The organism is Mycobacterium angelicum (genome assembly GCF_002086155.1).
In the GTDB taxonomy this organism is placed as follows: Bacteria; Actinomycetota; Actinomycetes; order Mycobacteriales; family Mycobacteriaceae; genus Mycobacterium; species Mycobacterium angelicum.
Genome location: NZ_MVHE01000021.1, coordinates 1 through 57,671, shown reverse-complemented (window position 1 = coordinate 57,671; position 57,671 = coordinate 1). Strand labels below are relative to the sequence as shown.

The following is a 57,671-nucleotide window of genomic DNA, read 5'->3' as shown; positions in this document are numbered from 1 at the left end:
TTGGGCTCCGGAATGGACTGCACCACAAGAGCTTTCACCTGCTGCGGCGGTTCATAGATGCCGTCGACGTAGGTGCTGCGGAACTTGATCGGCGTCGCGCCGGGCGCCGGCACCAAAAAGCCCACGCCTTTGTGTTCCTTGCCGGCCTCGATGTGGTAGGCGTCCTCCACACCGATGATCTGGCGAGAAACGCTGGCGCTGGCCACCTTCAACCCGATCCGGTAGGAGGTGTTCTTGTCGATGTCCTTGATCTTGCCGACGTCCAGCGTCTGCGACGCGAACAAGATGTGGATGCGGAACGAGCGGCCCTTGCGGGCCACGTAGTCGAACAGCTCCGCGTATTCCGGATGATCGGCCAGCATCAGGGTGAACTCGTCGGCGACCACGAAAAGCGTTGGGATCGGCGGCAACTCATGCCCGGCAGCGATGGCGTTCTCGTATTCGGTCACCGAGTTGAACGCGCTGCCCTGCACGCGGCGGCCCGCCTCGCGCAGCAGCACCTCACGCCGGGCCACCTCACCGCGCAGCGTGTCGGCGAACCGGTCGGCCAGCGACTTCTTCTCGGCCATGTTCGAGATCACCGCGACGACCTGAGGGAAATGCCGGAAGCTATCGGCCCCGGCCTCACCCTTGAAGTCGGCGTAGATGACGATCAGCCGGTCGGCGGAGTGCGTGGTCAACAGCGCCAACAGGATCGACATCAGGGTCTGCGACTTGCCCGAACCGGTCATACCGATCATCAGGCCGTGCGGGCCCATCCCGCCCTCGGCTTCGTCCTTGAGATCGAAGAACAGCGGTTCGCCGGTGGCGGTGACACCGATCGGGACACGCAACTCTTCGTCGCGACCGCGCGGTGCCCACAGCGCGGGCACATCCAATTGCGAGGCATCCGAAATGCCCAGCAGCGTCGTGAAACTCGCGCCGCGGGTGGCCGCCGAGCGCAGTCCGGCGTGGGTGGGGTTGGAGTCCCAGCGCGACAGCCGCCGGGCCAGATGGGCGGCCTCCTCGGCACCGAAGTGGTCGGCGGCCTCGATGTAGGGAGCCCAGCCGCCGGTCTGCCAGCGCTGGATGGCGCCGCCACTCACGCGCAGGATCGGCTTTTCCGGGTCCGAGTACTGCTCGCGATGCGGCTGGGCGGCGCAGATGTGTACCACCGTGACTCCCGCGCGGCCCATCGCCAGTGCCGAGGCTGCCAGGTCGTAGTCGGGATCGTCGACGACGATCAGCAAGTGCCGCAACGCATCTGCCCGGGTACCGGTGAAGGCGGGGCGGTCCACGAGTGCCGGCCCAAGCCGCACGACCAGCTCGTCGGGATCGGTGGACAGGTAGCGGGCCGGGCCGACGCCGTCGATCTGGCCGGGAATGTCCACGTGCGGCAGCCACTTCAGCCAGGACCAGTCGGACCCTTCCAGATCACGGCTGGCCAGCGCCACGCCGAGCACGGTCGGGTCGTGCCAGGTCACCGCCTGGGCGATCCACGCGCGCAACGCGCCACGCACATCGGTGCCGTCCCCGGTGACGCTGATCCGCGAAACCTTGGTCAGGTCGATACCGGTCGGCACGTCGCGCACCGTGCGCTGGGTATCGAGCAACCCGCGTAATGCGCTGTGCGACACCGGTTCCAGGTCGATCTCGTCGGCGATGTCGTTGACCCGCAACGCGATCGCCAACGGCGCGCAGTCACGGCCGGCGCGCACCACCAGAAAGTCGGGGTCGTGCGGATCGCGCTCCCACTGGCGGCGCGAGCCCGGGACCGCTGCCAGCGCGGCCGGCTCGGGATGCGACCACTGCGCGGCGGCGCGCTGCTCTGCGGCCGCGGCCCGGATGTTGTCCCGGATGACCGACAGGTAGCGCAGATAGTCGGCGCGCTCGGCGTCGACCTCCTCGGTGCGCATCTTGTTGTCGTTGCCGCGGTAAAGCGCGGTGGCCGCCAACAGCAGCACGAACGGGAAGAACAGCGTCTGCGGGGAGATCACCCGCATCCCGGTGGCGACCAGCGCGACGATCATGCCGACGATCAGGATGCCGATCATGTACGGCAGCGCCCGGCGCAGCAGCGACGGGGGGATCACCCGGGGCAGTTCGGGCGGCGCCTCGATGGCGATGGTGCCCTTGCGGGTGCTCGGCGGCGCCAGCCGTCGGCGCGCCTCGAAGATCAGTCGGCTCATCGGGGCTCCCCCTCTGCCGCCGCTGGGCGACCGGGCTTGGTGTCGGGTGGCAGGCCGTCGTGCGCGAGCAGCGCATCGGTGCGCGACAGCGTCGGCCCGGGTGCGAACAACGAAAGTACCGACCACGGTATCGAGAGTGCGGGCGCTTGCAGGCCAAGGGCCTCAACGGTTTTGCGCCCGGCCTCACCCTCGGTGTCGATGCCGAATCGCACGCCGGTGTCGGAGACCCAGAACAGTGACCCGGTGGCCGGTGCCGCCGCGCCGCCACCGACAGTCTGGGTGAAATACCCTGCGCCCGGCGGCAGCGCGACACGGGTGGCCACACCCGGAGCGACGCCGCCGACCAGCTCGACGGTGCGCACCGCCTCGGGCACCGGCAGCGCCGAGCCGGACAACAAGGTCAACGAGCTGGTGGCCGCCCCGGCCGGCTTGCTCCAGGAGGCACAGGCGACCGGGCTGCGGGCCGCGTCGACGAGGCTGACCTGCTGGGCGGGGTAGCGCGTGGTGTCCAGCAGCCGAGACACTGGCAACTTGGCCACTTCGTCGGCGCCCAGGCGCGGCGGCTGTTGCAGGCCATAGGAATTGGTGTTGCGCAGGATCGCGGCCAGCACCGGCGAGATCGGTTGCAGGCCGTCGGGTGCCACCGCGTAGTAGCTGTCGGACGGGTTCTTGTCCAGTGAGTAGGCGGTGACCACCGCCCCGATCGGCGCCGGCACGGCGAAGTTCGCCGGGGTGCCGGCGTTGGGGATCACCGGAGACGTCAAGGCCGGCGCTTCGGGTATCGCGTTGAACAGCCCGAGGGCGATGGGCCGCGGCGCCTCGGCGCCCAGCCCGAGAGCACTCGTCACCGCGTGGTCAGCCAGGTCGATGCGGCTGCGTTTGCCGTCCCACAGCAACCAGGTGCCGCCGCCGTTATCGGCCAGGATCGCTTGTCCGGCGCCGAGTGTGGCGGCCCGCGGGCCGGTGCTGTCGGGCGCGCCGGCAACCACCGTGACCCCGGTGCTCGCGGCGCGCCCACCGGCGCCGCTGACCGCATCGCACACCGTCCAGTCCGCGTCGTGCGAGGTGCTTTGCACCATGCGCTCCGGCGCGCCCGGGATACCGATCAGGTTCCCGCGCGCAAACCGGTCCAGCTCAGCGCTTTTCACCGTCGTCGGGTTGACCGGTTTGCCGGCGATGAGCCGGGCCGAGGTCAGGTTGAGCACCGGGTGCAGCTCGTCGCCGACACGCACATACAAAGCGGCGGTCGAGCGATCGGCCAGCACCGGGTTGGTACCGGCCTGCCCGTTGGGCCGGATCAGTGAAAACACAAAGCAGCCAACCAATCCGGTGGCCAGCAGCAGCGCGCCCATCAGAATCGCACGGGACTGGGTCCGCAACGGGTCGACGAGCATCCGGGTGTCGTGCAGCGCGATACCGGAAGCGATGCGGCGCATCACGAACCGCCAACCGGTCACCTGGTGGCGGGTGACGAAGCCGCGGCGGTACACCACCTTGTCGGGATTGTCGTTGGCCGGTGTCCGGGACGCGAATGAACGCCGCTCGTCGATAGGCTCATTGTTGGTCATGCCGGCACCGAGAGCCCGAGACCGCGCAGCAGCGGCTCTACCGATTTGCCCACGTCGGCGGCGGTGATCGTCATCAGTTCCTCGTCGCTGAATTCGCCGGTTCCGGCGTGTTCTGAATGGTCGAGCCGGAATTCACGTTCCTCTTCGGAGCGCTCGACGATGTTGCGCACGAACCGGCCGTTGCCGGCGATGTCCAGGCTGCGCCGCGAGATTCCGTTGGCGTCCGGTGTCGTCGCCGAGGCCAGCTTGGCGAACAACACCTCCAGATCCTGTAGCGCCGACTCTTCGAAGAGGCTGTCGCGCTGCTCGGCCATCTTGTGCGCGATCTCCACCAGCTCATGCGACATGTACGACGGGAAGTCGATGCTGCGGGTGAACCGCGACCGCAAACCCTCGTTGGTGTCCAGGAACTTGTCCAGATCGGCGCGATAGCCCGCGATGATCACCACCAGCCGGTCGCGGTCGTTTTCCATCCGCGCCAGCAGCGTGTCGATGGCCACCAAGCCGAAGTCGTTCTTGGCGCCGGTGGCCACCAGGGCGTAGGCCTCGTCGAGGAACAGCACGCCGTCCAGTGCGCTGTCGATGATGGCGTTGGTCTTGGCCTCGGTCTCGCCGATGTGCTGGCCGATCAGGTCGGCGCGGTGCACCTCGCGAATGTTCTCCCGCTTCAAAAGCCCTAGGCCACAATAGATCTTGGCGACGACGCGGGCGATCGTCGTCTTACCGGTTCCGGGCGGGCCGGCGAAGATCAGGTGGTGGGTGCGCTGGGCGACCGCCAGTCCGCGCTGCTTGCGCACCAGCTCCATGGCCACCGAGCTCTTCAGCCGCGACACCTGGTTCTTGACCTCGTCCAGACCGATGAATTCGGCGAGCTGACGCTCGGCCTCGTGCAGCAGCGCGGACTTGCGTTCGTGTGCCGCGGGGTCGATGAAGTCGTCCGCGCTGGGCTCGGTGGCGACATCCCACGGATCGGTGCGGGCCTCGATCCGCCCGGCCGTGGTGGTCACGATGCCGAAGCTGGTGTCGGAGAGGGCCTGCTCGACCTGTTCGTTCTCCGGATGGGCCGCATACAGGTCCTGCAGCACTTCGGCCGCCGACTCCTCGTCGACGTGGGCACGCAACACCAGCGCCTTGGCCAGCGCGCCGTCAACCGCCGCAACGGCGACCGGACCGTCGGGTTCCTCGAGATAGGACAGCGCCGGCGCGAACATACCCAGCCGGGCCAGCGCGGTGCCCAGGGTGATTTTGGCGGCGTGCGCAAACGCCTCGTCGAGACCGGGATCGTTGACGATCGGCGTGAGCAGCTTGACCACCGTCGACCAGCGCTCGGCCCGGTAGTTGACGACGACGGACAGCCAGCGCGCCTCCCGCCAGCTCGGCCGGCGCGCGGCGATGTCGTTGATCAGCTCGTTGGCCTTGGCATAGTTGCCGACGTCTGCTGTCGACGTCAGTGCGGCGGCGTAGGCGAGCGTGAAGTCGTCGGCGTCGGCGGCGCGGAATCGCAGGTAAAGCCCGGTGTCGTAGTGAAAGCCCAATGCGCCGGGCGCCAATTCCACCTGCCGCTGCAGCAATCCGGCAGTGGCCGAGGTGCGCGCGACGGCTTCCAGGACCGCGACGGACTGGTCGCCGGCGGCGGCCCGCCCCGTCCACGCGTCGCACTGATCGTGGGCGATGCGGGTGAGCGCGGTGAATCCGGTCCGGGCGGCAGTCAGGTCGGCTGGGCGCTGACGCTGGTAAACCGCGATCCCCAGGGCCCGGCAACAGGTGGCGAACCGGCTGACGACGTCCGAATCGACCTTTCCATTTACCGGGCCGTTGGTCCGGGATGCGAGTGGATGAGCCAGCATGCCGATATCACCGCGTTCCACGCCCTCGCTGTCTCCTGCACTCAAGTTCGTCATAGGCCGATGCCGCCCGAAGTAAGCCTCCCGAAGTTAGCATTCCCTAAGCTAACTGTCGAGGCGGCCGAGATCCTGCGATGCCCCACACCATTCCCCTTCTGGATTCCCTGCCAGCCATCTCTGACCTTGGGTGTTATCCGGATACCGAAGCTTACTGAATATGATTTTCATTATCAAAGGTTCCCGGCAGCATGGGACTAACCGGGCCGCCGCCGAACCCGTCACCGGCCACAGCGGCAAGCCCCGCTGCGTCGGCGGCAGCGCCGGACGCCGACGTGCCGGCAAAGCCTAGTACCCCCGCGCCAGGGCCGGCTGCCAGCACCACCACGGGCAGCGGCGCCGAGCCGTCGGCACCCAGAAACTCATGCCGGTACCCGCGATCCGGCATCGCCGCTCGGCGGCGCCGTCGCGCCCGGTCTTCGGCATGGGCCGACGCCGCCGCCGCTGCCGGCGTCGCCACCAGATCGGGTTCCGGCGCCTTGCGGGCGGCGCCGGCGCTCATCGCCGAGCCGCTACCGACGCCGGGCCCACCCACTAGGTAGGGAAAGGGAGCGGCCGCGACGCCCGCGGCCGGCGGTGGCGGGGCCCCGGCCGCGGGAACGGTGGCGGGCGCACCCGCCGGAGCCGGCGCTGGGGCCGGGGCCCCGGCCGGCGCGACCGTGGCACTGACGACCGGCGCATTCGCCACGGCGTGCAACGCGGGCTCGGGGACGGCGGGCGCCCCCACGGCCGCCGCGGGGAGCGCACCGGGCTGGATTCCGGCCAGTCCGCTCAGCCCCGCCGCGCCGCCGAAAAAGCCGAGGTTGGCAGCGGGCAGGGCGAGTGCCAGTGCCTGTAACTCCGGCGTGAACGTGTTGATCACCTCGCCCAGGTGCCCGACCTCGTCGGCCACCAGCAGCGGAATGTGGGCCTCGATCTGCGCGATGGAGCCGGCCGGATCCTGCGGGAAGTTCGCCAGGTCTTGGGCCAGGGTCTGGTACACCTCGGTGACCCGATTCACGTACCAACTCAGCTGGGTCGGGTCACCGCCGTCGTTGTCGACGATTCCGCCGTTGTCGCCGCCGGTGTCGGTGTGGTCGGTGCCGTCGGTCTGGTCGGCATGCGCCGTCTGGATCGGCGGCGCCGGGTCGGTCTGCGGCGCAGCGTCCACCGCGGCGGCCGAGACGGCGTGATAGGTGGTCATCGTGGTGGCCGCCTGAACCCACATGCGCACGTAGTCGGCCTCGTTCAGCGCGATCGGGATGGTGTTGACACCGAAGAAGTTGGTGGCGACCAGGACCGCATGCATCGCATGGTTGACCGCCAGTTCGGCCAGGGTCGGCATCGCGGCCAGCGCCGTCGCATAAGCCGCTGCCGCGGTGTCGTGCCGGGCGGCGGCGCCCGCGCTGTTGGCGGTGGCACGGGTCAGCCAAGCCAGGTAGGGCAGGTGGGCGGCCACATACCGCGCTGCGGTGGGCCCCTGCCAGGCCCCGGCCTGCACGGCCGCCAGGATGCCGCGCAATTCGTCGGCCACGGCCGCATACTCCGCACTCAGCAACCGCCACGCGTCGGCCGCGGCCAACATGCCAGCGGGGCCGGGCCCGCTGCTCAACTGGGCCGAATGGACCTCGGGGGGTATCGCCATCCAGATCGCCATACCCGAGGCCTCCTTGCCGGGACGTGCCGGGATGAGCTCAACAAACGACGCACCCGTTAGGAGTCGTCGGAGCTGCGTCCGGGAAAGTTCCCCGCACACGTCAAATTCATGCCGAACTCAACGCGGATTCACGGTTTTGTGGCGCTCACCAGCGTGTTGCGCGCAAACATCGACGCGGCCTCGGAGTCGGGACCGGGTACCGGCCGGTCGAGCTCGCGCAGATAATCGTTCAATGGCGTACCCAGCGCCGTCCAGCCACGCTCGGTGAACCATTCGGTGGCCGGTGCGCACTGCTCGTTGTAAACCAGCTGAAAGAACTGGCGCCCGTCCCCAGCGGCGGTCGCGGCGCGTTCTTCTTCGACCGCGGCCTGGAATTCGTGGTCGGGCAGCGGGGCGCCATCCTCTACCGCGGCGTGACTGCCGGGGCTGGCCAGTCGGTCGATGCCGACGAACAGCTGCTCCTGGGTAGCGGCCGGCAGATAGATCAGCAGTCCCTCAGCGATCCACGCCGAGGCGCTGTTGGGGTCAAAACCGCTGTCCTGCAATGCTTGTGGCCAATCTTCGCGGAGATCAACGGCGATCTCACGACGCTCGGCACGAGGTTTGACGCCGTGCTGTTCGAGTACCTGGCGTTTGAAATCGAGGACTTGCGGACGATCCAGCTCGAAAACCGTCGTCCCGTCCGGCCACGGAAGCCGGTAGGCGCGCGAGTCCAGGCCCGCGGCCAAGATGACCACCTGACGCGCGCCGGCGTCGGCGGCCCTGCGGAAGTAGGCGTCGAAGTATCTGGTGCGGGCGCCCTGGAAGGTGACGAAGAACTTGCCGAAGTCGCCGGTCTTCAGGGCGTGGTCCGGCGCTTTGCCGTCCACCACGTCGGCCCAGGATCCGCCCACTGCCCGGCAGAACACGTCCGCGTAGGGATCGACCGCTAATGGGTCGGGCTTCTGCGCCTCCAGCGCTCGCGCCGCCGCCACAAACAGGGCGGTCGATCCGACGCTCGTGGTGATGTCCCAGGTGTCCCCTTCACGACGCACCCATCAACCCTACCCAGCTAGCCGCGCGGCGGGGCCGGGTCGGGATCCCAGGTGCCCGGAACCATCGGCAACCGGGGGCCGGCACCGAATTCATCTGCCACTGCCGTCAAACCCGCCGCCGGCGCCGCCGTGGCATGGTGCACCGTCCCGGCGAATCCCACTGGGCCGGCGCCCCGATCCGAAGCCCACACGTCGTCGGGGGGCAGGCCGGAATCAACATCCATGTCGAGGTACTCGTCGGCGTAGTCGCGCCCCACGAGCCGCCGTCGCCGGCGCGCCCGGGCCTGGTCGCGCGCGGCCGCCGCGGCAGCGACAGCTGCGGAATCGGGTTCTGGCGCTTTCCTTTTCGCGCTCGCGCTGGCGGCCGCACTCATACCCGAGCCGAAACCGATACCAGGACCGCCGCCGACCAGAAAAGGGAAGCTGAAACCGGCGGGCGCCGGGGGTGCCGGCGGCGCGGGCCCCGGGGCGGCCACCGTGCTCGGCGCCGGTGCGGGCGCCGACGGCGCAGCCGGCACCGAAGTCGCGACCGACACCGTGGGAGCCATCCCGGCAACCGGAAGCATGGGCGGTGCGGGGGCAGCCGGGGGCACGGCGGCCGGGACCACGGGGTGGATGCCGGCCAGGCCGGACAGACCTGCGAAGCCGGCCACCGCACCCACGTTGGCAATGGCACCACCAAGGGCGACGGCCAGCAACTGCGGGGACTGACTCAGCCAGGTGGCGATCTCGGCGATGTGGGTCGGCCAATCGAACAGCTCGAGTTCCACCAGGAACTGAATGGCCTCAACCGGATTCGTCACCAGCAACCGGGCGAACTCCTGGAAATCCTGAGTGAGCTCCAAGGCCCGGACCACCCACCAGATCGCCTCACCCGGGTTGGTGTACGCGTCGTACGGGATGCCGTTGACGGTGCCCTCGGCGGGGTCCCAGATCACCCGACCGCCGGTGAGGACACGCAGGATATCCGCGAGCACGTCGTCCAGCGGGGTGGCGTTACCCCCGTGATCGTGGCCGTCGTGGTCGTCGGCCGGGGCGTCGGAATTCACGATCGCAGGCGCGACGGCGGTCGGCGGCGCTGAGGCCACCGCCGCCTCGGCAACCGCTTGATACGTCGACATCGTGGTAGCCGCCTGAATCCACATCCGCACGTAGTCGGCCTCGTTGAGGGCGATCGGGATGGTGTTTATCCCGAAGAAGTTCGTCGCGACCAGCGCTCCGTGGATGGTGTGATTGGCGGCCAGCTCGACCAGCGTCGGCATGGTCGCCAGCGCGGTCGTATAGGCAGCGGCGACGCTTTCCTGCCGACCGGCCATATCCGTGGCCATCCCACTCGTCTGCATCAGCCAGGCCAGGTAGGGCGCATGAGCGGCGACATACTTATCGGCCGTGGGCCCCTCCCAGGCTCCGCCCTGGACCGCCGCCAGCAGTGTCATGAGTTCGTCTGCGACAGCGGCGTATTCGCCGCTCAGCGCGGACCAGGCCGCTGCGGCGGCCAACACCGATCCGGGCCCCGGGCCGCTGCTCAACAAGGCCGAATGGACCTCAGGCGGCGACCCCATCCACACCGTGGCCATACGAAAACCCCTCCGCCGGACAGCACCGGTTTCGGAGGTTACTGAATTTGATAATCGTTTTCAATACTGGCCCGACGGCGACGTTGCTACACCAGTGGACGGCCCGTCTTGATCCGGCGATCCAGATCCCACAGCATCAGGTTGAACGGGAACTGCCGCAGCATCCGCGGCAGCTTCCGGTTCACCGCGCCGAACACGCTCATCAACCGGTCAAAGCGGCGTTGCCGGGTGGCGTCCCATGACAACCCCATCTCGTCGCGAAACCGTTGCGGCAGAAAGCCGGTGGTGATGAGCAGGTTGAAGCTCTCCATCCGCTGCTGGATGGCGCGCGGCAAGCGCACTCCCCTTATCCGGGAAACCGCGATCGGATAAAGGAATTCGCGGACGGTGTCGTCGATGTGCACCTTGTCCAGCGACTCCTGCCAGTACCGGTCGAAGGCGGCGCGGTCCGGTGGCCACAGCTCCGGCGGCACCTGCAGCGTGGTGCCGATCGACATGCCCTCGCGATAGAGGCGGTCGGCGTCCTCCTCGGGTATCTCGCCGACGAACGTTCGGTAGATGTCGACGCCACCCTTGTAGATGCAGGCCGCGACCCACAACTGCAGTTCGGGATCAAAAGCGTTGTAGGACACCGGACTATCGGGTGTGGAGTAGACCTGCGCGTGTGCGCGGTTGACGGCGCGGCGAAACGCCGCCTTCTGGGCGTCGGTGCCGGCGTTGGCCACCGCGATATAGGTGAAAGTGGTGCGCGCCCGCTTGATCGGATGACGGTCGATGCGGCCGCTTTCGACGCGGCTCTCGGTCACGCCGTGGCCCACGCCGGGCCGCGACAGCTCCATGATCACGTTGGCCGGACCGGCCAGCAGAGCCACTCCCATCAGGCCGTAGTCACTGGCGACACGGCGCCGCGACCGCTGCGGGCGTGGCGGGTCGGAGATCGGTCGCTCGACATGCGGAAGCGGCGGGCGAACCGTCTGTTGAATTGCCATCGGCTGGCCTCCCAGCACTCGCTCCAGAGGTCGAGAGCTAATTGTGAGAACGCTTGTTTCCTGATTTTGGCGGTAACCTACCCTGGTGTCAAGGTGGCGGGCGTGAGCCGCGGCATGCGGCCGTACCGCGGTGTCGAGGCCGCCGAGCGGCTGGCCGGGCGCCGCCGCCGGCTGCTGGCCGCCGGGCTGGACCTGTTGGGGTCGCAGCAACCAGACCTATCCGAACTCACCGTTCGCGGGGTGTGCCAACGGGCCGGGCTGGCGTCGCGCTACTTCTACGAAAGTTTCACCGACAAGGACGGATTCGTGGCCGGCGTGTTCGATTGGGTGGTGGCCGACCTGGCCGCCACCACCCAGGCCGCGGTGGCGGCGGTACCGCCTGACGAGCAGGCCCGCGCCGGGATGGCCAACGTGGTGCGCACCGTTGCCGGTGACGCGCGCATCGGGCGGCTGCTGTTCAGCACACAGCTGGCCAATGCGGTGGTGATGCGCAAGCGGGCCGAGTCCAGCGCCCTGTTCGCCGTGCTCTCCGGCCAGTATGCGGTCGACACGCTGCGGGCACCGGCAAACGAGCGCGTTAAAGCCGCGGCCCACTTCGCCGTCGGCGGCGTCAGCCAGACCCTGAGCGCCTGGTTGGCCGGCGATGTGCAACTAGAGCCCGTACAGCTCGCCGACCACCTGGCATCGCTGCTTGTCGAACTGACCGAACCAAGCCTGTACCGCACTGGTGACTTCACCGATTCGAAGCAACGCTAGGGCTGCCAGCCTGGAGTCATGACCAGGACTCGCGCCCTCACATTGGCCGCTTCCGCGCTAGCGCTGATCGCAACCGCCGCCACCGTCGCCGGCTGCGACCGCCATCCGGCCACGCCGACGGCCGAATACGCGGTTTACGCCGAATACGCACTGACCAACAAGCCGGTGGTGCCCGGCTGGAACACCCGCGTGTTCAACACCCGGGAAGTCCAGGAAGGCCAGAGCATCAGCCTGGACGACAAGACCGGCGTCGTGACCCTGCAGCCGGGTCGCTATCACATCACGGCCAGCTCAATCGTCAACTACTACGACTCGGCGAACCTGACCACCATCCCGATGAATCCCACCCCGGCCGCCGGCTACGCCCGGCTACGGCGTCTCGAAGACGCCACGCCGCCGAACGCCAAACCCACCCTCCACCTGATCAACTCCAGCAATTCGAAGGCACTGTCGGTCGGCACCGGCAGCAACGCCGACGTCATTCCCAGCCTGATGGAGACGTTCCTGAAGGTGGACACCGAAACCAAACTGGTCGTCGAACACCAGGTGGGCGATCAGGTGAAGGACATTTACTTGCAGGTCAACGGCAACGGGTCGATCTGGCACATCAACGCCCGCATCGCGATTCAGCGGCTGTAGTCATAGAACAGCGGGATCCGCCACAGCCGCGTGTCGGGGTCGACCAACAGCCGCGCCATGCTGAGTCGCAATAGCCGAAGAGCACCCCTGATCAGCAGCCAGGCCATGGGAATCTCGATGAGCATCGCCGTGATCACCGACAACCAGGCGTCTTCGGGTCCGGCGGTGAGCAGGTCGAACCACGCGTCGCAGACCAGCAGCACGCCGGTGGTGAACGCGCTGAGCAGCAGCAGCCGGCGTCGCCGATACCCGAAATAGGCCGTCGACGCCATGAAGAAGACAAGCAGCAGATCGAAGCCCACCCAGGTCACCGGCCAGTTGTGGGCGACATACTTCTGCGGCAGCGTCATCGCGAGGTAGCCGATCCATGGAATCAGGATGATGCAGCCGCTCACGATCAGGCCCAGCCTGATGCGCCGCTCACGGGCCAGGACCTGCGGGTCCTCCACTTCGTGCAAAGGCAGCGCAAGCCGGGCGATCAGCTCGCGGCGCTGCGCCGCGGTGAGCGTAGCGATCTGCGCGTCACTCAAAATACCTTCGGTCACTGACGTCTGGGGTGCTAGTGGCCGGCAGCCATCGCGGGCCGCCGGTCGGCCGCGGTCTTGGGCACCGCCGGCGTGTCCGCGCCGGTGAATTCCTTTACCCAGCAAGCGAATTCCAGGGTGACGCCGTCAGGATCCTGGAAGTAGAAGGAACGCACATACACGCCGGGATGCACCGTCTTCGATACCTGCATCTCGCTCTCGTCGTGGTTGAGCACCGGCCCCACCCGCACGCCCTTGTCCTTGAGCCGCTGCCGGTAAGCATCGAATTTCTCGGCCGGCACATGAAATGCCAAGTGGTTCATGGTGCTCACCGCACTGGTGATGTCCCCGATGCCGGGGATGGCGTCCGGCGACGAGACGCCCGGCACCCGATCGGGGGCGTCGGCGAACCAGAAGAAGGCGACGCAGTCGCCGTTGCCGGCATCGAAGAAGAAGTGCTGTCCCTGCCCGCCGGGCAGATCGAGCGATTTGACGAGCGGCATGCCCAGGATGTCGCGATAGAAATGCACGGTGCGCGCCATGTCCGAACACACCAGCGCGACATGGTTGATTCCGCCGAGCTCGAACTCGGTGTTGGTGTTGTGCGGCTTGATCATTTCAGTCATTTCGTGGCTCCCATCGACCCGGGCGGCACTGGCCAGAATCTAAATCTGAATCTAACATCAGATTCAGTTTTGTTCCAGGGAGGAAGTGCCAGTGTCGACCGCACCCGAGTTCCCGACGCACCGCGGTCGGCGGACCCAGGCGGCGATCGACGCGGCCGCGCGAACGGTCATCGCGCGCAAGGGAATCCTGGCCACCACCATCGCCGATATCGCCGCCGAAGCGGGCCGCTCGGCGGCGTCGTTCTACAACTACTACGACTCCAAAGAAGCGATGGTCCGGCAATGGGCGCGGCGCTTTCGCGACGAGGCCAACCAGCGGGCGCTTTCGGTCACCCACCACGGCCTGTCCAACCGCGAGCGCGCGTACCAGGCGGCGGCGGCACATTGGCACACCTACCGGCATCGCCTGGCGGAGGTGATCAGCGTGTCGCAGCTGGCTATGGTCAACGAGGACTTCGCCCAGTACTGGGCCGAGATGTGCGCCATCCCAATTACTTTCATCGCCGATACGGTTCGGCGCGCGCAGGCGCAGGGGTATTGCCCCGGTGACGATCCGCAGTTGCTCGCCGAAGCCATCGTGGCGATGTTCAACCAGTTCTGCTACGTCCAGCTCAGCGGCTCCGGCGAACCCGACGACCAGGCCTGCATCCAGACCCTGGCCAACATCTACTATCGCGCCATCTACAGCGAGGAGGATCGCTCGAATTGACTGATCTCAGCCGGGAATTCGTCGGGCTGCCGTCGCCGACGGCGCCGCGCGCGGGAGCCGGCGGGCACCCCTGCCAGGGGCTGTATCACCGCGTCTCCGGAAGTAAACCGAAGGTGGCGATGATCGCCACGCACTACCAGATCGACTTCTCCGAGCACTACCTCGCCGAGCACATGGCCGCCCGGGGCATCGGATTTCTGGGCTGGAACACCAGGTTCCGCGGTTTCGAGAGCAGCTTTGTGCTCGATCACGCATTGATTGACATCGGGGTCGGGGTGCGCTGGCTACGTGAGACGCAGGGCGTGGAAACGGTGCTGCTGCTGGGCAATTCCGGCGGTGGCTCGCTGATGGCGGCTTACCAGTCGCAGGCCGCCGACCCGCTGGCCGGCGACGGCTACGTCGCGACCGCGGCCCATCCGGGGCGCCCCGACGTGCTGACCGCCTGGATGGACGGCGCCGTCGTCGACGAAAACGATCCCGTCGCAACCGATCCCGAACTCGACCTGTTCAACGAGAAGAACGGACCGCCGTACTCGCCGGAGTTCGTCAGCCGTTACCGTGCCGCGCAGGTCGCGCGCAACCACGCCATCACCGACTGGGCCGAGCAAGAACTGAAACGCGTTCGCGCCGCCGGTTTTTCAGACCGGCCGTTCACCGTGCTGCGCACCTGGGCCGACCCACGCATGGTCGACCCCAGCATCGAGCCGACCAAGCGCGCGCCCAACCAGTGCTATGCGGGTACGCCGGTCAAGGCGAACCGTTCGGCATACGGCATCGCCGCGGCCACCACCCTGCGCAACTGGCTGGGCATGTGGAGCCTGCGGGTGGCCAAGACCCGGGCCGAGCCGCACCTGGCGCGCATCGACTGCCCCGCGCTGGTGATCAACGCAGAGGCAGACACTGGCGTCTTCCCGTCGGATGCGCAGCGCATCTACGACGCGCTGGCCGGTCCCGACAAACAGCGGGCCGCCATCGACACCGACCACTACTTCACGACCCCGGGTGCCCGTGACGAGCAGGCCGACATCATCACCGAGTGGATCACCCAGCGGTGGCCGTAACAGTTCTGGCTCACTTCGTCCCGGGCGCCAAAGTGCTCGATTTCCTTGCCGCCGAAGCGGATTGGCTTGACATACGGTGGTGCGCGGACAGTGACGACACCGCGTTCTACCGGGAGTTGCCCGACGCCGAGGTGATCTGGCATGTGCTACGGCCATTGTCGGGCGACGACCTGCGGCGCGGCCGACGGTTGCGGCTGGTGCACAAACTTGGCGCCGGGGTGAACACCATCGACGTGGATACGGCCACCGACTGCGGCATCGGCGTCGCCAACATGCCCGGTGCCAATGCGCCTTCGGTGGCCGAGGGCACGGTGCTGCTGATGCTGGCCGCGTTGCGCCGGCTGACCGCACTCGACCGCGCGGTCCGCCATGGCCGCGGCTGGCCGTCGGACCCGGAACTGGGCGAGAAGGTGCGCGATATCGGCGGCTGCACGGTCGGCCTGGTCGGCTACGGCAGCATCGCCAAACGCGTCGGCGAGATCGTCGCCGCGATGGGAGCCACCGTGCTGCACACCAGCACCGGCGACGACGGGCGGCCCGGCTGGCGTCCGTTGCCCGAATTGCTCGCCGCCTGCGACATCATTTCGCTGCACCTGCCGCTGACGCCGGATACCCACCATTTGCTGGACCGGGCGGCGGTGGCGCGGATGAAACCGGATGCGGTACTGGTCAACACCTCTCGCGGTGCGGTTGTCGACGAGCAGGCGCTCGTCGACGCGTTGAGCGGCGGGCGGCTGGCCGCCGCGGGACTCGATGTCTTCGAGATCGAGCCGATCGCGCCGGGCAACCCGCTGTTGCGCCTGGACAACGTGGTGCTGTCGCCGCATGTCACCTGGTACACCGCCGACACCATGCGGCGGTATCTCACCCAGGCCGTCGACAATTGCCGCCGGCTGCGCGACGGACAGCCGCTGGCAAACCTGGTGAACCAACCGACCGGTTGTTAGCTTGGTTACGAACCCCCAAAGAGCTAGGGAAGGCGACCAATGCCGATCGCGATAACCCCTGAACATCAAGACCTGGCCGATTCGGTGCGGTCCCTGGTGGCGCGGGTAGCGCCCTCCGAGGTGCTGCACGAGGCGATGGAAACCCCGATCGAGAACCCGCCGCCGTACTGGCAGGCCGCGGCCGAACAGGGCCTGCAGGGCGTGCATCTGGCCGAAGCCGTCGGCGGCCAGGGCTTCGGCATCCTCGAGCTGGCCATCGTGCTGGCCGAGTTCGGCTATGGGGCCGTCCCCGGGCCGTTCGTGCCGTCGGCGATCGCCAGCGCACTGATCGCGGCGCACGACGCGAAGGCCGACGTGCTCTCCGACCTGGCGAGCGGCGCGGCGATCGCGGCCTATGCGCTGGATTCCGGGCTGACCGCCACCCGGCACGGGCCGAAGGACGAGGCGCTGGTCATCCGCGGCGAGGCCCGCGCCGTTGCCGCGGCGGCCCAGGCGTCGGTGCTGGTGCTGCCGGTGGCGATCGACAGCGGCGAGGAGTGGGTGGTGCTGCGCGCCGACCAGCTCGAGATCGAGCCGGTGCAAAGCCTGGACCCGCTGCGGCCCATCGCCCACGTGCGCGCCAATGCCGTCGAGGTCGGCGACGACGCCCTGCTGACCAACCTCAGCATGGCCAACGCGCGCGCTCTGATGTTCACCCTGCTGTCCGCCGAAGCCATCGGTGTGGCGCGCTGGGCAACCGACACCGCGTCGGCCTATGCGAAGATCCGCGAGCAGTTCGGCCGGCCCATCGGTCAGTTCCAGGCGATCAAGCACAAGTGCGCGGAGATGATCGCCGACACCGAGCGGGCCACCGCCGCGGCGTGGGATGCCGCGCGCGCTTGGGACGAGGAGAGCCCGCACGTCGAGTTCGCCGCCGCGGTGGCCGCCACGCTGGCGCGCGCCGCTGCCCAGCGCTGCACGCAGGACTGCATCCAGGTGCACGGCGGCATCGGCTTCACCTGGGAGCACGACACCAATGTGTACTACCGCCGGGCGCTGATTCTCACCGCCGCCTTCGGCCGCGCCTCCGAGCACCCGCAACGTGTGGTGGACACCGCCACGACCAGCGGAATGCGCGCGGTGGATATCGACCTCGACCCCGAAACCGAGAAGCTGCGCGCTGAGATCCGCGCCGAGGTGGCCGCGCTCAAGGACATGGACCGCGAGTCGCGCAAGGTGGCGATCGCCGAAGGCGGTTGGGGGCTGCCGTATCTGCCCAAGCCGTGGGGCCGGGCCGCCGGACCCGTCGAGCAGATCATCATCGCCCAGGAATTCGCCACCGGGCGGGTCAAACGGCCCCAGGTCGGCATCGCGGCGTGGATCATTCCGTCGATCGTGGCGTTCGGTACCGAGGAACAGCAGCAGCGGTTGCTGCCGCCCACGCTGCGCGGCGAAATGATTTGGTGCCAGCTGTTTTCCGAGCCGGGCGCCGGATCGGATCTGGCCGGGCTGAGCACCAAGGCAACCAAGGTGGACGGCGGCTGGCGCATCACCGGCCAGAAGATCTGGACCACCGCCGCCCAATACGCGCAATGGGGAGCGCTTTTGGCGCGGACGGAGCCCAACGCCCCGAAACACAATGGCATCACCTATTTCCTGCTGGACATGAAAAGCCAAGGCGTGCAAGTGAAGCCGCTGCGCGAGCTCACCGGGCACACGTTGTTCAACACCGTCTACATCGACGACGTGTTCGTGCCAGATGACCAGGTGCTGGGCGAGGTGAACCGGGGCTGGGAGGTCAGCCGCAATACCCTTACCGCAGAACGGGTTTCGATCGGCAGCAGCGACGCCAACTTCCTGGCCACGCTGCCGCAGTTCGTGGAGTTCGTGCGCGACGGGCAGTTCGACCAGGTCGCTCATCACCGCGCCGGGCAACTGATCGCCGAGGGGCACGCCGCGAAGCTGCTCAACCTGCGCTCCACGCTGTTGACGCTGGCCGGTGGAGACCCGATGCCGTCGGCGGCAATCTCCAAGCTCCTGTCGATGCGCACCGGCCAGGGTTATGCCGAGTTCGCGGTGTCCTCGTTCGGCACCGACGCGGCGATCGGTGACACCGACCAGTTGCCCGGCGAGTGGGGCGAGTACCTGTTGGCCAGCCGCGCCACCACCATCTACGGCGGCACGTCAGAGGTGCAGCTGAACATCATCGCCGAGCGGCTGCTCGGCCTCCCGCGGGACCCGTAATCGGGACCCTTAGTCGTCGATGTCCATCTCGCGCAACTCGCGCTTGAGGATCTTGCCGGTGGGGTTGCGCGGCAGTTCGTCGAGGAAGACGACTTCCCGCGGCACCTTGTAACGGGCCAGGTGGTCACGCACATAGTGCTTGACGGCGTCTTCGTCGAGGTCGGCGCCTTCCTTCTTGACCACGAAGGCGCGCAGCCGGTGCCCCCACTCCTTGTCCTCGACGCCGATCGCGGTGGCCTCCACGACGGCCTCGTGTCCGCTGATCAGGTCCTCGACCTCGGCCGGGAATACGTTCTCGCCGCCGGACACGATCATCTCGTCATCGCGGCCGCTGACATACAACAGGTCGTGCTCGTCGAAGTAGCCGACGTCTCCGGAGGACATCAGGCCGTCGATGATCTGCTTGTGACCGCCGCCGGTGTAGCCCTCGAACGGGAAGGCGTTGCCGACGAAGATCCGCCCGACCTCGCCCTGCGGCAGCTCCTTGCCGTTGTCGTCGAGGATCTTGACCTTGACGCCCTTGACCACCGGCCCCACCGTCGCGGGGTTGCGCTCCAAATCCTTGGGCCCGGCGATGGTGGCGAACGCGATCTCCGTCGAGCCGTACATGTTGTAGATGACCGGGCCGAAGTCCTTCATCGCGCGGGTGGCCAGCTCGGCGCCCAACTGCGATCCGGACACGAAGATGATCTTCAGGCTGGACAGATCGGGCTTCTTGTCCATCTTCTCGATCGCGTCCAGCAGCCGCGACAGCATCACCGGCACCACGACCATGGCCGTCACCTTGTACTTCTCCAGGTCTTCGAGCACCAGCGGCGGCTTGAACTTGCGCCGCAGCACCAGCGTGGAGCCCAGGAACATCGCGATGGTGCCGTGCAGATAGCCCAGCGCGTGGAACATCGGCGCCGGCAAGGAGGTGATCTCGTTGGCCTTGAACGGCACGTGCGACAGAATGCCGCCAACCGGGGCCAGTGTGGGCGGCGTGCTGCGGTTCGCCCCCTTGGGAGTGCCGGTGGTCCCACTGGTCAGGATGATGATCGAGGCGTGCTTGCTGGCCTTGGGGGCGGGTTCTTTGCTGCTGCGCTCGATCAGCTCGGCCAGCGTCTCGTCCGTGCTGCCCGACGGCTCGTCGGCGTCCGGGTTGGTGCCCAGCGCCCGCAGCTTGCCCAGCTCAGGTTCGGCCTTGCTGACGGCCTTGGTGTACTCGTCGTCGTAGATGATCAGCTTGGCGCCTTCGCGCTCGGACACCTCTTTGATCTGCGGTCCGGAGAATTCGCTGTTGAGCAGGATGATGCGGGCGCCGGTTCGGGCGGCGCCGTAGTTGGCAATGAGGAACCAGCGTGTATTGCGGGCCAGGATGGCTACCCCGTCGCCGCCGGTGATCCCCTTCTCGATCAGGCCGTTGGCCACCGCGTGGGCGGCTTCGTCGAGTTCGGCGTAGGTGAACTCGCCGTCTTCGTCGATGCACGCCGCGCGCTCGGGGTGCCGCCGGGCATTGAGCGAGGGCAGCATGCCGAACTCGCCCCATTTCTGGATATCGGCGGCCATCGCGACGGTTTTGACCGGCGACTCCAGCCGGAACGCTCCCGCTTCGAAGATCTTGCGCACGTAGTGCAGCTCGGACGCGCCGCGTGCTACGTACTGTCCGACGGACTTCTGGATTTTTCCGACCCCGGGCAGATCACTGAGGTTAGGCATAACCTCACAATATGTGACGGCCGTCGCAATGCGGCCAGAGAGTCGGCCGGAATTAGCATGGACTTCCATGACACACCCGGTGTCACTGGAAGTGGCCGGACGCGAGATCACCATCACTCATCCGGGCAAGGTGGTCTTCCCCGGCCCAAACATCACCAAGCTCGACCTGATCCGCTACTACCTGTCGGTGGCCGACGGGGCGCTGCGCGGGGTGGCCGGGCGGCCGATGATCCTCAAGCGCTTCGTCAAGGGCATCACCGAAGAGGCGGTGTTTCAGAAGCGCGCGCCGCAGCAGCGGCCGGACTGGGTGGACGTCGCCGAATTGCGTTATGCCTCAGGCACTTCCGCCGCCGAAGCGGTCATCCACGACGCCGCCGGCCTGGCCTGGGCGATCAACCTCGGTTGCGTCGACCTGAATCCGCACGCGGTGCGGGCCGGCGATCTCGATCACCCCGACGAACTGCGGGTGGACCTCGACCCGATGCCCGGGGTGGGCTGGCAGCGCATCGTCGAGGTTGCGCTGGTGGCCCGCGAGGTGCTCGAAGACTACGGGTTGGCCGGGTGGCCGAAGACGTCCGGCTCGAAGGGCTTTCACGTGTATGCCCGCATCGCGCCGCACTGGACGTTCAAGCAGGTTCGGCTGGCCGCGCAAACCGTCGCCCGGGAAGTCGAGCGGCGTGCGCCCGACGCGGCCACCAGCCGCTGGTGGAAGGAAGAACGCGAGGGCGTGTTCGTCGACTTCAACCAGAACGCCAAGGACCGCACGGTCGCGTCGGCCTACTCGGTGCGCGCCACCCCGGATGCCCGGGTGTCCACACCGCTGCATTGGGATGAGGTGGCCGACTGCGATCCGGCTGCGTTCACCATCGCCACCGTGCCCGACCGGTTCGCCGAGCTGGGTGACCCGTGGGTGGGGATGGACGACGCCGTCGGCCAGCTGGACCGACTGCTGGTCCTCGCCGAAGAACTGGGCCCGCCGGAAAAGGCGCCCAAGGGCGCCAGGAAGAGCGCAGACGGCAGGCGGGTCTCGTCGATGCCGCTCATCGAGATCGCCCGCACCAAGACCCGGGATGAGGCGATGGCCGCGCTGGACACCTGGCGCGCCCGCTACCCCGCCGCGGCCGAGCGGCTGCAGCCGGTCGACGTCCTGGTCGACGGCATGCGCGGGCCGAGTTCCATCTGGTACCGGATCCGGATCAACCTGCAGCACGTGCCCGCCGATCAGCGTCCGCCGCAGGAGGAGCTGATCGCGGATTACTCCCCTTGGGCGGGGCACACGCCCAAGCCCCGGCCACGTAACTGACGGTCCGGTAACACACGCGATACTCTCTCGCTGTGCATCAGGGCTTGAGTCGGCGGGGATTCCTGCAGCTCGCCGGCGCCACAGGGCTGCTCACGGCGTGCTCGGGAGCCAAGCCCGCGGCGGGCAACGCCGGCGGCGGCGCGGTGACGATCACCCACCTCTTCGGACAGACCGTCGTCAAGGAACCGCCCAAACGCGTAGTCAGCGCCGGCTACACCGAACAGGACGATCTGCTCGCGCTGGGCGTGGTTCCCATCGCGATCACCAACTGGTTCGGCGACCAGCCGTTCGCGGTGTGGCCGTGGGCTCAGCCCAGACTCGGCCCCGCGCAACCCGTTGTGCTCAACCTGGACAACGGGATTCAGGTGGATCAGATCGCCGGGCTCAAACCCGACCTGATCGTGGCCGTCAACGCCGGACTGGACGCGGACACGTACAAGAAGCTGTCGGCGATCGCCCCGACGCTGGCGCAGTCCGACGGCGACGCGTTCTTCGAGCCGTGGAAGGACCAGGCCACCGCGATCGGTCAGGCCGTGTTCCAGGCCAACCAGATGAAGTCGCTGATCGACGGCGTGGACAAGCAGTTCACCGACGTCGGCCAGAAGAACGCGCAATGGAAGGGCAAGAAGGCGCTGCTGATGCAGGGCAGGCTCTGGCAGGGCACGGTGGTGGCGACGACGGCGGGCTGGCGCACCGACTTCCTGAATCAGATGGGTCTGGTCGTTTCCGACAGCATCAAGCCCTTTGCCACCGACCCCCGCGCGATCATCCCGCGCGAACACGTCAACGAGGTGCTCGATTCTGCCGATGTAATTATCTGGACCACCGAGAGCCCCGAGGACCAGCAGGCGTTGCTGGCCGACCCCGATATCGCTGCCGCGCAGGCAACCGCGCAGAACCGGCACATTTTCACCACCAAGGAGCAGGCCGGGGCCATCGCCTTCTCGTCGCCGCTGAGCTACCCGTTGATCGCCGATCAACTACCCCCGTTGATCGGCAAGATTCTGGGCTAGCTGAGCGTTTGCTAAGGCACCTCTGGCAGTGCACCAAAATCTCTGGCCGACCCTCTGATCGCGGCGCTACCGTCAAAGAATGAGCCTGCCGAACCTCTCCATGGAGTCGGTGACCGACCCACAGGTCTGCCCCGTTCTCGACTACGGCGATCAAGCGTTGCTGCTGCAATGTGACACCACCCAGAACGTATTGGCGTGGGCGGACGCACTGCGTGCCGCGGCACTGCCCGGCGTGGTCGACATCGTCCCCGCGTCCCGCACGGTGCTGGTGAAACTGGACGGACCTCAATACCAGGGCGCCACCCGGCAGCGGATACGCAAGTTGCGGGTCACCCTGGACGCGGACGCGGGTTCCGAGCACGGCGAGGAGATCCTGATCGACGTCGTCTACGACGGCCCCGATCTGGCCGAGGTCGCCGGTCACACCGGGCTGAGCACCGCCCAGGTCATCAACGCCCACACCAGCGTCCCGTGGCGGGTGGGATTCGCCGGGTTTGCCCCCGGCTTCGCCTACTTGATCGGCGGCGACGCACGGCTACGGGTACCGCGGCGGGCCGAACCACGTACGGCGGTGCCCGCCGGTTCGGTCGCTCTGGCCGGCGAATTCACGTCGATCTACCCGCGCGAGTCGCCCGGCGGGTGGCAGATCATCGGCCATACCGACGCTGTGCTGTGGGATATCCACCGGCCCGACCCGGCGCTGCTGACGCAGGGCATGTGGGTTCGGTTCCGGGCGGCGTGAGAAGGGAGTGCCCGTGACCACTTTGGAAATCCTGCGCAGCGGACCGCTGGCCGTCGTCCAGGATCTGGGCCGCGCGGGTTTGGCACACCTGGGCGTCGGCCGGTCCGGGGCCGCCGACCGCCGCGCTCACACGCTGGCCAACCGACTGGTCGCCAACCCCGATGACCGGGCCACCGTCGAAGTGACGTTCGGCGGGTTCTCGGCCCTGGTCCGCGGCGGCGACGTCGACATCGCGGTGACCGGCGCCGACGCCGACCCCACCGTCAACGGAAAACTGTTCGGCACCAACAGCATTCACCATGTCAAAGACGGCCAGGTGATCTCGCTGGGCACTCCGCGCGCAGGGCTGCGCAGCTACCTGGCGGTGCGCGGCGGCATCGGCATCGAGCCGGTGCTGGGATCGCGCAGCTACGACGTGCTGTCGGCGATAGGCCCGGCACCGTTGCGGTCCGGAGATGTATTGCCGGTGGGCGAACACACCGACGACTACCCCGAACTCGACCAGGCCCCGGTGGCCGCCATCGAGGAACATCTGGTGGAACTGCAGGTGATGCCGGGGCCGCGGGACGACTGGCTGGACGATCCGGACGCGTTGGTACACACGATCTGGATGGCTTCCAACCGCAGCGACCGGGTGGGAATGCGGCTGGAGGGACGTCCGCTGCAGCACCGCTGGCCGGATCGGCAGCTGCCCAGTGAGGGAGCCACCCGTGGCGCGATCCAGGTGCCACCCAACGGGTTACCGGTGATCCTGGGTCCCGATCACCCGATCACCGGCGGATACCCCGTCGCCGGCGTGGTGGTCGATGCGGACATCGACAAGGTCGCGCAGGTGCGGCCCGGTCAATACGTGCGGATGCACTGGGCGCGCCCGCGCGCCTAGCCCCTGGTAGACACGAAACCGTGCACACCCAGGTACACACGGCTCGCCTGGTCCACACCGCCGATCTCGACAACGAGACGCGGCAGGGGATTCATGAAATGGTGCTCGAGGCCTTCGCCGGTGACTTCACCGATGCGGACTGGGAGCACACGCTGGGCGGCATGCACGCCGTGATCTGGCACCACGGCGCGATCATCGCGCATGCCGCGGTGGTGCAACGCCGGCTGATCTATCGCGATAGCGCGCTGCGCTGCGGTTACGTGGAAGGCGTTGCGGTGCGGGAAGATTGGCGCGGCCAGGGCTTGGTGCGGGCGCTGCTCGACGGCGTCGAGCAGGTGATGCGCGGGGCCTACCAGCTGGGCGCCCTGAGTTCATCGGCCCGCGCGCGCCGGCTGTACGCCGCGCGCGGGTGGCTGCCCTGGCTCGGGCCGACCTCGGTGCTGACACCCACCGGCCCCATGCGCACGCCAGACGACGACGGCACGGTGTTCGTGCTGCCGGTCGACATCGAGCTGGATACCTCGGCTGAGCTGATGTGCGATTGGCGTGCCGGAGACGTCTGGTAGTCAGCCAGCTAACAGATAACTGGGATTCAACTTTCAGGCGATATCGGCCCGATTGAGTTGACGGCCTTCACCCGTGTTTGTGAGCATCAATCAAGCGGAGGGCAGGACTGTTCATCGTTTGGCGCCCACCCGGCCAGCAGCGTGGCCGGCATCACATCGACTCGGACACAACGAGGTCCGCCCCAGACTTCCACGAAAGGCGAACACCCGTATGGGCCGCAACCATCGCATCGCGGAGTGGAATCCCGAAGACATCGCGGCCTGGGAGGCCGGCAACGACAAGATCGCCCGGCGCAACCTGTTGTGCACGGTGGCCGGTGACCATGTGGCGTTCTCCATCTGGTCGCTGTGGTCGGTGATGACGCTGTTCATGCCGGCATCCGTGTACGGCTTCACGGCCGGCGACAAGCTGCTGCTGGGTGCGGTCGCCACGTTCGTCGGCGGCTGCGTGCGGATCCCTTACACCTTGGGTATCGCCAAGTTCGGTGGCCGTAACTGGACGGCCTTCTCCGCGTTCGTGTTGCTCATCCCCACCGTCGGAACCATCGTGCTGCTGGCCAACCCCGGCCTGCCGCTGTGGCCCTACGTGGTCTGTGCGGCACTCACCGGCCTGGGTGGCGGCAATTACGCGGCGTCGCTGGCCAACGTCAACGCGTTCTACCCGCAGCGGCTCAAGGGCTGGGCGCTGGCTCTCAACGCCGGAGGCGGCAACCTCGGGGTGGCGGTGATCCAACTGGTCGGGCTGCTGGTGCTTGCCACCGCCGGACATGAAGCGCCGTACTGGGTCTGCGCCGTCTACCTGGTAGCGCTGGCGCTGGTCGGCATCGCCGCTGCGCTGTTCATGGACAACCTGGATCACGGCATCGAAGCCAACACGATGCGTTCCATTCTGTTCGTGCGGCACACCTGGGTGATTTCGCTGCTGTACATCTGCACCTTCGGCTCCTGGATCGGGTTCGCATTCGCCTTCGGTGAGGTGTTGCAGGTCCACTTCGAGCAGGGCGGCGAGAGCATCAAGCACGCGTCCCTGCATGCCGCCCAGATCGCGTTCGTGGGGCCGCTATTGGGTTCGCTGGCCCGGATCTACGGCGGACGGCTGGCGGACCGTATCGGCGGTAGCCGCGTCACGCTATGGGTACTGGGCGGCATGACCGTGGCCGCGGGGCTGCTGGTCGCTATCAGCACCCTGGACGACAATCACGTCAGCACCAGCACCATCACGCTGGCGGGTTCCGTCGTCGGCTTCATTGCGCTCTTCATTCTGGCCGGCATGGGCAACGGGTCTGTGTTCAAACTGATTCCGTCGGTCTTCGAAGCCCGCAGCCGCGCGCTGAATCTCAGCGACGCTGAACGCCGCCACTGGTCACGCGCCATGTCGGGATCGCTGATCGGCTTCTGCGCGGCGGTCGGAGCGCTCGGCGGGGTGGGCATCAACCTGGCGCTGCGGGAGTCCTATTTGCGCAGCGGCACCGAAACGTCGGCGTATTGGATGTTCTTGGCGTCCTACGTGATTGCCGCCCTGCTCACCTGGGTCATGTACGTGCGCAGGCCGTCTTCGGCAGCCGCGGTCCCGCAAACGAAGGCTGAGTGCGCCGCAGCGGGGGTGTAATTGACACTGGCGCAGAGAGCAATGCGTCAGCAATTGCGCGGTAACGCAATGGAAATTTCTTAGGCATACAAACGTCATATGGCCCAGCCCGAATCTGCGCCACTGACCGGCTACCGGGTCGCGGTGACGTCAGCTCGCCGCGCCGAGGAGCTTTGTGCACTGCTGCGCCGTCAGGGCGCCGAGGTCTGCAGTGCGCCCGCGATCAGCATGATTGCACTTCCCGATGACGATGAGCTGCACCGCAATACCGACGCATTGATCGTTAACCCGCCTGACATATTGGTGGCGCACACCGGCATCGGCTTTCGGGGCTGGGTGGCCGCCGCCGAGGGGTGGGGGCTGGCCAACCAACTCATCAAGTCGTTGTCGGCCGGCCGGATAGTCTCACGCGGCCCCAAAGCCACCGGGGCGCTGCGTGCCGCCGGGCTGCGCGAGGAGTGGTCGCCGGAATCCGAATCCTCACAGGAGGTGCTGGAATACCTGCTCGATTCCGGGGTATCCGGCATGCACATCGCCATCCAGCTGCACGGCGCCGCCGACGCGTGGGATCCGTTCCCGGAATTCCTCACCCAATTGCGTTCGGCGGGGGCCGAAGTGATGCCCATCCGGGTGTACCGCTGGAAGCCGACACCGTTGGGGGGTGAGTTCGATCAGTTGGTCACCGGGATCGCCCGGCGGCAATTCGACGCGGTCAGTTTCACCTCGGCACCCGCGGCTGCGGCGGTACTGGAACGCGGCCGCGAATTGGACATCGAGGACCAACTGGTGGAAGCGCTGCGCACTGCGGTGCACGCGATGTGCGTCGGTCCAGTGACCTCGCGCCCACTGATCCGGCGGGGCATCCCGACGTCCTCTCCGGAACGAATGCGGTTGGGCGCCTTGGCCCGACACATCGCCGAGGAACTGCCCGTGTTGGGCTCCACCACCGTCAAGGCCGCCGGTCACGTTATCGACATTCGCGGGACCTGCGTGCTGGTAGACGGTTCGGTCAAGACGGTGTCGGGTTCGGGAATGGCGATTCTGCGTGCGCTGGCGCAGCGCCCCGGTGACGTGGTGGCGCGCAATGACCTGCTGGGCGTACTGCCCGGCAACGGCGACGACACCCACGCAGTGGACACCGCCGTGCTGCGGCTGCGAACGGCCCTGGGCGACAAGAACATTGTGGCAACGGTGGTCAAGCGTGGGTACCGGCTCGCGGTCGATTCCGGGCGTGACCTATGAGTCTGATTCTGACGGCACACGGTACCCGCAGAGCGTCCGGCATCGCGATGATCGGGGATCTCGCCGAGCAGGTGAGCCGGTTGGTGGACCAGAGCGTGCAGGTCGCTTTCGTCGACGTGCTGGGACCTACACCCGGCGAATTGCTTTCGGGTCTCAGCTCGGCGCAACCGGCAATTGTGGTGCCGGCCTTCCTGTCTCGCGGCTACCACGTCCGCGCCGACCTGCCGGGGCACGTGGCGGCCAGCGGGCATCCGAGTGTCACCGTCACTCCCGCCTTGGGGCCGGGCCCGGAAATCGCGCGGATAGTCGCTCGGCAATTGGTGAAATCTGGCTGGCGGACTGGTGATTCAGTGATTCTCGGCGCCGCAGGTACCTCGGATCGGCGGGCACAGGCCGACCTGTGCCACACCGCCACCTTGCTATCCGCGCTGATCGGGTCCCGAGTCGACCTGGGATTCGCGGCCACCGGGCAGCCGGATATCTACCAGGCGGTGGCCGCCGCCCGGCGCCGCGGCGCACATCGCGTAGTGGTCGCGTCTTATCTGCTTGCCGACGGGTTGTTTCAAGAGCGGCTGGCCGGTTGCGGCGCCGATCTGGTCACCGGACCGCTGGGCTCCGACCCCGGGCTGGCGCGACTGATTGCCAACCGATTCCGCCAGGCCCTGCCGCGCCGAACGGGCGCCTGCCGCGTTCGCCACCTGTCGAATTGCGTGGAGCACAAAGCTTTGCTGGTGAGGCACGCCGGTAGCAGCGGCGCTTGATCTTTGGTGATATCCGGGTGATCCTGGCAACATGGCCCGTCAAGAAGAGCAGTCGCGTGGACTGCTCGACCCGGTGGCGAAGATGCTGCGGTTACCTTTCGGCACACCGGAGTTCATCGACCGCATCGTGACCGGAAGCGTCAACCAGGTAGGCCGGCGGACGCTGTACATGCTGATCACCACGTGGGATGCCGCCGGCGGCGGGCCGTTTGCCGCCAGCGCTGTCGCATCAACGGGCTTGGCCAAGACCGCCGAAATCGTGCAATCCATGTTCATCGGGCCGGTTTTCAACCCGCTGCTCAAGATGCTCGGGGCGGACAAGATCGCTGTCCGCGCGTCGTTGTGCGCCTCGCAGCTGGTAGGACTGGGCATCATGCGCTACGGGGTGCGCTCAGAGCCGCTGCACTCGATGTCGGTAGACGCGCTCGTCGATGCTATCGGCCCGGTGATGCAGCGTTACCTCGTCGGAAAAATCGACTGAGTAGCCCTCCGAACCGGGCTCAGGCGGCCATCCGGGCGACCTGGATGTAGCCCTCCGGCGTCACCCGTGCCGGGTACACCGGCACCGAGACCCGCGGATCGTCAAGGCAGGAGCCGTCGTCAAGGGCGAAAGCCTGCTTCAGGATCGGGGATTGGACTGTCGCGCGACCCGCACGGTCGCCGACGATCCCGCGGGACAGCACGGCCGCACCGGAGAACGGGTCGACATTGCCCACCGCACGCACCGTGCCGTCGTCCAGCCGGAACAGCGCCGCCTGGCTGCCGTCGTCGAGTAGCACGCCGACGCCGCGCCCGGGAATGAGGTGGTTGTAGTCGCAGGCGGTAGTCCACACCTGAATGTCGTTGAGAAGCGTCATGATTCCTCCCTAGTTCGATCTAACGCGGGGAATACCAATGGGCACAGGTACTTTGCGCCCGGCACGTTCGGTGAATGTCACTGTCGAGTCGACCGCCTCTGGGGCGTTGACGAATGAGACGAACCGCGACAGCTTGTCCGGGTCCTCCAGCACGCCCTTCCATTCGCACTGATAGTTCGCCACGTGGCGCTCCATCGCGGCCTCGAATTCCTCGGCCAGGCCCAGCGAGTCGTCGCACACGACCTCGCGGACGTGGTCGAGCCCAAGCGCTTCCACCCACGGCGCCGTGCGCTGCAGCCGGTCCGCGGTGCGGATGTAGTACATGAGGAACCGGTCGACGTAGCGGGTCAGCGTCTCGGTGTCGAGGTCGCTGGCCAGCAGCTGGGCGTGCTTGGGGGTCATGCCGCCGTTGCCGCCGACGTAAAGGTTCCAGCCCTTTTCGGTGGCGATGATGCCGACGTCCTTGCCGCGCGCCTCGGCGCACTCCCGCGCGCAGCCCGAGACACCCAGCTTGATCTTGTGCGGCGCCCGCAATCCGCGGTAGCGCAATTCGAGGTCGATGGCCAGCTGCACCGAATCCTGTTGGCCGTAGCGGCACCAGTCGCTGCCCACGCAGCTCTTGACGGTGCGCAACGCCTTGCCGTAGGCGTGGCCGGATTCCATGCCACCCTCGACCAGCCGCTTCCAGATCAGCGGCAGCTGGTCCACCCGGGCACCGAACATATCGATGCGCTGGCCGCCGGTGATCTTGGTGTAAAGGCCGAAGTCCTGCGCGATCTGGCCGATCAGAATCAGGTGCTCGGGCTTGATGTCGCCGCCGGGCACCCGCGGCACGATCGAGTAGCTGCCGTTCTTCTGGATGTTGGCAAGGAAGTGGTCATTGGAGTCCTGCAGTGCGGCCTGCTCGCCCTCCAGAATGTGGTCGGAACCGGTCGATGCCAGGATGGACGCGACCACGGGTTTGCATATGTCGCAACCACTTCCGCGGCCGAAGCGCTCCAGCAGCCCGGAGAACGTCCGGATCTCGGTAGCCGAAATGATCTCGAACAACTCCGCCCGCGACTGGCTGAAGTGCTCGCACAGCGCCTTGGACTGTTCCACGCCTTCGGCTTCCAGCAGCTGCTTGAGCAGCGGCACGCACGATCCGCACGAGGTACCGGCTGAGGTGCAGGACTTCAGCGACGGAACATCGGCGCACCCGTCGGCGATCGCACACTTCAGATCGCCCTTGGTGACGTTGTTGCAGGAACAGATCTGTGCCGAATCCGGTAGTGCCCCAATGCCCAACGCGCCGGCGCCGTCGCCCGACCCGGCCGGCGCGATCAACGCCAGCGGATCCCCGGGCAACTCACTGCCGACCATGGGCCGCAGCACTCCGTAGGAGGAGGCGTCGCCAACCAGCACGCCGCCGAGCAGGGTCTTGGCGTCGTCGGAGAGCACCAGTTTGGCGTAGGTGCGATTCACCGCGTCGTTGACGGCGACCTCGAGGCAGTTCTCGGTTACCCCCATCGCGTCGCCGAAGCTGGCGACGTCGACGCCGAGCAGCTTGAGCTTGGTCGACAGGTCGGCTTCCGGGAATTCCGCGGCGCCGTCCAGCAGCCGGTCGGCCACCACTTCGGCGCTGGTGTAGCCGGGGCCGACCAGGCCGTAGCACACCCCCTCGATAGCGGCGACCTCACCGACCGCATAAATGTCGGGATCGCTTGCCCGGCAGGATAAGTCGGTGAGCACGCCGCCGCGTTCGGCGATCGCCAGGTCGGCCGCCCGCGCCAGTTCGTCGCGAGGACGGATGCCGGCGGCGAAGACCACCACGCCTGCGTCGATCACTTCACCATCGCTCAGGGTCAGCCGCATCGACTCCGAACCCGCAATGGATTCAATCGATTTGGTGCCGACACCGGTGTGGATGGCAATTCCGAGGTCGGTGATCATCCGGGCCAGCAGGGCACCGCCGGCCTCGTCGATCTGTTGTGCCATGAGGCGCGGCATCATCTCGATGACGTGGGTCTGCAATCCGAACTGACGCAGTGCATTGGCGGCTTCCAGGCCCAGCAGACCACCACCGATGACCACACCGGCACCGTTGTCACCGGCGGCCACCGTGCGCTGGGCACCGGCCTTGATGGCGTCGAGGTCGTCCAGAGTGCGGTAGACGTGGCAGGCGGGCAGGTCGTGACCGGGCACCGGCGGCACGAAGGCGTAGGAGCCGGTGGCCAGGACCAGGGCGTCGTAGCTGTGACGTACGCCATCGGCGGTGACCACCGTCTTTGTCGTGCGGTCGATTTCGGTGACCCGCGTGTTCAGCAGCAGCCGAACCAGCCCGTCACCGGCGTAATCGTTACCGGGCAGCGCCAACAGTCCGCGGTCCCAGCTTTCGGTGTAGGACGTCAGTCCTACGCGGTCGTAGGCGGCGTCGGCCTCCTCGGCCAGCACGGTGATCTGCCAGGAGCCGCTGGTGTCACGGGCGCGGAGCGCCTCCACGAACCGGTGGCCCACCATGCCGTGCCCGACCACGATGACGTGACGGGAGTCACCACGCGCGCGCGCAGTTCCGGCTGAAGACATGGTTTGAAGGTTAAGGGCGGCAAATTACCGGAAAATCGCCTTATGTGACGGGCGGATGACGACCTCCTCACCTCCTGTGAATCCTCTGTGTGACTGCGTTCGCCGCGGGCGAACACCCAGGTGGAACTTTAGTGTGGCCGACTCATGTTTGATCTAGTAGCCGACCGGCTCAGCGCCGGACACAGCTAACTCACAACCAAACGTAAGGAGTTATCCATGAGTAATCTCGCCTTGTGGTCGCGTCCGGCCTGGGACACCGATCGGTGGATCCGCGACTTCTTCGGCCCGGCCGCCAGAGTGGACTGGAACAAGCCCGTGACCAGTGGCTTTAATCCTGCCGCGGAGGTCATCAAAGATGGTGACGACGCGGTGGTCCGCTTGGAATTGCCCGGCCTCGACGTCGAGAAAGACGTCAATGTCGAGGTGGATCGGGGCCGTTTGGTCATCCACGGCGAACACCGTGACGAGCACGCAGAAGACCAAGACGGGCGCACTCTGCGGGAAATCCGCTACGGCTCGTTCCGGCGGTCCTTCCAGTTGCCCGCGCACGTCACCAGTGAGGCCGTCTCGGCTTCCTACGAAGCCGGCGTGTTGAGCGTCCGAGTATCCGGTGTCCACAAAGATCCAGCGGGAACGCAGGCGCAGCGCATCGCGATCTCGAAGTAGCCACTGATCCGGCGGGGCCGCACGGCTCCGCCGGATCACCTCCAGCGGGCCAGCAACTCCTTGGTACGGGCCGATAGGGCGTACTGCAGAAACGGCCCGAAGCTGATCCGGCCGACACCCAGCGGGGCGAAGGAGGCCGGGTCGTCCTGGTCGGGCAGCGCGATCGCGTTGATGGGAAGGGGCAACTCGGTTGCCAAGCGCCGCAACAACTCTGGATCATGACGGCCGACCGGATACAGCACGTCGGCGCCAGCGGCGGCGGCTTCGACCAGCCGCGCCACCGCCCGTTCAACCCGGTTGGATTCGTTACCGTCCTGGCGCAGAAAGAGATCCGTGCGAGCGTTGATCACGACATGCACGCCGGCCGCATCCGCCGCCGATCGCAACGCGGCGACCAATTCGGCATGCTCGCCGGAAGACCGCAATCGCTTGCCCTCCGAGTGCACCGTGTCTTCGATGTTCAACCCGACCGCACCCACGCTCAGCAATCCCTCGATCAGGCGCGCCGGCGGCAGCCCGTAGCCGGATTCGATGTCTACCGACACCGGAACATCGACCGCCGCGGTGATTTGGGCGACCCGGGCCAGCACGTCATCGAAGGACATGCCTTCGCCGTCGGCCTTGCCGATCGAATCGGCCAGCGGGTGGCTGCCCACCGTGAGGGCGGCGAACCCGGCGCCGGCGGCCAGTCGAGCCGACCACGCGTCCCACACCGTCGGCAGCACCACCGGGTTACCCGGCTGGTGCAGTTCCAGCAGCTTCTGGGCACGTTCGGCCGATGACATGTGACCCGACATGGACTGTGGATAGTATCGGTTGGCGTACTGTGATCCGTAACACCCGTGAGCCCAGGGAGCATCCGTGTCCGCCACTGCTGAAATCAACGAACTGCACGACCTCATCGGCGGCCTGCGGCGGTGCGTGACCTCGCTGAAGACTCGCTACGGCGACAACCCGGCGATGCGCCGCCTCGTCATAGACGCCGATCGCATCCTCAGCGACATCCAATTACTGGACACCGACGTTGCCGAATTGGACTTGGATCGCGCCACTGTGCAGCATTCCGCCGAGATGATCGCCATCCCCGACACCGAATACGACCGCGATTTCTGGCGCGATGTCGATGACGAGGGTGTCGGGGGTCACAGCAGGTACTGACCAACGAAGCCCCCCTAATTAGGGGGCTCTCAGTCTGTGTACCCTTCGACAGACAGCCCGTTCGAAGGAACAGTAGATTGAGCGCACCCACGGCGAACCGTCCTGCGTCCGGCGTTTTCTCGCCCACCAGGGCACAAATACCGCAACGGACCCTCCGCACCGATGCCTGGTGGTGGCCACCGCTGCTAACCAATCTCGGGTTATTGGCGTTCATCGTCTATGCGACGACCCGGGCATTCTGGGGCAGCGGCTACTGGGTGGAGAAATACCATTACCTGACGCCCTTCTACTCGCCATGCGTCAGCGCATCGTGCGCCCCGGGCGCTAGCCACCTGGGTGTCTGGTTCGGACATTTCCCGTGGTGGATTCCCTTGGGCGCGATGGTATTACCGTTCCTGCTCGGGTTCCGGATTACCTGCTATTACTACCGCAAGGCCTACTACCGATCGGTGTGGCAGTCGCCGACCGCCTGCGCGGTGCCTGAACCGCGTGCGCACTACACCGGCGAAACCCGGTTTCCCCTGATCATTCAGAACAGCCACCGCTACTTCTTCTACTTCGCGACGATCGTGTCGCTCATCAATACTTACGACGCGATAACGGCGTTCCATTCGCCCACTGGTTTCGGGTTCGGTTTGGGCAACGTGATTTTGGTGGTCAATGTGCTGTTGCTGTGGGCATACACTGTCTCCTGCCATTCCTGCCGGCACGTTACCGGTGGCCGGCTGAAGCATTTCTCCAAACACCCGGTGCGGTACTGGATCTGGACGCAGGTCAGCAAGCTGAATACCCGGCACATGATGTTCGCCTGGATCACGCTGGGCACCCTGTCACTGACCGACTTCTACATCATGCTGGTATCCAGCGGCACCATCACGGATTTCAGATTCATTGGCTGATAAGCCATTTGAACAATTATCAGAATTGAGCTAGCGAGGTTTCATGGTTGAGGTCGAACGGCACTCCTACGACGTGGTCGTGATCGGTGCCGGCGGCGCGGGTTTACGTGCGGTCATCGAGGCGCGCGAACGCGGCCTGAAGGTCGCGGTGGTGTGTAAGTCCCTGTTCGGCAAGGCCCACACGGTGATGGCCGAGGGCGGCTGCGCGGCCGCGATGGGCAACACCAACCCGAAGGACAACTGGAAGACCCACTTCGGCGACACCATGCGCGGTGGGAAATTCCTCAACAACTGGCGGATGGCCGAACTGCACGCCAAGGAGGCTCCGGACCGCGTCTGGGAGCTCGAGACCTACGGTGCCCTGTTCGACCGCACCAAAGACGGCAAGATCAGTCAGCGAAACTTCGGCGGGCACACCTACCCCCGGCTGGCCCACGTCGGCGACCGCACCGGCCTGGAGCTGATCCGCACCATGCAGCAGAAGATCGTGTCGCTGCAACAGGAGGATTACGCCGAACTGGGCGACTACGAGGCCCGGATCAAGGTGTTCGCCGAGTGCACGATCACCGAGCTGATCAAGGACCAGGACAAGATCTCCGGCGCGTTCGGATACTGGCGGGAAAGCGGCCGGTTCATCTTGTTCGAGGCCCCGGCGGTGGTGCTCGCCACCGGCGGAATCGGCAAGTCGTTCAAGGTGACGTCCAACTCCTGGGAATACACCGGCGACGGGCACGCCCTGGCGCTGCGCGCCGGCGCCTCGCTGATCAACATGGAGTTCGTCCAGTTCCACCCGACCGGAATGGTGTGGCCGCCCAGCGTGAAAGGGATTCTGGTCACCGAGGGCGTTCGCGGTGACGGCGGAGTGCTGAAGAACTCCGAGGGCAAGCGGTTCATGTTCGATTACATCCCGCCAGTGTTCAAGGGCCAGTACGCCGAAACCGAGCAAGAAGCCGATCAGTGGCTCAAAGACAACGATTCGGCTCGACGCACCCCCGACCTGCTGCCCCGCGACGAGGTCGCCCGCGCGATCAACTCCGAGGTCAAAGCCAACCGCGGCACCCCGCACGGCGGGGTGTACCTGGACATCGCGTCCCGGCTGACACCCGAGGAGATTCAGCGGCGGCTGCCCTCGATGTACCACCAGTTCAAGGAGCTGGCCGGGGTCGATATCACCAAGGAGCCAATGGAAGTCGGGCCCACCTGTCACTACGTGATGGGCGGTGTCGAGGTCGATGCCGACACCGGCGCGGCCACCGTCCCCGGGCTGTTCGCCGCGGGTGAGTGCTCGGGCGGCATGCACGGTTCCAACCGGCTGGGCGGCAATTCGCTGTCCGATCTGCTGGTCTTCGGGCGACGCGCCGGGCTGGGTGCCGCCGACTACGTGCGGGCACTGAGCAGCCGCCCGTCGGTGTCTCAGGACGCGGTCGACGCGGCGGCCAAGATGGCGCTGAAACCTTTCGAAGGGCCGAAAGACGGTTCGGCACCGGAGAATCCATACGCACTGCAGCTCGACTTGCAGCACGTGATGAACGACCTGGTCGGCATCATCCGCAAAGAGGACGAGATCGCCAAGGCGCTGACGCTGTTGGGCGAGCTATGGAAGCGCTACCAGAATGTGCAGGTCGAAGGTCACCGCCAGTACAACCCGGGCTGGAACCTGGCAATCGACCTGCGCAACATGTTGCTGGTCAGCGAATGCGTGGCACGGGCTGCGTTGCAGCGCACCGAAAGCCGCGGCGGCCACACCCGTGACGACCATCCCAGCATGGACGCCAACTGGCGCAATAGCCTGCTGGCCTGCCGCATCAACAACACCGAGGTCGATGGTGCACACATCAGGATCGATCGGCAGCCGCAGCTACCCATGCGGCCGGACCTGCTGGAACTCTTCGACATTTCCGAGCTGGAGAAGTACTACACCGACGAAGAGTTGGCCGACCATCCAGGACGGAGTGCGTAATGGGCTACAACGCTAGCTTGCAAGTGTGGCGCGGCGACGAAAGTGGCGGCGACCTACGCGATTTCACCGTCGAGGTCAACGAGGGTGAAGTGGTGCTCGACGTCATCCACCGGCTGCAGCAGACGCAGGTGCCCGATCTCGCGGTGCGCTGGAACTGCAAGGCGGGCAAATGTGGATCATGCTCGGCGGAGATCAACGGCAAGCCCCGGCTGATGTGCATGACCCGGATGTCGACGTTCGCCGAGGACGAGGTGGTCACCGTCACCCCGCTGCGTACCTTCCCGGTCATGCGCGACCTGGTCACCGATGTCTCGTTCAACTACGAAAAGGCCCGCGAGATACCGTCTTTCGCGCCACCGAAGGATTTGCAGCCCGGCGAGTACCGGATGGCACAGGTCGACGTGCAGCGCTCGCAGGAGTTCCGCAAGTGCATCGAATGCTTCCTGTGCCAGAACGTCTGCCACGTCGTGCGTGACCACGAAGAGAACAAGCAGGCGTTCGCCGGGCCGCGCTTCCTGATGCGCATCGCCGAGCTCGAGATGCATCCCCTGGATACCCGGGACCGGCGCAACGATGCTCAGGAAGAGCACGGCCTGGGCTACTGCAATATCACCAAGTGCTGCACCGAGGTGTGCCCGGAGAACATCAAGATCACCGACAACGCGTTGATCCCGATGAAAGAACGGGTCGCCGATCGTAAGTACGACCCCGTGGTGTGGCTGGGTAACAAGCTGTTCCGCCGCTAGCGTTCAGTCGGCGGGAGCCAGCCGCTTGGCCGAGTAGGCGGCGGTCAGATTCAGCACGAGGACTGCCACCACCGGCCATAGCGCTTCGTGGTACTGGGCCAGTAGGCCCAGTACCGAACTCAAACCGATCAACCCCGCGCTGATCACCAACTGCCCGAAGGCGATGAGGGAAATCCGCAGCGCCGGGTCGGCATCGTGGGCGATCCAGAGTTGACCGGCCGTGAAGACGCTCTGGTTGGCGATCGAGGCAAGCGCAATCACCAGGCTGATGGCGATGATGTTGGGCCACCATCCGGCCAACTGGAATCCGATGGCGACCACCGCCGCGGCGATGCTGACGAACGCACTGCCGACGAACAACCCGATCAAGCCGAATCTTTGGCGGGTCCGGTTCCACAAGGCGATTCCCGCCAGCAGCCCGACGCAGACGAACAGGACGACGGCGACGACGTTGTCGTGCTGGTCGCCCGGCGTCGCCGCGACCCGGATGCTGTAAAACGAGGACCCCAATACGACCGACCCGAAGAGCAGCTGGACAAGCAGGTAGCGGCGATACCAGCCGGTGGTTCGGACCGTCTCCCACCCGACATGCAGAAGTTTGTGCAGCCGGGGCGCCAAGTGGGCGCCGGGCACGATTTTGTGTGGCAGCGCAAGGCAAACCAGCCCCGAGATCGCCATGGCCACGGCAGCCGTCCAGAGCAAGCGGATATTGTTCGTCAATTGGTTTTCGTGGTGTACGAATGACAACGCCACCGTCGCCATGGCCGTCAACGTGGCCCCCACGCCGGCCTCGGTGAGCAGAATGTGGGCCCGGGCCGTTCGCGACGGCATAGCCGCCACCAAGTCGGCGAATGCGACGAAGGAGAAGGCCGACACCGCTCCTATCAATATCACATTGACCACAAATAGCATTCCGGCGATATTTCCGTTGCCGATAGTCGCCCATAACGCGTTGAGACCGGCCAGGACAGCCAGGAAGAACACGATAATCACCAGGCGCAAGCGCCGCGGAACGGCGGCCAAGGCCGCCGGCGCAAACACGTTCCCTATCGCGCCGCCGGCCGTGAAGGCGGGAAAGATAAGGGCCGCCATCCACAATTCGGCATGCAGTTCCGCCACCACAAAAGGCAGCACAATAGGGACATTGCCAAGCTGCAGCGCGGTCCGGTAGAAACCACTCTGCGTGATGATCAGCCAGATCACACGTCTGCTCGTGCCGTCGACCTGACCGGCCGGATGCGATGTTCCCATTATGCTCTAGCGCATGCTACTTCCTCGAGTGGCCGGGCCGGGAAACTGCGGCGGAACTTCGGCGAATCCTTGCGCAGTGCGGGCGATTCGATCAATTCAGCCATGCTGTCGGTGGATATATCTCCGATGATGATCGTCGAAAGAACACCGGAATCGAACGTGTAAACCTCGCCATTCGCGGAGATGAAGAAATGCGTCCGCGCCCGTCGGTTGACGTCTTGGCCCCAGATTCCGAGTTGCGGGTACAGCTGTTGTAATTGCCGGGCGCGTTTCCGGAAACGGCTGGTGTCCACTTGCATCCGCGCCCGCAGCGCGGGAGTCGCCCGGATGTCCCACCATTGAAAGAGCGACCAGGCCACAACGGCGTCGTACTCGCCCAGCAGCTGCGCCACAGCGTCCAGGTCGTTGATGTTCAAGTTCGTCACGGTGGTATTGATCTTGACCGGAATCGCGTAGTCGCTGCACAGCTCGAGGGTGTGCCTGACCCGCTGGAACAAATCGGCCTTGCCTTTGCGGAAACCGGCGATCACGTCTTGTTGCGAGCCGTCTACCGGAAGACCCAAATAGGAAATTTTCCCGCTGAGCGCTTCGCCCGTTTCCGCGGTAAAGCTGTATCCCACGGTGTCGATGGCAACATCGAGCCCACATTTATGGGCATGCTCGACGAACGGGAGAATATCGTCCCATTCGAGCGGGTCACCACCCGATATCACTAATTCCTCAACCCCGGCGGCGACCAGCTTTTCGACCACCCGCTTGGTGTGGCGCAACGGAAGCGTCTGGGAATTGAAAATGTTGTAACAGCCCACGCACACCAAGGGGCACCGATTGTAGATTCCCCAATTCACCTGGCTCAGCCGGCCGGAGACGGCGGACTCGGATTCCAGCAGCATTGACCGCACGCTGCGCTGGACGTCTCGGGCGCTTTTGCGCAGACCAGCAGAAAGATCGCTGTCCGGCTTCAGCGCACTGGTCAAGAGTTCGTCGGCGCGCCATAACGACGGCCGAGTGGGCATGCATTGCGCAAGGACGGTGGCAAGCTGATAACGAATGGTGTCAGTGGGTGCCACCCGAAGCTGGTCTTCAAGCTCGACCTCCAGCTCCTTGAAACCTGCGATAGTGAAGTTCTCGAAAAGCAGCCGACGGTCAAAGGCGCTGTCGCGATTGACGGACGGCTTCACCCAATCAACCGGCCGTAATAGTGCCGAGGGGACATCGCTTCGATTGATGTCCATCTCGCATGCCCTCCTGTTTGAAAGTGAAAGGAGGTTACTAAGCGGCAAAGGTTCGGCGCCACCAAAGCGCGCACATTCTTTCGCGATTCCAACAGGGCAAAGTGCACTGTTGCGGGTTCAGACGCCGAGGCGGCGGAAGACGCTGCGATGGAAAACGATGGGCGCCACCTCGGCATCCACGGTGACCTCGCTGACCCGCAGCACGACGATGGTGTGGTCCCCGGCCGGGATCAGCTGTTCGATCGCACTCTCCAACCACAGACCCGTGCCTTGGATGAACACCGCCCCGGATTCGCAGGACACCGTCTCCAGCCCGGCGAACCGGTCGCCGGTCTTGGCAGCCAGCGCGCGCGCCGCCTCGTCATGAGCCTCGCCGAGCACACTGATGCCCAGCATGGGTACGCCCTTGAGCTTTGGCCAGGTGGTCGAGATGTTCTGCACACAGAACGACACCAGCGGCGGATCCAGCGAGACTGGAACAAAGGTGCTGGCCGCCAGGCCCTCGCGAACTCCGTCGACCTCAGCCGCGATGGCCACCACCCCGGACGGGAAATGCCCGAAGGCGTCGCGCAGCGACGACGGTGTCAGCTTGCTGTTGGAGTTCATCGGACTTCATTCGCCCCTTGAGCCGAGAACGGGATTCTCGCGCTAGACCCTACCCGCTGAGTATCCATGTGCAGCAGCCACATCCGGGTGCGCTCGCAATCTGCTCTTCCAGGCGTTGCGTCCATAGACGGAGAAGATGGGATCCGACGGGTCCCGGTGCGGCACCGCGTGTGCGGCCAGTTCCGCGGGCAGGGACAGTACCGGTATCTGTGCGTCCAGTCGTGGGTTGAAGAAATAGGGCACCGAAAGCCGGTCGGTGACCCCTCGTTGCAGGTTCACCCGGTGCTCGGTTGCGCGCAGATAGCCACCGGTGGCGATTTCGAGCAACTCGCCGATGTTGACGACGAACGCGCCGTCCAGGGCGGGCACGTCCACCCAGTGATCGCCGCGCCGGACCTGCAGGCCGCGGCTGCCCGGCTCGGCCAGCAACAGCGTGAGCACGCCGGAGTCCCGGTGCGCTCCCACGCCTTGTGAGCTGGCCGCCGAGACGGGGTACCGCACGACTTTGATCAACGTGGCGGGTTCGCCGGCGAACGCCGCGTCGAACACATCGGCTGGACTGCCGAGGGCGGCCGCCCAGTGGCTGAGCAGGGTGCGGGCCACCCCGGACAGCGCGGCATCCCATTCGGCGATGACGCCGGGCAGCTCGGGCAAGGCCGTCGGCCACTGGTTGGGCCCCTGCAGCCAGAGGTAATCCGTCTTGTCCGCACCGCCGATCGGCGCGCGCTCGGGTCCGATGTCGATCTGTTCGCGCCAGTCCACCTCGCCACCGGTCAGCTCGCCGCCCAGCCGGGTGTACCCGCGGAAATGCGGGCTGCGGACCATCGCGATCGCGTCCTTGTCCGGCTGCGGCAGGGCAAAGAACCGTCGCGCCACGTCAAGCACGGCCGCGGCGAGATCGGCGGGAACATCATGGCCGGTCAAATAGAAAAAGCCCACCTCGTGGGCGGCCACCCGAAGGCTATTGCGCAACCGGCCGAAATCCGCGCGAAGATCCACTATCGGAAGGGCCGTGATGTTCCCCACAATCGTCATTGTGCACACCATCGCCCCAGGTCGCAGCGCCTGCTAGGGCAGTGATCAGGGCTGACCCAACCGGTTGGTAGAAATGTGGCTCACGCCAACTTGCGTTGAAGTATCTAGCCGATATATTTTAACAGTGTTACTGGTGGGTAACTTAGCCTGAGTACCCAACCATCATGTGGCATTCTCAACGAGGAGGACCGTAGTGAGCCACTACAAGAGCAACGTCCGCGACCAGGTGTTCAACCTGTTTGAGGTGTTGGGCGTTGACAAAGCTTTGGGTGAAGGCGAGTTCAGCGATCTGGACGTCGACACCGCCCAAGAAATGCTGGCCGAGGTCAGCCGGCTGGCCGAGGGGCCGGTCGCCGAGTCGTTCGTCGAGGGTGACCGCAACCCGCCGGTGTTCGACCCCAAGACGTTCTCGGTCACGCTGCCGGAGTCTTTCAAGAAGTCCGTCAACGCCGTGACCGACGCCGGCTGGAACAAGGCCGGCATCGACGAGGCCCTCGGCGGCATGCCGATGCCCAAGTCGCTGGTCTGGGCGCTGCACGAGCACATCCTGGGCGCCAATCCGGCCGTGTGGATGTATGCCGGCGGCGCCGGCTTCGCCAACATCCTCTACCACCTCGGAACCGAGGAGCAGAAGAAGTGGGCCATCCTGGCCTCCGAGCTCGGCTGGGGTTCGACCATGGTGCTCACCGAGCCGGACGCCGGCTCCGACGTGGGCGCCGGACGGACCAAGGCCGTTCAGCAGGAGGATGGCTCCTGGCACATCGACGGGGTCAAGCGGTTCATCACCTCGGGTGACTCCGGCGACCTCTTCGAGAACATCTTCCACCTGGTGCTGGCCCGTCCGGAGGGCGCCGGCCCCGGTACCAAGGGTCTGTCGCTGTTCTTCGTACCCAAGTTCCTGTTCGACTTCGAGACCGGCGAGCTGGGCGAGCGCAACGGCGTCTTCGTCACCAATGTCGAGCACAAGATGGGCCTGAAGGTTTCCACCACCTGTGAGCTGTCGTTGGGCCAGCACGATGTGCCCGCCAAGGGCTGGCTGGTCGGCGAGGTGCACAACGGCATCGCGCAGATGTTCGAGGTCATCGAGCAGGCCCGGATGATGGTCGGCACCAAGGCCATCGCCACGCTGTCGACGGGCTACCTGAACGCGCTGGAATACGCGAAGTCCCGCGTGCAGGGCGCCGACCTGACCCAGATGACCGACAAGACCGCACCGCGGGTGACGATCACTCACCACCCCGATGTGCGCCGGTCGCTGATGACCCAGAAGGCCTATGCCGAGGGTCTGCGTGCGCTGTACCTCTACACCGCGACGTTCCAGGACGCGTCGGTCGCCGAGGCGGTGCACGGTGTCAGCCCCGAGCTGGCGGTCAAGGTCAACGACCTGATGCTGCCGGTGGTCAAGGGCGTCGGCTCCGAGCAGGCCTACGCCAAGCTCACCGAGAGCCTGCAGACCCTGGGTGGTTCCGGCTTCCTGCAGGACTACCCGATCGAGCAGTACATCCGCGACGCCAAGATCGACTCTCTCTACGAGGGCACCACCGCCATCCAGGCGCAGGACTTCTTCTTCCGCAAGATCGTCCGCGACAAGGGTGTTGCGCTGGCCCACGTGTCGGGTCAAATCCAGGAGTTCGTCGACAGCGAGACCGGTAACGGCCGGCTCAAGACCGAGCGGGCGCTGCTGGCCAAGGCCCTCACCGACGTGCAGGCCATGGCCGCCACGCTGACCGGCTACCTGATGGCCGCTCAGGAGGACGTGACCAGCCTGTACAAAGTGGGGCTGGGTTCGGTGCGCTTCCTGATGAGCGTCGGCGACCTGGTCATCGGCTGGTTGCTGCAGCGTCAGGCCGCCGTCGCCGTGGCCGCACTGGACGCCGGTGCCACCGGTGCCGACCGGTCCTTCTACGAGGGCAAGATCGCGGTGGCATCGTTCTTCGCGAAGAACTTCCTGCCGCTGTTGACCAGCACCCGCGAGGTGATCGACACGCTGGACAACGACATCATGGAACTCGACGAGGCCGCGTTCTAGCCTGCACGTAAAGCGGTCCCCGTTCTCGAGAACGGGGACCGCTTTACGTTTACGGCCGCTCCTCGCGACACATAACGTGGGCACACGACTCGCCGCGAGGCGGGTTCCTGGGTTATATCTCGACGACTTCAGAGCGATCAAACGGGAATCAAAAAGACCGCCGCTGGATCCCCTCAGCCCAGCGGCGGCCCTTTGCGTTCGCCCGTCTCCGCTGACCGGCGGTCGATCTAGGGATTGCCCCGCGTTGCCGTCGGGGTCGGGGGGTCAGACCACAACACGGGGCTATCCGAGCATGCGGATACCCATCTGCTCGCGGCACAAACCATCCGAATCGGAAAATGATTCGCGCGTCCCAAAAAAGTCAGCCTTCAAGAATCGCGGCAACACCTTGGCCGCCGGCGGCGCAGATCGAAATCAGTCCCCGAACCGGGCCGGACCCCTTCTTTTCCGCCTTCTTCTCGGCGATCTGTTTGGCCAGCTGCGCAAGGATCCGCCCGCCGGTGGCCGCGAAGGGGTGCCCGGCCGCCAAGGACGAACCGTTGACATTGAGCTTGGTCCGGTCGATCGACCCGAGTGCGGCGTCGAGTCCAAGGCGTCCCTTGCAGTATTCCTCGGACTCCCAGGCCTGCAGGTGACACAGCACTACCGAGGCGAAGGCTTCGTGGACTTCGTAGAAGTCGAAGTCCTGCAGGCTCAGCCCATTGCGGGCCAGCAGGCGGGGCACCGCGTAGGTGGGCGCCATGAGCAGCCCGTCGCTCCCGTTGACGTAGTCGACCGCAGCGGTTTCGGCATCCACGAAGTAAGCCAGCGGAGCCAGCGAGTGGTCCTGGGCCCACTGCTCGCTGGCCAGTAGCGCCACCGAGGCGCCGTCGGTCAGCGGCGTGGAATTACCCGCGGTCATCGTCGCGTCACCGGCCTTCACACCGAAAACGGGGCGCAGCCCGGCCAGCTTCTCCACGCTGGCGTCCGGACGCAGGTTGTCGTCGCGGTAGAGCCCCAGGAACGGGGTGATCAGGTCGTCGAAGAAGCCGCGGTCGTAGGCGTCGGCCATGTTGCGGTGGCTGGCGACGGCCAGTTCGTCCTGCTCGACGCGTTTGATGCCCATCTGCTTGGCGGTGATGGCGGCGTGCTCGCCCATCGACAGGCCGGTGCGCGGTTCGCTGTTGGCGGGCAGGTCCAGCCCGAGGTTGGCCGGCAGTGCGCCCAACAGCTTCGCCCGTTGCACGTTGGACTTGGACCGGCGCACCTTCAGCAAGGTGCGGCGCAGGTCCTCACCCAGCGCAATCGGCGCGTCCGAGGTGGTGTCCACACCGCCTGCGGCGGCCACTTCATAGCGGCCGGCGGCAATGCCGTCGGCCGCCGCGATGGCGGCTTGCAGGCCGGTGCCGCAGGCCTGCTGGATGTCGAAGGCCGGCGTGTACGACGAGAGCGCGGAACCCAGCACGCATTCACGCATCAGGTTGAAGTCGCGGCTGTGCTTGAGCACCGCGCCGCCGATCACCGCACCCAATCGCTCGCCACCCAGACCGAATCGGTCGACCAGTCCGCCCAGCGCGGCGGTGAACATGTCCTGGTTGGACGCCTCGGCGTATGCGCGGTCGGATCGACCGAATGGGATACGGTTGCCGCCAAGAACGGCCACACGCCGGCTCGGCTCGGAACTTGCAGGGGCCACGTTTCTCTCCGCTAATAGGGGGTTAGTTTTTGGGGTATCCGCCTGCAGGCAATACTACTCACTGTTCTTACTCAGAAGTAAGTTCGTCCCTGACACGGAAGGCAGCCCAGTGGCCCCCAAACGCTCGCCAGATCTGATATCGCAGGTGGTCAACTCCGCACCGGGATCGTTTTTGGCCAAGCAACTCGGACTGCCCCAGCCCGAGGAACTTCGCCGCTACCGCGCGGGTGATCCGGCGCTGGACGGGCCCCTGCTGATCGGCGGGCCAGCGGACCAGCCGGGCCGCGTCGTCGAGCCGCTGCGCACCGCGCTGGACGGCGATTACGAGCTGGTGTCCAACAACCTGGGCGGGCGCTGGGCCGACAAGTTCGCCGGCCTGGTGTTCGACGCCACCGGCATCACCAAACCGGCCGGACTGAAGGCGCTGTACGAGTACTTCACGCCGCTGCTGCGCAACCTCAAACCCTGCGCGCGCCTGGTCGTCGTCGGCACCACGCCCGAAGCTGCCGCCAGCACCGACGAACGCATCGCCCAGCGTGCCCTGGAGGGCTTCACCCGGTCACTGGGCAAGGAACTGCGCAATGGGTCCACCGTGGCGCTGGTGTATCTGGCGCCGGACGCCAAACCGGCCGCGACCGGCCTGGAATCGACCATGCGGTTCATCCTGTCGGCCAAGTCGGCCTACGTCGACGGCCAGGTTTTCTACGTCGGAGCGCAAGACTCCACGCCACCGGCGGACTGGGACAAGCCGCTGGACGGCAAGGTCGCGATCGTGACCGGCGCCGCGCGCGGCATCGGCGCCACGATCGCCGAGGTGTTGGCCCGCGACGGCGCCCGCGTCGTCGCGATCGATGTGGAGTCGGCCGAAGAAGCCTTGGCCGAAACCGCCAACAACGTCGGCGGTACCCCACTGTGGCTGGATGTGACGGCCGAAGATGCCGTGGAAAAGATCACCGAGCACCTACGCGACCACCACGGCGGGCGGGCCGACATCCTGGTCAACAATGCCGGCATCACTCGCGACAAGCTCCTGGTGAACATGGATGACGCGCGCTGGGATGCCGTCCTGGCCGTGAATTTGCTTGCGCCGCTTCGCCTTACCGAGGGCCTGGTAGCCAACGGCACCCTCGGTGAGGGCGGCCGGGTCATCGGTCTGTCGTCGATCGCCGGCATCGCGGGCAACCGCGGGCAAACGAACTACGGCACCACCAAGGCCGGGATGATCGGCATCACCCAGGCGCTGGCACCCGAGCTGGCGAAGAAGGGCATCACGATCAACGCCGTCGCACCGGGATTCATCGAGACCCAGATGACCGCGGCCATTCCGTTGGCCACCCGCGAGGTGGCCCGCCGGATGAACTCGCTGCATCAGGGCGGCCAGCCGGTCGACGTCGCCGAGACCATTGCCTACTTTGCCAGCCCGGCTTCAAACGCGGTGACCGGCAACGTCATTCGCGTCTGCGGTCAGCAGATGCTGGGCGCCTAGCCTTTCCAGGGGGAACACCGTGAACCAGCCAAGCGGCCTGAAGAACCTGCTGCGTGCGGCGGCCGGGGCCTTGCCGGTGATACCGCGCGGCGACAAGCTGCCCGACCGCACGGTGACGGTCGAGGAACTGCCCATCGACCACACCAATGTGGCGGCCTATGCGGCGGTCACCGGCCTGCGCTACGGCAACACCGTTCCGCTGACCTATCCGTTCGCATTGACGTTCCCGTCGGTGATGTCGCTGGTGACCGCCTTCGACTTCCCTTTTGCCGCAATGGGTTCGGTGCACATGGAGAACCACATCACGCAATACCGGCCGATAGCGGTCACCGACACCGTGGGGGTGCGGGTGCATGCGGAGAATCTGCGCGAACACCGCAAGGGTCTGCTGGTCGACATAGTTACCGACGTGAACGTGGGCAACGACACCGCTTGGCATCAGGTGACCACGTTTCTGCACCAGCAGCGCACCAGCCTGTCCGACGAGCCCAAACCCCCGCCGCAAAAGGAGCCCAAGCCGCCTCCGCCCTCCACCGTGCTGCGGATCACGCCCAGCCAGATCCGCCGCTATGCCGCCGTCAGCGGCGACCACAATCCCATCCACACCAATCCGGTGGCCGCCAAGATGTTCGGGTTCCCGACCGTCATTGCGCACGGAATGTTCAGCGCCGCAGCGGTATTGGCCAACATCGAGGGCCGGTTTCCCGATGCGGTGCGGTATTCGGTGCGGTTCGCCAAACCGGTGGTGCTGCCGGCTACCGCCGGGCTCTACGTCGAAGAGAACGAAGGTGGCTGGGATCTGGCACTGCGCAACGTTTCTAAGGGTTACCCGCACCTGACCGGTACCGTTCGACCGCTGCCTTGAGCCGGTCCGCCGCAACGGCGGTAACCAGGAAAAGCAGCAGCAGCCAGATCGGGGGGCGGGCCAGCTCCCAGACGAAGATCGCCGCCCAGACCGGGGAGCCCTGAGTGACGGCGAGCACGCCGGCCGCACCGGCCAGCGAGACCGCCGGCACGTGCAGGTGTGTCCCGGCGGCCGAGTTGATGGCCAGCACCAATAGCGATCCCGCCGCGGCGCCGGTGGCCAGCGACGGCGTCAGCATTCCGCCGGCTCCGCCGGCTCGCAGGAACAGCGCGGTCAGCAGCGGTTTGAGCACCAGGATCACCGCCGCCGCCGACAGCGTCATGCCCGAGGCGAGGCTGACGGTGAGAATGCTTTTGCCGTTGCCGGGAAGTTCGGGCCACCAATGCGAGCAGATGCCGGTCAGCAGGCCCGCGGCCGCAAGCGCGGGGATCAGGACCCAGGACCGCAGCAGGCGAGCCGGGCGCGCTGCGGCCATGATCCGGTTGAAGGCCAACCCCACCGCCATGGCCAGCGGCGCCAGCAGCAGCCCGTGAGCCGTCAGCAGATACGTCGATTCCACGCTGGGCCAGTCGAGTTCGGGGCGATCGTGGGTGACGGCTGAACCGATCGCGACGGCCAGACTGGAAGTGATCAACGCCGCCCCCACCGCGCGTGGCTGCCAGCTGTGCAGCACGATCCGCAGCGCGAAAAGCGCACCCGCCAGCGGAACGGCGTAGACCGCACCCAGGCCGGCCCCCGCGGCGCAGGCGAGCAGGATCTCCCGGTCGCCGGGTGACAGCCGTTTCAGCCAGCCGGTAGCCAAATCGCTTAGGGCCGCGGCGAATTGGCGTGGTGCCCCTTCCCGGCCCAAGGATGCGCCGGAGCCGACCAGCACCACTTGCAGCATGGCGTCGATGCTCCAGGTCAGCCGTGGTACTCGCGCATGACTCACGATGGTGTGGTCCAGCGGCGGCACGTCGGCGCGGCGGCGCAGGATCCACCAGCCCAGCGCGGCCACGGCCCCGCCGATCATCGGGCCCACGGCGCGGCGGACCGGACTGCTGCCGCTGACACCGCCGAGCAGTGAGCCGAAGGTGTAGTGGTAGGTGAGGTGCTCGACGAAGCGCAGCACAACCGTCGTCGACAATCCCGCGACCCCCGCCAGCAGGCCGACTATGACAACTGCGCAAAAGAAGTCCAGGTTCCGATGGGAGGCGGGCAATTCAGTCACGGCGCGAATTTAGCCGGTAGCGGCGCCCCGGCCGACGTCGCGATCAGCCGGCGTGCCCTTGAGACCGAGCCAGAACAGATCGATCATCAACTCGGCCGCCTCGTCCACACCGGTGTCGCCGGCGCTGACCCGGGTGGCCACCGCTTCACCGGCCCCCACCAAAGCGACTGCCATCATTTCGATTTCGGCGTCGGAGCGGGGGCTGCGGGTGCCGGCTCGCACCAGCCCGGCCACCAGGTCGATGATCTGCTCACGGCCCTCGCGCACGGTCTGGGCGAACGCCTGGGAGCTGGTGGCCTGGGTGTACATCACGATCCACGATGCCCGGTTCTCGTCGATGTAACGCAGGAACGAGACAATAGTGTTGCGCAGCAAGTCTTTTGGGCTCTGAGTGAAGTCGATGTCGGCGCGTACCCCGTCGATGAACCTGCTCATCTCTCGGTTCAGGCAGGCACCGAACAGGTCCTCCTTCGAGCCGTAATAGAGGTAGAGCATGGGCTTGGAGATCTGCGCCTCGGCGGCGATCGCGTCCATCGAGGTCTCGTGGTAGCCGTTGACCGAGAACATCTGCACGGCGGCGTCGAGCATCTGCTGCTCGCGGACGGCTCGGGGTAGCCGCTTGGTACCACCTGCCATTTGTCGTGCGCCTCTCTAGCCCGTCTATCTGACTCTAGAGTAAGCGCCCGCTCGCTAGCGTCCGCAGCTTCGGCCCGGACCCTTCATGGTCGCCACCCGCACCACCGACTGGTCGATCGCAGGCGCTTGCAGTTCGCCCGCGTTCAGCGCTTGCTCCAGCCGGTCCAGCACCGCGGGCACCTCTTTGGTGGTGACCCACAGCGCGATATCGGTGCCCGCCTGCAAGGTGCGCAGCACCGCCTCGGTCACGCCGAACCGGTCGGAGATCGCGGCCATGCTGGACACGTCGTCGCTGAACACCGGGCCGTCGAAAGGCGGCGCCCCATAACCGGTTCCGGTACGCAGCAGTTGCACGGCGGCCGGACTCAGGCTGGCCGGATCGGAGCCGGTCAATCCCGGGACCTGCAGATGACCGATCATCACTGCGACCGGGGTCTGGGTCACCAGCGTGCGGTAGGGCACCAGATCGTTGGCCACCAGATCACCCAGTGGCGGCGTGCTGACTCCGCCGGTGTGCGAATCACCCGAGCCGTGCCCGTGGCCGGGGAAATGCTTGAGCACCGGCAACAACCCGGCGTCGCGCAAACCCTGCGCGTAGGCCCCGGCGTAGGCGGTGACCTTCGCCGGGTCCGAGCTGAACGATCGGTCGCCGATGACGGTGTCGTCCGGGGCGTCGCTGACATCGACCACCGGGGCGAAGTCGACGGTGATGCCCAGTTTGCGCATCGCCTCGCCGCGCTGGCGGGCCAGGGCGCGAACCTGGTCGACGGTCTGGGTCTGCCCCAAAACCCGCGCCGACGGCGAGGTTCCGATGATCGACTTCAGCCGGGATACCCGCCCGCCCTCCTCGTCGACGCTCACGGCCAGCGGCAGCGGGCCCGCGCTGTTGATGATGTCGGTCAGCGCGCCGTTGTTGAACATCGACAGGTCGGTCCAGCCGCCGATCATGATGCCGCCGACGTGATAGGTGCTGACCACGGCCTTGGCATCGGCGCCGTCCTGCACGCCCACCATCAGCAGTTGGGCCAGCTTGTCGCGGGTCGACAACGCCGCCGGAACCGCCGTCGGCTCGGCGCACACGGGCGGCACGGCAGCGGCCATGGGCGTGGGGCTACTGGACGACGCAGTCGTCGTCGAGGAAGGCGGTGCGGTCTTGGTGCCGCCGTGTCCGCAGGCCGCCACCAGTGCCGATACCGTGGCGAGCACAGCCAGGGTGCGCGGGAAAGACATCCGGCAATGCTGTCACGGCGGTATTGCGCCGCTCGGCTTGGGTCGCGCGAGCCGGAAAGGCTCTTCTGCTAGGTTGGCGCTATGAACCGGATCATCGCGCCCGCCGCTGCGAGCGTGGTGGTTGGTCTCCTATTGGGTGCGGCTGCGATCTTCGGGATCACCCTGATGGTGCAGCAAGACACCAAGCCGCCGTTGCCCGGCGGCGATCCGTCATCCTCAGTGCTCAACCGGGTCGAGTACGGCAACCGCAGCTAACAATCGATGGTGGCGCCGCTTTCGCGCCGGTGGCTGGTGCTCGTCGCCGCGGTCGCGCTGGCGCTGACCTTCGCTCAAGCCCCCGGCCAGATTTCTCCGGACACCAAACTCGACCTCACCGCCAATCCGCTGCGCTTTCTGGCCCGCGCGACGAACCTGTGGAACAGCGAGCTGCCGTTCGGCCAGGCGCAGAACCAGGCCTACGGCTACCTGTTTCCGCACGGCACCTTCTTTCTGGTCGGCCATCTGCTGGGGGTGCCGGGCTGGATCACTCAGCGGCTGTGGTGGGCGCTGCTGCTCACGGTCGGATTCTGGGGGCTGTTGCGGGTCGCCGAGGCACTCGGGATCGGCAGCCCGGCGTCGCGCGTCCTGGGTGCGACGGCGTTCGCGCTGTCGCCGCGGGTGCTGACCACGCTGGCGTCGATCTCGTCGGAAACGCTGCCGATGATGCTGGCGCCGTGGGTGCTGTTGCCCACCATCCTGGCGTTGCGAGGGACTCGATCTGTCCGGGTACTGGCCGCCCAGGCCGGGCTGGCGGTGGCGTTGATGGGGGCGGTCAACGCCATCGCAACGGCTGCGGCGTGTCTGCCGGCGGTGATCTGGTGGGCCTGTCACCGGCCCAACCGGCGGTGGTGGCGCTACACCGCGTGGTTGCTGCCCGCGGTAGCGCTGGCGGTGCTGTGGTGGGTGGTGGCGCTGGCCGAGCTGCGCGGCATCAGCCCGCCGTTCTTGGACTTCATCGAATCCTCGGGCGTGACCACGCAATGGTCCTCGCTGGTGGAGATGCTGCGTGGGATCGACAGCTGGACACCGTTCGTGGCGCCCAACGCCACCGCGGGGGCGCCGCTGGTGACCGGTTCGGTGGCGATCCTGGGCACCTGCCTGGTCGCCGCGGCCGGATTGGCCGGCCTGGCCAGTCGGGGCATGCCGGCCCGCGGCCGGCTGGTGACGATGCTGCTGGTCGGGGTGGTGTTACTGGCGGTCGGCTACAGCGGCGGGCTGGGTTCGCCACTGGCCCACCAGGTGCAGGCGTTCCTGGACGCCGCCGGCACGCCGCTGCGCAACGTGCACAAGCTGGGCCCGGTGGTGCGGATCCCGCTGGTGCTGGGCTTCGCGGAACTGCTGGGCAAGGTGCGGCTGCGCCTCATCGCCCACCCGGAGCGTGACAAACGGGTCGCGGTCGGAATCGTCGCGCTGGTCGCGCTGATGGTGAGTACCTCGCTGGCCTGGACCGGCCGGCTCACCCCGCCCGGCACGTTCAGCGCGATACCGGGGTATTGGCATGAGGCCGCCGACTGGCTCAGCGCACACCGCAACGGGCGGGTCCTGGTGGTGCCGGGTGCGCCGTTCGCGACCCAAATCTGGGGGAACAGCCACGACGAGCCGCTGCAGGTGCTCGGCGACAGCGCGTGGGGGGTGCGCGACTCCATTCCGCTGACCCCACCGCAAACCATCCGGGCGCTGGATTCGGTGCAACGCCTATTAGCTTCCGGACGGCCGTCGGTAGGGCTGGCCGATACCCTTGCCCGCCAAGGCATTTCGTTCATCGTGCTGCGCAACGACCTGGACCCCGAGACGTCGCGCTCGGCCCGCCCGATCCTGGCGCACCGCACCATCGTGGGATCGCCGGGCCTGGCGAAAGTGGCCGAATTCGGCGCGCCGGTGGGGCCGGGTGCGGTGGCGGGGTTCGTGTCCGACAGCGGACTGCGGCCCCGCTATCCGGCGGTGGAGATTTATCGCGTCGAGGTGGCCGGCCATCCCGGCTCGCCGTACTTCGCCGAAGCCGACCGGCTGTCTCGCGTCGACGGTGGTCCCGAAGTGCTGCTGCGGCTCGACGAGCGGCGGCGGCTGCTGGGCCAGCCTTCGCTGGGCCCGGCTCTGCTGACCGCCGACGCGCGCGCGGCCGGGTTGCCAACGCCGCTGGTTACCGTCACCGACACGCCGGTCGCCCGGGAAACCGACTACGGCCGGGTCGATCACCATTCGTCGGCGATCCGCGCGGTTGGGGACGCCCGGCACACCTACAACCGGGTGCCCGACTACCCGGTTCCGGGCGCCGAGCCGGTTGTCGGCGGCTGGACCGGGGGCCGCATCACGGTGTCGAGTTCGTCGTCGGATTCCACCGCACTACCCGATGTTGCCCCGGCGACCTCTGCGGCCGCGGCGATCGACGGCGACCCGGCGACCTCGTGGGTGTCCAGCGCGCTGCAGTCCGCGGTCGGGCAGTGGCTGCAGGTCGATTTCGACCACCCGGTGACCAACGCCGTGCTCACCCTGACGCCCAGTGCCACGGCCGTCGGCGCTCAGGTCCGCCGCATCGTTGTCGAAACGGTAAACGGCAGCACCACGCTGCGGTTCGACGAGGCCGGCAAGCCGCTGACCGTCGCGCTGCCCTACGGCGAGACGCCGTGGGTACGGGTTACCGCGGCCGCCACCGACGACGGGTCGGCCGGTGTGCAGTTCGGGATCACCGACCTGAGCATCACCCAGTACGACGCGTCCGGGTTCGCCCACCCGGTGCAGCTACACCACACCGTGCTGGTGCCCGGGCCGCCGCCGGATGCGGCCATCGCCGAGTGGGATCTCGGGTCCGAACTGCTGGGCAGGCCGGGCTGCGCGTCGGGGCCCGACAGTGTGCGCTGCGCGGCATCCATGGCGCTGGCCCCCGAGGAGCCGGTCAACTTCAGCCGCACCCTGACCGTGCCGAAGCCGATGTCGGTGACCCCGACGGTGTGGGTACGGCCACGCCAGGGGCCGAAGCTGGCCGATTTGATCGCCGAGCCGAATACCACTCGCGCTTCAGGTGATTCGGATTCGGTCGAAGTGCTCGGTTCGGCCTATGCGGCCACCGACGGCGATCCGGCCACCTCGTGGACGGCGCCCCAACGCGTGGTACAGCACAAGACCCCACCGACGCTGACGCTCACCTTGCCGCACCCCACCGAGGTCACCGGGCTGCGGCTGGCGGCCAGCCGGTCGGCGCTGCCGGCCCATCCGACGATGGTGGCCGTCAACCTGGGCGACGGGCCGCAGATCCGCGCGCTGCAACGCGGCTCCGAGCCGCAGACGTTGACGTTGGCGCCCCGGGTCACCGACACCGTGACGCTCAGCCTGCTCGACTGGGAAGACATCATCGACCGCAACGCGCTGGGCTTCGACCAGCTCAAGCCGCCGGGCCTGGCCGAAGTCGTGGTGCTCGGACCGGGCGGTGCCGCGGTGGCGCCGGCCGACGCGGCCCGCAACCGCGGGCGCGCGGTGAGCGTCGACTGCCAGCACGGCCCGGTGATCGCCGTAGCGGGCCGGTTTGTGCACACCTCGATCCGCACCACGGTGGGCACGCTGCTGGACGGGGCGCCGGTTCCGGCCGTCGCGTGTGACCGCGACCCGATCGCGCTGCCGGCCGGCCAGCAGGAGTTGCTGATCAGCCCCGGTGCGCAATTCGTCGTCGACGGCGCCGAGTTGACGGCTCCCGGTTTTGTTGAATTGCCGAGTGCAGCAACGGATTCCGCTGTTATCGACGCTTGGGGGCCGGACCGGCGCGAAGTGCGGGCGCCCGCGTCGGACCGGTCCCGGATACTGGTCGTGCCCGAAAGCATCAACCCGGGCTGGCAGGCGCGCACCAGCGCCGGGGTCCGGCTGCAGCCGGTCGCGGTCAACGGGTGGCAGCAGGGGTGGCTGGTGCCCGCCGGGAGCGCGGGCACCATCACGCTGACGTTCCCCGCCAACACGGTGTACCGGACGGGACTGGCGGTCGGGCTGGCGTTGCTGCCGCTGCTGGTGTTGCTGGCGTTGTGGCGGCGCAGGGCGTCGTGTGACGATCCCGCGGCTGCCCCTTGGGCTCCCGGCGGCTGGGCCGCGCTCGGCGTGCTGGCGGCCGGCGCCCTGATCGCCGGTCCGGCCGGGGTGGTGGTCATGGGCGCCGCCCTGGGGCTGCGGTATGTGCTGCGCGACCGAGAGCGGTTGCGCGACAACGTCACCGTGGCGTTGAGCGCGGGCGGGCTGATTCTGGCCGGGGCGGCGCTGTCCCGCCATCCGTGGCGGTCGGTGGACGGGTATGCCGGGCATGCCGCGATTGTTCAACTGCTGGCATTGATTTCCGTTGCAGCCGTTGCGGTCTCGGTGATTCGGCTGCGCCGGAGCTAGGCTCGATTTTTCGTCAGGCTGGTCCCCCCGCCCCGCCGTCACCGGCGGTGCCGCCGGGTCCGCCGTCGCCGGGCTCGATACCGACGGGACCAGTACCGGGACTGCCGTTGCCGCCTCCGGTGCCGTTTCCGCCGACGTTGGTGGCAGACGGCCCGCCGTCACCGCCGGCTCCGCCATTGCCGCCTTTCCCGCCGGCGCCGCCGCTGCCGATGCCGGCGCCCAGGCCGCCGTCACCGCCGGCCCCGCCCGGCGCACCATCGCCACCGTCGCCCCCGGCGCCCACGCCAACACTCTTGCCGATGAAGTTGCCGGCGCCGCCAGTGCCGCCGGCGCCGCCAGTACCGCCCTGACCGCCTGCTCCACCGTTGCTGAAACCGCCGCCGGAGTCACCGCCGGCCCCGCCCACGCCCGCGCTGCCGCCCTGACCGCCTTTGCCCCCGGTGTCGACCGCGGACGGCCCGCCGTCGCCGCCGAGTCCGCCGTTACCAGCGTTACCGCCGCTACCTCCGCTGCCGCTGCCACTGCCGCCCCGGCCGCCCGCGCCACCGGAGCCGCCCGCGCCGCCACTGCCGCCGACGCCGCCGACACCGGCGGGGTTGATGTTCTCAGCGCCGGCACTGCCGTTACCGCCGTTGCCCGCGTCGCCGCCCTTGCCGCCATTGCCGCCGCCGGTTTCGCCGACGCCTGCGCCACCGGCCCCACCTGCGCCGCCATTGCCGCCGGCCCCGCCAGCCGCGCCGTTTCTGCCGTCGAAGGCCTGCGCGGACGCGCCGGCGGGACCGCCGTTGCCGCCGTGCCCACCCGCGGCGCCGTGTCCGCCGGTGCCATCGGCACCGTTGGTATCTCCGACCCCGCCGACCCCAGCCGCGCCACCGGCCCCACCGACGCCGCCGTTGCCGCCGGCCCCGCCGGCGGCGTCTTGCAGCGCTTTGCCGCCTTCGCCGCCGTTGCCCGAAGCGCCGCCGTTCCCGCCGTTACCACCGCTACCGGCGATTGCCCCGTTCCCGCCGTTGCCGCCGGCCCCGCCAGCGCCACCCGTTCCACCGTCGCCGCCAGCTCCGCCGGCAGCATTGAATGGATCCTCACCACCGTTGCCCCCGTTGCCCGAGGCGCCGCCGGTTCCGCCGTTACCACCATTGCCGCCGGCCCCGCGCGCACCGTCATGGCCTGAAGCCGCCAGGGCCACGCCGCCGGCTCCGCCGTTGCCGCCGGCCCCGCCGGCACCTCCAACTCCGCCGTCGCCGCCGCGTTGACCGTTCACCTGCGGGACGTCACCGTTGGCACCGCTGACGCCGTCGCCGCCGGTACCGCCGTCGCCGCCCGTACCGCCGCGCCCGCCGTTGCCGCCATTGCCGGCGTCGGTGCCGCCCCGGCCACCGATCCCGCCGTTACCGCCCGTCCCGGCGGCGCCGCCGTCACCGCCGGACGCGCCCGGTTGGTTTCCCGGAGTTCCCGGGGTCCCGGCCGCGCCGTTCCCGCCGTTGCCGCCGTTGCCGCCGTTGGCGTTGCTGACCCCCATCAACCCGGAAGCACCCTGAGTCGAGCCGGCGCCGCCGGTGCCGGCGGCCCCGCCCAAGCCCGCGTTGCCGCCACTGCCGCCAGTCCCGCCGGCGCCACTGTTGAATCCGGTTACTCCCGTTGCGCCATTGCCGCCGTCACCTGGAGCGCCGCCGGCGCCGCCGCTGCCGCCGGCCCCGCCGGCGCCGCGCGTGCCGGTGTGACCGGTTGCCGCGAGCGCCGCACCGCCGGCCCCGCCATTGCCGCCGGCGCCGCCGCCACCGCCGTTCCCGCCGTCGCCGCCGGCTTGCCCGTCGGCGCCGCCGGTGGTCGCGTTGGCGCCGGTAGCGCCGTTGCCCCCGGCTCCGCCGCGGCCGCCATTGCCACCATTGCCGCCGGCACCGCCATCGCCGGCGCCGGTACCGCCGCGGCCGCCCGCGCCGCCATTGCCACCGGCGCCGCCAGCTACGCCGTTGCCGCCGGATGCGCCGGTCGTGGTCGGTGAGGTGCCGTTGGTGCCGAGCGCACCATTACCGCCGTTGCCGCCGTTGCCACCGTTGGCGGTACTCAGTCCCGACAGGCCTGAGAGTCCCGGAGTCGAGCCGGTACCACCGGCCCCGCCGGCGCCACCCAAGCCCGCGTTGCCGCCGTTGCCACCAGCGCCACCTGCGCCGGCGTTGACTCCGGCCGCTCCATTGGCGCCGTTGCCACCAGTACCGGGAGTGCCGCCGGCGCCGCCATCGCCGCCGGCCCCGCCGGTCCCGCGGCTCCCCGCATGACCCGACGCCGACAGCGCCGCTCCGCCGGCCCCGCCGGCGCCCCCGGCTCCGCCGGCGCCGCCGGTGCCGCCATCACCGCCGGCCTGCCCGACATCACCGGCCGTTGTGGCGTTCACGCCGGAGGCGCCAGTGCCCCCCGCCCCGCCGCGGCCACCGTTGCCGCCGGCACCACCGTTGCCGCCATTGCCGCCGTCGCTGCCGCCATGCCCGCCGGCCCCGCCATGACCGCCGGCTCCGCCGCTACCGCCCACGTCGCCGGATGCCCCGGTTGTGGTCGGCGATGCGCCCACGTCGCCGGTAGCGCCGTTGCCCCCGTTGCCGCCGTTGCCGCCGTTGGCGGTGCTGGGCCCGGACAGTCCCGATAGGCCCGGGGTCGAGCCGGCACCTCCGGCCCCGCCGGCCCCACCGGCGCCGGCATTGCCGCCATTGCCGCCATTGCCTCCGGTCGCGCCGTTTCCGCCGGTGACGCCGGTCGCGGCGGCGCCGTTGCCACCGTCACCGGGAGCACCGCCGGCGCCGCCGTCGCCGCCGGTCCCGCCGGCCCCGCGCAAGCCGGCGTGTCCGGACGCCGAAAGTGCCGCCCCACCGGTCCCACCGCTGCCGCCGGCACCCCCGACGCCACCGGCGCCGCCGTCGCCGCCGTCCTGGCCGTCGCCACCTGCGGCTGTGGCGCTGGCACCGTTTGCGCCGTTGCCGCCGACGCCGCCCCTGCCGCCGCTGCCGCCCTTGCCGCC

Annotated in this window: 46 protein-coding genes and 1 pseudogene (1 of these 47 running past the window's edge); 25 read left to right on the top strand and 22 right to left on the bottom strand. The window is 67.4% G+C overall.

The genetic code is table 11. The features are described 5' to 3' along the window. The 7 genes from eccCa to BST12_RS14795 all read right to left on the bottom strand — a co-directional run. Positions 1–2,168 carry the 5' portion of a type VII secretion protein EccCa gene (gene eccCa / locus BST12_RS14825; protein ID WP_083113880.1) on the bottom strand. 1,834 nt of this gene lie to the left of the window's left edge, so only the first 2,168 of its 4,002 coding nucleotides appear in the window; its start codon is at positions 2,166–2,168; its stop codon lies beyond the left edge, outside the window. Further along, positions 2,165–3,736, bottom strand: coding sequence for a type VII secretion protein EccB (eccB, locus tag BST12_RS14820; RefSeq protein ID WP_083113879.1), 1,572 nt, complete (start codon positions 3,734–3,736; stop codon positions 2,165–2,167). The genes eccCa and eccB overlap by 4 nt, the downstream gene beginning before the upstream one ends. Continuing rightward, positions 3,733–5,604 (bottom strand): type VII secretion AAA-ATPase EccA, encoded by a 1,872-nt coding sequence (gene eccA, locus BST12_RS14815; RefSeq protein WP_083113901.1) that lies wholly within the window; start codon positions 5,602–5,604, stop codon positions 3,733–3,735. The genes eccB and eccA overlap by 4 nt, the downstream gene beginning before the upstream one ends. A 184-nt stretch (positions 5,605–5,788) precedes the next feature. Then, complete coding sequence (locus BST12_RS14810; RefSeq protein ID WP_083113878.1) at positions 5,789–7,273, bottom strand: PPE family protein; 1,485 nt, start codon at positions 7,271–7,273, stop codon at positions 5,789–5,791. A 128-nt stretch (positions 7,274–7,401) separates the two neighbouring features. Beyond that, positions 7,402–8,307 (bottom strand): class I SAM-dependent methyltransferase, encoded by a 906-nt coding sequence (locus BST12_RS14805; RefSeq protein ID WP_083113877.1) that lies wholly within the window; start codon positions 8,305–8,307, stop codon positions 7,402–7,404. 17 nt (positions 8,308–8,324) lie between these two features. Further along, complete coding sequence (locus BST12_RS14800; protein ID WP_083113876.1) at positions 8,325–9,884, bottom strand: PPE family protein; 1,560 nt, start codon at positions 9,882–9,884, stop codon at positions 8,325–8,327. 86 nt (positions 9,885–9,970) lie between these two features. Further along, positions 9,971–10,873, bottom strand: a complete 903-nt coding sequence (locus BST12_RS14795; protein WP_083113875.1) for an oxygenase MpaB family protein — start codon at positions 10,871–10,873, stop codon at positions 9,971–9,973. Between the two features lie 102 nt (positions 10,874–10,975). Here BST12_RS14795 and BST12_RS14790 point away from each other — a divergent pair, with 102 nt between their 5' ends. Then, positions 10,976–11,629 carry a TetR/AcrR family transcriptional regulator gene (locus tag BST12_RS14790; protein ID WP_245850309.1) on the top strand — a complete coding sequence of 218 codons (654 nt, stop codon included), beginning with the start codon at positions 10,976–10,978 and terminating at the stop codon, positions 11,627–11,629. 18 nt (positions 11,630–11,647) lie between these two features. Further along, positions 11,648–12,268: a hypothetical protein gene (locus BST12_RS14785; protein WP_083113874.1), complete on the top strand. Its 621-nt coding sequence runs from the start codon at positions 11,648–11,650 to the stop codon at positions 12,266–12,268. Here BST12_RS14785 and BST12_RS14780 read toward each other — a convergent pair. Next, positions 12,256–12,813 (bottom strand): hypothetical protein, encoded by a 558-nt coding sequence (locus tag BST12_RS14780; protein WP_083113873.1) that lies wholly within the window; start codon positions 12,811–12,813, stop codon positions 12,256–12,258. The genes BST12_RS14785 and BST12_RS14780 overlap by 13 nt on opposite strands. A 14-nt stretch (positions 12,814–12,827) precedes the next feature. Continuing rightward, a complete protein-coding gene (locus tag BST12_RS14775) occupies positions 12,828–13,409 on the bottom strand; it encodes a VOC family protein (RefSeq protein ID WP_083113872.1) in 582 nt (193 codons plus the stop codon). A 100-nt stretch (positions 13,410–13,509) separates the two neighbouring features. Here BST12_RS14775 and BST12_RS14770 point away from each other — a divergent pair, with 100 nt between their 5' ends. From BST12_RS14770 to BST12_RS14755, 4 genes are read left to right on the top strand one after another with little or no spacing between them, the layout of a single operon-like run. Then, the gene (locus tag BST12_RS14770) at positions 13,510–14,127 is read left to right on the top strand and encodes a TetR/AcrR family transcriptional regulator (protein ID WP_139801692.1); all 618 of its coding nucleotides are present in this window, start codon (positions 13,510–13,512) and stop codon (positions 14,125–14,127) included. Continuing rightward, positions 14,124–15,188, top strand: a complete 1,065-nt coding sequence (locus tag BST12_RS14765; RefSeq protein ID WP_083113870.1) for an alpha/beta hydrolase — start codon at positions 14,124–14,126, stop codon at positions 15,186–15,188. The genes BST12_RS14770 and BST12_RS14765 overlap by 4 nt, the downstream gene beginning before the upstream one ends. Beyond that, complete coding sequence (locus BST12_RS14760; RefSeq protein ID WP_139801695.1) at positions 15,179–16,135, top strand: NAD(P)-dependent oxidoreductase; 957 nt, start codon at positions 15,179–15,181, stop codon at positions 16,133–16,135. Before BST12_RS14765 ends, BST12_RS14760 begins: the two co-directional genes overlap by 10 nt. A gap of 39 nt (positions 16,136–16,174) precedes the next feature. Beyond that, positions 16,175–18,358: an acyl-CoA dehydrogenase family protein gene (locus BST12_RS14755; protein ID WP_083113868.1), complete on the top strand. Its 2,184-nt coding sequence runs from the start codon at positions 16,175–16,177 to the stop codon at positions 18,356–18,358. 9 nt (positions 18,359–18,367) lie between these two features. Here the strand turns inward: BST12_RS14755 and fadD2 are convergent, their stop codons facing one another. Further along, positions 18,368–20,056 carry a long-chain-fatty-acid--CoA ligase FadD2 gene (fadD2, locus tag BST12_RS14750; protein WP_083113867.1) on the bottom strand — a complete coding sequence of 563 codons (1,689 nt, stop codon included), beginning with the start codon at positions 20,054–20,056 and terminating at the stop codon, positions 18,368–18,370. 67 nt (positions 20,057–20,123) lie between these two features. Here fadD2 and ligD point away from each other — a divergent pair, with 67 nt between their 5' ends. The 9 genes from ligD to BST12_RS14705 all read left to right on the top strand — a co-directional run bounded on the left by ligD (position 20,124) and on the right by BST12_RS14705 (position 28,635). Next, entirely contained in the window at positions 20,124–21,359 is a 1,236-nt protein-coding gene (gene ligD, locus BST12_RS14745; protein WP_083113866.1) for a non-homologous end-joining DNA ligase, read from the top strand. Between the two features lie 32 nt (positions 21,360–21,391). Further along, complete coding sequence (locus BST12_RS14740; protein WP_083113865.1) at positions 21,392–22,372, top strand: ABC transporter substrate-binding protein; 981 nt, start codon at positions 21,392–21,394, stop codon at positions 22,370–22,372. Between the two features lie 79 nt (positions 22,373–22,451). Further along, a complete protein-coding gene (locus tag BST12_RS14735; RefSeq protein ID WP_083113864.1) occupies positions 22,452–23,114 on the top strand; it encodes a 5-oxoprolinase subunit B family protein in 663 nt (220 codons plus the stop codon). A gap of 13 nt (positions 23,115–23,127) precedes the next feature. Further along, positions 23,128–23,997: a 5-oxoprolinase/urea amidolyase family protein gene (locus BST12_RS14730; RefSeq protein ID WP_083113863.1), complete on the top strand. Its 870-nt coding sequence runs from the start codon at positions 23,128–23,130 to the stop codon at positions 23,995–23,997. Between the two features lie 20 nt (positions 23,998–24,017). Continuing rightward, positions 24,018–24,563, top strand: a complete 546-nt coding sequence (gene aac(2')-Ic / locus BST12_RS14725; protein WP_083113862.1) for an aminoglycoside N-acetyltransferase AAC(2')-Ic — start codon at positions 24,018–24,020, stop codon at positions 24,561–24,563. A gap of 211 nt (positions 24,564–24,774) precedes the next feature. Continuing rightward, on the top strand, positions 24,775–26,172 hold the full coding sequence (locus BST12_RS14720) for a nitrate/nitrite transporter (RefSeq protein WP_083113861.1): 1,398 nt from the start codon (positions 24,775–24,777) through the stop codon (positions 26,170–26,172). Positions 26,173–26,250: 78 nt separating this feature from the next. Next, the gene (locus BST12_RS14715) at positions 26,251–27,393 is read left to right on the top strand and encodes a uroporphyrinogen-III synthase (RefSeq protein WP_083113860.1); all 1,143 of its coding nucleotides are present in this window, start codon (positions 26,251–26,253) and stop codon (positions 27,391–27,393) included. Then, a complete protein-coding gene (locus BST12_RS14710) occupies positions 27,390–28,154 on the top strand; it encodes a sirohydrochlorin chelatase (protein WP_083113859.1) in 765 nt (254 codons plus the stop codon). Before BST12_RS14715 ends, BST12_RS14710 begins: the two co-directional genes overlap by 4 nt. 31 nt (positions 28,155–28,185) lie before the next feature. After that, positions 28,186–28,635 carry a TetR/AcrR family transcriptional regulator gene (locus tag BST12_RS14705; RefSeq protein WP_083113858.1) on the top strand — a complete coding sequence of 150 codons (450 nt, stop codon included), beginning with the start codon at positions 28,186–28,188 and terminating at the stop codon, positions 28,633–28,635. Positions 28,636–28,654: 19 nt separating this feature from the next. Here the strand turns inward: BST12_RS14705 and nirD are convergent, their stop codons facing one another. Then, complete coding sequence (gene nirD / locus BST12_RS14700) at positions 28,655–29,011, bottom strand: nitrite reductase small subunit NirD (RefSeq protein ID WP_083113857.1); 357 nt, start codon at positions 29,009–29,011, stop codon at positions 28,655–28,657. A gap of 9 nt (positions 29,012–29,020) precedes the next feature. Next, positions 29,021–31,576, bottom strand: a complete 2,556-nt coding sequence (gene nirB / locus BST12_RS14695; RefSeq protein WP_083113856.1) for a nitrite reductase large subunit NirB — start codon at positions 31,574–31,576, stop codon at positions 29,021–29,023. Between the two features lie 216 nt (positions 31,577–31,792). Between nirB and BST12_RS14690 the strand changes: the two genes are divergently transcribed. Continuing rightward, a complete protein-coding gene (locus BST12_RS14690) occupies positions 31,793–32,242 on the top strand; it encodes an Hsp20/alpha crystallin family protein (RefSeq protein WP_083113855.1) in 450 nt (149 codons plus the stop codon). A gap of 35 nt (positions 32,243–32,277) precedes the next feature. On the opposite strand, the gene BST12_RS14685 is transcribed toward BST12_RS14690, so the two are convergent. Next, the gene (locus BST12_RS14685) at positions 32,278–33,039 is read right to left on the bottom strand and encodes an isocitrate lyase/PEP mutase family protein (protein ID WP_083113899.1); all 762 of its coding nucleotides are present in this window, start codon (positions 33,037–33,039) and stop codon (positions 32,278–32,280) included. A gap of 64 nt (positions 33,040–33,103) precedes the next feature. On the opposite strand from BST12_RS14685, the gene BST12_RS14680 reads away from it, so the two are divergent. The 4 genes from BST12_RS14680 to BST12_RS14665 all read left to right on the top strand — a co-directional run bounded on the left by BST12_RS14680 (position 33,104) and on the right by BST12_RS14665 (position 37,005). Beyond that, entirely contained in the window at positions 33,104–33,400 is a 297-nt protein-coding gene (locus tag BST12_RS14680) for a hypothetical protein (protein ID WP_083113854.1), read from the top strand. Between the two features lie 77 nt (positions 33,401–33,477). Continuing rightward, positions 33,478–34,299: a hypothetical protein gene (locus BST12_RS14675; RefSeq protein ID WP_083113853.1), complete on the top strand. Its 822-nt coding sequence runs from the start codon at positions 33,478–33,480 to the stop codon at positions 34,297–34,299. Positions 34,300–34,342: 43 nt separating this feature from the next. Beyond that, positions 34,343–36,259, top strand: coding sequence for a fumarate reductase/succinate dehydrogenase flavoprotein subunit (locus BST12_RS14670; protein WP_083113852.1), 1,917 nt, complete (start codon positions 34,343–34,345; stop codon positions 36,257–36,259). After that, positions 36,259–37,005 carry a succinate dehydrogenase/fumarate reductase iron-sulfur subunit gene (locus BST12_RS14665; protein WP_083113851.1) on the top strand — a complete coding sequence of 249 codons (747 nt, stop codon included), beginning with the start codon at positions 36,259–36,261 and terminating at the stop codon, positions 37,003–37,005. The genes BST12_RS14670 and BST12_RS14665 overlap by 1 nt, the downstream gene beginning before the upstream one ends. Positions 37,006–37,008: 3 nt before the next feature. On the opposite strand, the gene BST12_RS14660 is transcribed toward BST12_RS14665, so the two are convergent. The 4 genes from BST12_RS14660 to BST12_RS14645 all read right to left on the bottom strand — a co-directional run bounded on the left by BST12_RS14660 (position 37,009) and on the right by BST12_RS14645 (position 41,132). Continuing rightward, positions 37,009–38,259 (bottom strand): hypothetical protein, encoded by a 1,251-nt coding sequence (locus BST12_RS14660; RefSeq protein ID WP_083113850.1) that lies wholly within the window; start codon positions 38,257–38,259, stop codon positions 37,009–37,011. Further along, on the bottom strand, positions 38,256–39,491 hold the full coding sequence (locus tag BST12_RS14655) for a radical SAM protein (protein ID WP_083113849.1): 1,236 nt from the start codon (positions 39,489–39,491) through the stop codon (positions 38,256–38,258). Before BST12_RS14655 ends, BST12_RS14660 begins: the two co-directional genes overlap by 4 nt. A gap of 117 nt (positions 39,492–39,608) precedes the next feature. Beyond that, a complete protein-coding gene (locus BST12_RS14650) occupies positions 39,609–40,097 on the bottom strand; it encodes a flavin reductase family protein (RefSeq protein WP_083113848.1) in 489 nt (162 codons plus the stop codon). A gap of 42 nt (positions 40,098–40,139) precedes the next feature. Continuing rightward, a complete protein-coding gene (locus BST12_RS14645; RefSeq protein ID WP_139801690.1) occupies positions 40,140–41,132 on the bottom strand; it encodes an isopenicillin N synthase family dioxygenase in 993 nt (330 codons plus the stop codon). A 193-nt stretch (positions 41,133–41,325) separates the two neighbouring features. Between BST12_RS14645 and BST12_RS14640 the strand changes: the two genes are divergently transcribed. Next, positions 41,326–43,161 carry an acyl-CoA dehydrogenase gene (locus tag BST12_RS14640; RefSeq protein ID WP_083113846.1) on the top strand — a complete coding sequence of 612 codons (1,836 nt, stop codon included), beginning with the start codon at positions 41,326–41,328 and terminating at the stop codon, positions 43,159–43,161. A gap of 361 nt (positions 43,162–43,522) precedes the next feature. Here BST12_RS14640 and BST12_RS14635 read toward each other — a convergent pair whose 3' ends face one another. Then, complete coding sequence (locus BST12_RS14635; protein WP_083113845.1) at positions 43,523–44,836, bottom strand: acetyl-CoA C-acetyltransferase; 1,314 nt, start codon at positions 44,834–44,836, stop codon at positions 43,523–43,525. Between the two features lie 109 nt (positions 44,837–44,945). On the opposite strand from BST12_RS14635, the gene BST12_RS14630 reads away from it, so the two are divergent. Together BST12_RS14630 and BST12_RS14625 are read left to right on the top strand one after the other, a co-directional pair. Then, the gene (locus BST12_RS14630) at positions 44,946–46,322 is read left to right on the top strand and encodes a 3-oxoacyl-ACP reductase (protein ID WP_083113844.1); all 1,377 of its coding nucleotides are present in this window, start codon (positions 44,946–44,948) and stop codon (positions 46,320–46,322) included. Between the two features lie 19 nt (positions 46,323–46,341). Further along, positions 46,342–47,187, top strand: a complete 846-nt coding sequence (locus BST12_RS14625) for a MaoC/PaaZ C-terminal domain-containing protein (RefSeq protein ID WP_083113843.1) — start codon at positions 46,342–46,344, stop codon at positions 47,185–47,187. Here the strand turns inward: BST12_RS14625 and BST12_RS14620 are convergent. Genes BST12_RS14620 through BST12_RS14610 form a run of 3 tightly spaced genes read right to left on the bottom strand, consistent with a single transcriptional unit; the run spans position 47,141 to position 50,263 of the window. Continuing rightward, the gene (locus tag BST12_RS14620; protein ID WP_083113842.1) at positions 47,141–48,397 is read right to left on the bottom strand and encodes a chloride channel protein; all 1,257 of its coding nucleotides are present in this window, start codon (positions 48,395–48,397) and stop codon (positions 47,141–47,143) included. The genes BST12_RS14625 and BST12_RS14620 overlap by 47 nt on opposite strands. Positions 48,398–48,406: 9 nt before the next feature. Then, positions 48,407–49,033 carry a TetR/AcrR family transcriptional regulator gene (locus tag BST12_RS14615; protein WP_083113841.1) on the bottom strand — a complete coding sequence of 209 codons (627 nt, stop codon included), beginning with the start codon at positions 49,031–49,033 and terminating at the stop codon, positions 48,407–48,409. A gap of 54 nt (positions 49,034–49,087) precedes the next feature. After that, positions 49,088–50,263: a glycoside hydrolase family 3 N-terminal domain-containing protein gene (locus BST12_RS14610; RefSeq protein WP_083113840.1), complete on the bottom strand. Its 1,176-nt coding sequence runs from the start codon at positions 50,261–50,263 to the stop codon at positions 49,088–49,090. Between the two features lie 81 nt (positions 50,264–50,344). On the opposite strand from BST12_RS14610, the gene BST12_RS14605 reads away from it, so the two are divergent. Next, a complete protein-coding gene (locus tag BST12_RS14605) occupies positions 50,345–50,518 on the top strand; it encodes a DUF2613 domain-containing protein (RefSeq protein WP_067373497.1) in 174 nt (57 codons plus the stop codon). A gap of 9 nt (positions 50,519–50,527) precedes the next feature. Further along, the gene (locus tag BST12_RS14600; protein ID WP_083113898.1) at positions 50,528–54,661 is read left to right on the top strand and encodes a DUF3367 domain-containing protein; all 4,134 of its coding nucleotides are present in this window, start codon (positions 50,528–50,530) and stop codon (positions 54,659–54,661) included. A 13-nt stretch (positions 54,662–54,674) separates the two neighbouring features. Here the strand turns inward: BST12_RS14600 and BST12_RS34260 are convergent. Next, a pseudogene (locus BST12_RS34260) lies at positions 54,675–57,671 on the bottom strand (PE family protein); the annotation flags it as partial.

Coding starts and splice junctions, on each gene's coding strand:
- eccB (WP_083113879.1), bottom strand. CDS start 3,736: ATGACCAACAATGAGCCTATCGACGAGCGGCGTTCATTCGCGTCCCGG.
- BST12_RS14810 (WP_083113878.1), bottom strand. CDS start 7,273: ATGGCGATCTGGATGGCGATACCCCCCGAGGTCCATTCGGCCCAGTTG.
- BST12_RS14800 (WP_083113876.1), bottom strand. CDS start 9,884: ATGGCCACGGTGTGGATGGGGTCGCCGCCTGAGGTCCATTCGGCCTTG.
- BST12_RS14795 (WP_083113875.1), bottom strand. CDS start 10,873: ATGGCAATTCAACAGACGGTTCGCCCGCCGCTTCCGCATGTCGAGCGA.
- BST12_RS14785 (WP_083113874.1), top strand. CDS start 11,648: ATGACCAGGACTCGCGCCCTCACATTGGCCGCTTCCGCGCTAGCGCTG.
- BST12_RS14775 (WP_083113872.1), bottom strand. CDS start 13,409: ATGATCAAGCCGCACAACACCAACACCGAGTTCGAGCTCGGCGGAATC.
- BST12_RS14755 (WP_083113868.1), top strand. CDS start 16,175: ATGCCGATCGCGATAACCCCTGAACATCAAGACCTGGCCGATTCGGTG.
- fadD2 (WP_083113867.1), bottom strand. CDS start 20,056: ATGCCTAACCTCAGTGATCTGCCCGGGGTCGGAAAAATCCAGAAGTCC.
- ligD (WP_083113866.1), top strand. CDS start 20,124: ATGACACACCCGGTGTCACTGGAAGTGGCCGGACGCGAGATCACCATC.
- BST12_RS14735 (WP_083113864.1), top strand. CDS start 22,452: ATGAGCCTGCCGAACCTCTCCATGGAGTCGGTGACCGACCCACAGGTC.
- BST12_RS14720 (WP_083113861.1), top strand. CDS start 24,775: ATGGGCCGCAACCATCGCATCGCGGAGTGGAATCCCGAAGACATCGCG.
- BST12_RS14715 (WP_083113860.1), top strand. CDS start 26,251: ATGGCCCAGCCCGAATCTGCGCCACTGACCGGCTACCGGGTCGCGGTG.
- BST12_RS14710 (WP_083113859.1), top strand. CDS start 27,390: ATGAGTCTGATTCTGACGGCACACGGTACCCGCAGAGCGTCCGGCATC.
- BST12_RS14705 (WP_083113858.1), top strand. CDS start 28,186: ATGGCCCGTCAAGAAGAGCAGTCGCGTGGACTGCTCGACCCGGTGGCG.
- nirD (WP_083113857.1), bottom strand. CDS start 29,011: ATGACGCTTCTCAACGACATTCAGGTGTGGACTACCGCCTGCGACTAC.
- nirB (WP_083113856.1), bottom strand. CDS start 31,576: ATGTCTTCAGCCGGAACTGCGCGCGCGCGTGGTGACTCCCGTCACGTC.
- BST12_RS14690 (WP_083113855.1), top strand. CDS start 31,793: ATGAGTAATCTCGCCTTGTGGTCGCGTCCGGCCTGGGACACCGATCGG.
- BST12_RS14685 (WP_083113899.1), bottom strand. CDS start 33,039: ATGTCGGGTCACATGTCATCGGCCGAACGTGCCCAGAAGCTGCTGGAA.
- BST12_RS14670 (WP_083113852.1), top strand. CDS start 34,343: ATGGTTGAGGTCGAACGGCACTCCTACGACGTGGTCGTGATCGGTGCC.
- BST12_RS14665 (WP_083113851.1), top strand. CDS start 36,259: ATGGGCTACAACGCTAGCTTGCAAGTGTGGCGCGGCGACGAAAGTGGC.
- BST12_RS14655 (WP_083113849.1), bottom strand. CDS start 39,491: ATGGACATCAATCGAAGCGATGTCCCCTCGGCACTATTACGGCCGGTT.
- BST12_RS14650 (WP_083113848.1), bottom strand. CDS start 40,097: ATGAACTCCAACAGCAAGCTGACACCGTCGTCGCTGCGCGACGCCTTC.
- BST12_RS14645 (WP_139801690.1), bottom strand. CDS start 41,132: ATGACGATTGTGGGGAACATCACGGCCCTTCCGATAGTGGATCTTCGC.
- BST12_RS14615 (WP_083113841.1), bottom strand. CDS start 49,033: ATGGCAGGTGGTACCAAGCGGCTACCCCGAGCCGTCCGCGAGCAGCAG.
- BST12_RS14610 (WP_083113840.1), bottom strand. CDS start 50,263: ATGTCTTTCCCGCGCACCCTGGCTGTGCTCGCCACGGTATCGGCACTG.
- BST12_RS14605 (WP_067373497.1), top strand. CDS start 50,345: ATGAACCGGATCATCGCGCCCGCCGCTGCGAGCGTGGTGGTTGGTCTC.